The sequence below is a fragment of the Streptomyces sp. NPDC047525 genome, assembly GCF_040643025.1.
Taxonomy (GTDB): Bacteria; Actinomycetota; Actinomycetes; order Streptomycetales; family Streptomycetaceae; genus Streptomyces; species Streptomyces durmitorensis.
Genome location: NZ_JBEYTL010000005.1, coordinates 57,672 through 115,342 on the forward strand (window position 1 = coordinate 57,672; position 57,671 = coordinate 115,342).

Sequence of the window (57,671 nt, forward strand, 5' to 3'; positions counted from 1 at the left end):
CCCACGGGCGCGAGACGTCCAGCGGGCCCATCGCCATCTCGTACAGACGCAGGGTGTCCGCGCCGTACTCCTCGCAGATCTCGTCCGGAGTGACCGCGTTCTTCAGGGACTTGCCCATCTTGCCCAGCTCGCGCTTGACCGGTTCGCCCTCGAAGAAGTACTGGCCGTCGCGCTCCTCGACCTCGGTGGCCTGGACCGGGAAGCCACGGCTGTCGCGGTACACGTAGGCCTGGATCATGCCCTGGTTGAACAGCTTGTGGAACGGCTCGGCGGACGAGATGTGCCCCAGGTCGAACAGCATCTTCGACCAGAAGCGGGCGTACAGCAGGTGCAGCACCGCGTGCTCGGCGCCGCCCACGTACAGGTCGACGCCGCCCGTCGGCTGACCCTCTCGCGGACCCATCCAGTACTGCTCGACGGCCGGGTCGACCAGCTTCTGGTCGTTGTGCGGGTCCAGGTAGCGCAGCTCGTACCAGCAGGAACCGGCCCAGTTGGGCATGGTGTTGGTCTCGCGGCGGTACTTCTTGGGGCCGTCGCCCAGGTCCAGGGTGACGTTGACCCAGTCCTCGTTGCGCGACAGCGGCGTCTCCGGAGAGGTGTCCGCGTCGTCCGCGTCGAAGGTCCGCGGGGAGTAGTCGTCGACCTCCGGCAGCTCCAGGGGCAGCATCGACTCGGGCAGCGAGTGGGCGATGCCGTCCTCGTCGTAGACGATCGGGAAGGGCTCGCCCCAGTAGCGCTGGCGGCTGAACAGCCAGTCGCGCAGGCGGAAGTTGACGGTGCCCTCGCCGATGCCCTTGCGGGCCATCCACTCCGTGATGCGCGCCTTGGCGTCGACGACGCCCAGGCCGTCCAGGGAGATGCCCTCCCCGGAGGAGTTGACCAGCTTCGCGTCGTACGAACCGAACGCGTCGTCCCATGTGGAGGCGTCGGTCCCGCGGTCGTCGGAGGGCTCGACCACGCACCGCATGGGCAGCTCGAAGGCGCGCGCGAAGGCGAAGTCACGGCTGTCGTGCGCCGGGACGGCCATGATCGCGCCGGTGCCGTAGCCCATCAGTACGTAGTCGGCGATGAAGACCGGGACCTGCTCGCCGCTGACCGGGTTGGTGGCGTAGACGCCGGTGAAGACACCGGTCTTCTCCTTGGCGTCGGCCTGGCGCTCCACGTCGGACTTGGAGGCGGCGAACGCGCGGTACTTGGCGACGGCCTCGGCCGGCGTCGCGTGCCCGCCGGTCCACACGTCGTGGGTGCCCTCGGGCCAGGCGGCCGGGGTCATCTTGTCGACCAGCTCGTGCTCGGGCGCCAGGACCATGTAGGTCGCGCCGAACAGGGTGTCCTGGCGGGTGGTGAAGACGGTGATGGCCTCGTCGCCGGAGCCGACCGGGAAGTCGACGCGGGCGCCTTCGGAGCGGCCGATCCAGTTGCGCTGCTGCAGCTTGATGGCCTCGGGCCAGTCCAGGCCGTCCAGGTCGTCCAGCAGGCGGTCCGCGTACGCCGTGATGCGCATGTTCCACTGGCGCAGCTTGGCCTTGAAGACGGGGAAGTTGCCGCGCTCGGAGCGGCCGTCGGCCGTGACCTCCTCGTTCGCCAGGACGGTGCCCAGGCCGGGACACCAGTTGACGGGGGCGTCGGAGGCGTACGCCAGGCGGTACTCGCTCAGCAGGTCGGCGCGCTCCTGGGTGGTCAGCTGGTGCCACGCGCGCGTGGAGTTCGGTACGGCACGCTCACCGCTCTCGAACTGGGCGACCAAGGCGGCGATCGGACGCGCCTTCTGCGCGTCCTCGTCGTACCAGGAGTTGAAGATCTGGACGAAGATCCACTGGGTCCACTTGTAGTAGTCCGGGTCGATCGTCGCGAAGGAGCGGCGCTTGTCGTGGCCCAGGCCCAGACCGCGCAGCTGCGACTTCATGTTCTCGATGTTGGCCTCGGTGGAGACCCGGGGGTGCGTGCCCGTCTGCACGGCGTACTGCTCGGCGGGCAGACCGAAGGCGTCGAAGCCCAGGGTGTGCAGGACGTTGTGGCCCGTCATGCGCTGGAAGCGCGCGTAGACGTCCGTGGCGATGTACCCCAGCGGGTGGCCGACGTGCAGGCCCGCGCCGGAGGGGTACGGGAACATGTCCATGATGAACTGCTTGGGCCTGTCGACCAGCGCGGCCTGCGCATCCCCGTCCGCGGCCAGGTCACCGCTCGGGTTGGGCGCCTCGTACGTGCCGTTCGCGTCCCAGAAGTCCTGCCAGCGTGCCTCGATGTCGGCGGCCAGGGCGGCCGTGTAGCGGTGCGGTGCGGCCACCTCGGAGGCGGCAGCAGAATTCGTCTCGCTCATGATCCTCAAAGCTCCATCGATCGTCTCTGCCTGCGGAAATGACCGTCCCGGCCAAATGAAAAATCCCCTCACACAGGAGGGGACGCCGCGCCGATGCCGACCGCGATTTTCCGGCGGTCGGGACTGATCAGCGCGGCCCGCTAAGCAGAAGGCGTACGGCACGCATGGCGTCAGGGTACCGCAGCGCCCGCGCGGCCCGCGACGAGGTTCCACCGCGCCGCCCCGTGCCGCTCCGCGCTCCACCGGAGGCTCGGAACCCAACCTTTGGCCAAGGGTTACTCCGCGTACCGACCGCTATCGGGGCAACACCAAGATCGCATCGCGTTTAGATAACAACGCAATAACTCAAACCTCGTACTCACTGGTATGCGGCCACTTAGCATGCGGCGATCGAGCCATTTCGGAGTCGCCCCCATGAACCCTCTGAATCCGCATCGCAAGAGCCGCACCAACCGCACCAACCGCCAGAGCCGTTCGTTCGCAGCCTTCCCCGAACCGAGCAGAACCACGCGCGGAGTCCTGACGACAGCCGCGCTGCTGCTGATACCCCTGCTCGTCGTCCTCGGGAGCGACGCCTTCCGCGCCGCCCTCGACTTCACCACCGGCGTCCTGTCCCTGGTCTCCCTGACCGCCGCCGTCGTCTGGGGCCTGGTCGCTTCGGACCGGCTCTTCCTGCACTCACGTCAGCGACTGCTCGCCCAGGCCGTGCACCGGGCCACAGCCGTCGCGTCCATCGGTTTCCTTCTGCTGCACGTCAGCGTCAAACTCGCGCTCGACCACGTGTCGCCGGTCGGGGCCCTGATCCCCTTCGGGCTCGGCTTCTCCGGCAGCGACGGGCTCATCGGCCTCGGCTCGCTCGCCGGGCTCCTCATGGTGGTCACCGGCGTCACCGGGGCCCTGCGCAGCGCCTTCGCGTCCCCGGTCCAGGTCGCGTCGCGCTGGCGCGCGCTGCACATGCTCGCCTACCCCGCCTGGTGTTCGGCCCTGATCCACGGCCTGTACGCGGGACGCGCGCCCAAGCCGTGGGTGATTGCCCTGTACTGCCTCTGCCTGGTCGCCGTCGCGGGTGCGGTCGCGTTGCGCGCCGCCCCGCTCCCGATCAAGCGGAAGGCGGCCGCCCGGATCCTGGCCCTGCTCGAACCGGAGGGCAGGGCCCGCAACCGGGAGCCCGTCCGCCGGGACACCGCCGAGTCCCCGCTCCCCGGCACGGCCGCCGCTCCTGGCCGCGCCCCCGAAGCCGCCTCCGACCCGCCCCCGGTGGTCGGCATCGCCGCGGCCTACCGCGTCCTCGCCTCCACCAACCAGCCCACGGAGGTCGTGCCAAGCACCGACCCCCCGCCGCCCCGCTGGCCGGCCCCGTCCCCGCCTCCCCCGGCCGAGGCCCCGCACATCCCGTACGACCCGCCGTACGACACCCACTCCACGGCGTACGGCTTCGAGGACACCTCCTACCGCTCCCACGACACCGCGTACGACCCGCCGCCGTACGACCCCCCGTACGACGCGGCCCACAACCCTCCGTACGAGGCGCCGTACCAAGCCCCGTACGACAGCGGCCCCGCCACCGAACCGCTGCCCAACACCTTCCAGGCGCCGAGCTCGGGCGAGCCCTGGAACGCCGCCACCGGAGGCAACAAGTGAACGCGTCGCTGCCCGACGTCCCCGAAGTCCGCGTCGTCGGGCTTCCGCTCCTGACCTCGGGCTTCGACCTGGTCGAGCGCCTGGACCTGGCGATGCACCTGAAGGTGCACGGCCCGCTCGAACCCATGGCGGGCGAGTCCCTCGCCGGCCTCTCCGAGGCCATCTCGCTGCGCGGCAGGGGCGGTGCGGGCTTCCCCTTCGCCAAGAAGCTGCGCGCGGTCGCCGACGCGGCGATACGTCGGGGCGTGCGCCCCGTGGTCGTCGTCAACGGCAGCGAGGACGAACCCGCCTGCCGCAAGGACACCGTCCTGATCAACCGCGCACCGCACCTCATCCTCGACGGCGCACTCCTTGCCGCCGAGGCCCTGGGGGCCCGCACCCTCGTGGTGGGCGTGACCCGGGACTCCACCGAGTCCTCGATGCTCGCGGCGCTCGCCGAGCGCGGCCTGACCAACCGGCGCGGATCGAGCATCCGCGCGCGCGTGCAGCGCAATCCGGTGCGCATGGTGACCGGCGAGTCGTCGGCCCTGGTGCGCTCGGCGGACGGCGGCCCCCCGATGCCGCCGGGGCGCAAGGTGCGTACCTCCGACTCCGGAGTGGGCGGAGCACCCACGCTGCTGTCCAACGCGGAGACCTTCGCCCAGCTCGCGGTCGCCGCCCGGATCGGCGCCGACCGCTACTGCCGCACCGGCCTGCGGGAGGAGCCCGGCACGGTGCTGCTCACCGTCTCCGGAGCCGTCGCACGGCCCATGGTGGTCGAGGTCCCCACCGGAGTGCCCCTGCGGTACGTCCTGCAGCTGGCCGGTGCGCCGCCGCTCCCCCAGGGCGTCCTGACGGGCGGCTATCACGGCAAGTGGCTCGACGCGATCACCGCTCATGACGCGGTCGTCTCACGCGCCTCCCTGGAGGCCTGCGGCGGCGCGCTCGGCGCGGGCGCGATCCTGCCGATCGGCCCCGGCACCTGCCCGCTGGGGGAGGCACTGCACGTGGCGAACTGGCTGGCCTCCGAGAGCGCGGGGCAGTGCGGCCCCTGCTATCTGGGCCTTCCGGCGGCGGCCCGCGGCCTCGCGGACGTCCTGGACGGCGGTGGCCCCACCGCCCTGGAGGCGCTGCGCGAGGTGACACGGGCCGTGAAGCGGCGCGGCGCCTGCAAGCACCCCGACGGCACGGCGGCCTTCATCGAGTCCACGATCACGGCGTTCACGGACGACCTCGCCGCGCATGTCCTGGGCGGCGGCTGCGGCCGCCCCGTGGAGGGCGTCCTGCCGCTCCAGCAGGAGGTCTCGCAGGCCGAGGCCCCCAGTGGCCGCAGGCTCGCCGTCGACTGGACGCTCTGCCAGGGCCACGGGCTGTGCGCGGACATCATCCCCGAGCTGATCCAGCTGGGCCCCGACGGCTTCCCCGGCGTCGCGGAGGCGTCCGTACCGCGGTACTCCGAAGCGCGTGCCACACGTGCCGTACGCCGCTGCCCCGCGCTCGCGCTGCGCATCGAGGAGGACCCGTCCGCGCCCTCGCCGCGCACGGCGCTGCCGCTCGCGCTCCCGCCGGGCCGTGGCCGGGGCCGCAGGGCGCTCGGCAGCGGACGGTCATGACCCGCCGACGGACCGACTAGGAGACACACGAAAGCGGGCCACCCGATCCGGGTGGCCCGCTCTCATCTTCTGTGGAGCTAAGGAGAATTGAACTCCTGACCTCCTGCATGCCATGCAGGCGCTCTACCAACTGAGCTATAGCCCCTTGCCTGTCCGCCCGGTTCCCCCGGCGGCTTCGCCAACATTACACGCTCCTCCCCGTGCTCCACCAAATCGTTTCCGGTCTGTACGGATACGGCCGGTACTGTCAGCCTTCGTGACCGTGATCGCGCTTGTCGGCGCCCGCCGCCGCGTACCCCTCGCCGCCGGGGCGTGCCTGCTCTCCTTCACGGCCTTCTGGCTCGCGCAGCGCGCCGCGGATGTCTCGATGATCGACTTGATGGTCTACCGCGCCGAGGGCGAGACCGTGCGCGCGGGCGGCGACCTCTATGCGCTGCGCACCACCGAGGCCCATCTGCCCACCACCTACCCGCCGTTCGCCGCCCTGCTGTTCACGCCGCTGACGCTCCTGGACACGGCGGACATGCGCACGCTGGCGACGCTGGGGAACCTGCTCCTCCTGGTGGCCTTCACGCACCTCGCACTGCGACTCGTCGGGCCCGTACCGACCGCCGGAGGCGTCGGCCACGCGCGCGTGGAGACCGCCCTGTGGGTGTCGGCCCTCGCGGTCTGGGCCGAGCCGGTGTGGACGACGCTGCGGTACGGCCAGATCAATCTGCTGCTCGCCGTCCTGGTCCTGTGGGACCTGTCACGGCGGCCCGGCCACCGCTGGGCCGGCCTGGGCATCGGCATCGCGGCGGCGATCAAGCTCACGCCCGCGCTCTTCGCGGTGTTCCTGCTGCTCACCGGCGCCGCCGAGGCCGTACGGCGCGGGCCTTGGCGCCCGCCGACGCGGCACGCGTGCGTGGCGGCCGTCTCGTTCGCCGGCGCGACGCTGCTCGCGGCCGCCGTCCTGCCCTACGACTCCCGGCGCTTCTGGACCCGCATGGTCTTCGAGGCGGGCCGGGTCGGGCTCGCCGAGGACACCGCGAACCAGTCACTGCGCGGGGTCCTGGCGCGGCTCCTGCACACCGATGAGCCCGGCATCTGGTGGGCGGTGGCCGCGGCGGCGGTCGGCGCGCTCGGCCTCACGGTCTCGGTGCACGCCGCGCTGCGCGGGGAGCGCGCCCGTGCGGCGGTGTCCTGCGCGGCGACGGCGCTCCTGGTCAGCCCGGTGTCGTGGTCGCACCACTGGGTGTGGTGCGTGCCGATGGCACTGCTCGTGTGGACGGACGCGCCGCGCCGGGGCGGCCGGGCCCGGTGGGCGGCCACCGGCGCAGTGGTCCTCGTCTTCTGTTCGTACGCCCTGTGGTGGGTTCCGCACGGCGTGGGACGGCTTGAACTCGGCCAGAACTATGGCGAGATGACGTTGTCCGCCCTCTACGTAGGGACCGCTTTCGCGTTCCTGCTGCAAGGAGCCGGACGGAATCGGACGTCGGACCCGCCGGTGGATCAGGCCGTGGCGAAGGAATAGAAGCGCTTGAGCGTGCAGTGTTCGTCGAGCAGCCGGCCATAGATCGGCTCCCCTTCGAGCTCGCGGTACGTCTCGATGGGGTCGCCCTTTATGATCAGCGCCCGCGCGCACTCCTCGCACCAGTACTGATAGTCCGGGTTGACCGGTTCCATGTCGCGGACGATCGGCGTACCACTGCCGCACCAGTCGCACTTCCGCCTGTGTGCACCCATCAATCAGCTCCAGCTGCGGCCGCAGGCCGTGCACACGTACGAGACACCGCCGTTGTCGCCGAGCACTTGGGCGACATGGGACGAACCGCAGGACGGACAGGTCAGGAGGGTGATCGCCGCGAAGGGAGCGGCAGCGCGACACGGCGCGGCCGCTGCGACGGGGCGGTCGGCCCCATCGAGGATGCTCGCAGGCATCGCTCTCCCTCCCGTCGGGTCACAATCGGTGGTCTGGTGCGGTCCCCTTCCGGCTGTCCGATTCTGCCACGGCCTGAGCGACCCGGTCAGCGACGCAGTCGTACCAGTCCGGACACGGCGCCCAGTGCGGCCGCCCCTGCCAGTGCGTACGCACACACCAGGAGCGCGTCCGCGGATGAATACGCCCCCGGAGCCCCTTGTGACTCAAGCCGGTTGAGGAAAAGTGCGCCGTAACACGCGACACCGATCAGCTGGCCGAGCTGAGCGACCGTCGAGAGCAGTCCGCTGGCGTCCGCCGCGTCCTCGGGCCGCACCGTGGAGAGCGCCCGGGTGAGCGTCGGGCTGAACCCGAGGGAGAGACCGGCGCCGATGCCCACGAAGGCCGCATACAGCCACAGTCCGCCCTCCCCGCCGTCCCGCAGCAGCAACCCCACCGCCACCGCCGACACCGCGGTGAGCGCGAAACCGCCGGGAATCAGTGCCCGTTGGGCCACCGCAGGCCAGCGGCGCCAGGTCAGGCCGACCGCGCCGAAGACCACCGCGGTCGGCGCGAACGTCAGGCCCGCGCGCAGCGCGCTGTAGCCGAGGCCGCCCTGGAAGTGCAGCGTGAGCACGAACAGGAAGCCCGCGTTGACCGCCATCACCGCGGTGATCCGGAAGACCGCGAGGCCCATGCCGGGGATGCGCAGGACCCGCGGCGCGATCAGCGGCGCCCCGCCGCCGCGGGCGAGCCGGGACTCGTACGCGCAGAAGAGCACGAAGAGCACCACGGCCGAACCCATCGAGAGCCAGGACCACAGCGGCCAGCCCTCCTGCTGGCCGAGCACGAGCGGCACGGTGAGCAACGACACGGCCCCGCCGAGCAGCACGAGCCCCGGCAGGTCGAGCCCACGCTCCCGTCGCCCCTCCCCCGGCTTCCTGGCAGCGTCACGCGGCAGCACCCGCCGCGCCATGACCAGCAGCACCACGCCGACCGGAACGTTCACCAGGAACACCGGACGCCAGCCGGTGCCGAACAGATCGGCGCTGACGAGGACCCCACCGAGCACCTGCCCCGCGGCCGCCCCGACGGCGAGCACGGCCGAGTACGCGCCGAGCGCCTTCGTCCGCGCCTCGCCGGTGAAGTTGCGCTGGATCAGGCTGAGCACCTGCGGGATGAGAAGCGCCGAGCCCGCGCCCTGCAGCAGCCGGAAGGCGATCAACTCGCCCGTGCCCTGGCTGAGTCCACAGGCGAGCGAGGCGGCGGTGAAGACCGCGAGGCCCATGAGGTAGACGCGACGGTGGCCGAGGCGGTCGCCGAGCCGCGCTCCGGTGATCAGTAGCACGGCGTACGTGATGGTGTATCCGGCGATCACCAGCTGCAACCCGGCGCCGGAAGCGCCCAGTTCGGTACGGATGGTGGGCGCGGCGACATTGACGATGAAGACGTCGAGCAGCGCCATGAACTGTGCGGCGATGACGACCGCGAGAAGCCGCCCGGGGCGAGTGTCAGTGCCGGGGGCTTTACTGGATGCGGGACGTGAACCAGCGGGATCCGCTGCGGTGGACGGGGTGGTCGTTGTCATGACACCGAGCGTGACGGCGAGTTGGTACGGGTAACGAGAGCCCGCTGATGCTGGTACTGACAGCACCTGGCAAGGCCGGGGGCGTGGACCGACGATGGGGGATGTGACGACGATGGGGACGACTCAGCGACGCAGGCCGGAGCTCGCCGCCTTCCTGCGCGGCCGCAGGGCCAGGGTGACACCCGCCGACGTGGGCATGCCCCCGGGCCTGCGCCGCCGCACGCCGGGCCTGCGCCGCGAGGAGGTCGCCCAGCTCTCCGGAGTCGGCGTCACCTGGTACACGTGGCTGGAGCAGGGCCGCCCGATCAACGCGTCGGCCCAGGTCCTGGACGCCGTGGCCCGCACGCTCCGCCTCGACAGGGCGGAGCGCGAGCATCTGTACCACCTGGCCGACGTGCCGTACGCCCCGGACTGCACGGCCCCCTCCCCCGAGGCCGTCGGCCCGGAGATCCAGGGCATCATCGACGCCCTCGACCCCCGCCCGGCGGTGGTCTACAACGCGCGGTACGACATCCTCGCCACCAACCCCGCCTATCGCGATCTCTTCTTCGTCCCGCAGATAGAGGCCTTCGGCGTCCCGAACGTGCTGTGGACCCTGTTCATCGCGCCCGATCCCGTCTGCCCGCTGGTCTTCCGCGACGAGGAGCTGCCGGTGATGGTGGCGACGCTGCGCAGTTCGTACGGACGGCATGTGGGCGAGCCCGCCTGGGAGGGGTTCATACGCCGCCTGTCCGCCGCGAGCGCGCACTTCGCCGCGCTGTGGGAGAGCGGCGACGTGGCGCCGCCGGGGCCGCGCGTGAAGACGTTCCGGCACGACGCGGTCGGTGAGCTGCGCATGACGTCGGTCTCGCTGTCCATCAACGGCATGCCGGAGTGCCGGATCGTGGCGTACACACCGGACGACGAGGAGAGCCGCAGGCGGTCGGCCGTGCTGCGTGAGCTCAGGCCCCCGGAAGCAGACGGAGCTGGGGAAACGGAAGGGGCTGGGGAAACGGAAGGATCCCGCCCTCTGATGAGGACGGGATCCTGATTGTGGAGCTAAGGAGAATTGAACTCCTGACCTCCTGCATGCCATGCAGGCGCTCTACCAACTGAGCTATAGCCCCGTGTGTTCTTCCCGCTCGGCGGGCGAACAAGAAGAACTTTAGCCTGCGACGAGCCGGAATGTGAAATCCGGGTGACGGGCCCTCTCAGGCCCTCCGACCAGCGGCTCTCGCACCCGCCCGGTCCAGGGCTAATCGTCGTCGCCGAGCACCGGCTCCGGCAGCGTGCCGGCGTTGTGCTCAAGCAGGCGCCAGCCCCGCGCGCCCTGGCCGAGCACGGACCAGCAGCAGTTGGAGAGCCCGCCGAGGCCCTCCCAGTGGTGGGACTCCAGGCCGAGGAGGCGGCCGATGGTCGTACGGATCGTGCCGCCGTGGCTGACCACCACGAGCGTGCCGTTCTCCGGCAGCTTCTCGGCATGGCGCAGCACGACGGGCGCGGCCCGGTCGGCGACCTCGGTCTCGAGCTCGCCGCCGCCCCGGCGCACCGATTCGCCGCGCTTCCACGCGGTGTACTGGTCGCCGAAGCGCGCGATGATCTCGTCGTGCGTCAGGCCCTGCCACTCACCGGCGTACGTCTCCTGGAGGGCCTGCTCGTGCGTGACCTCCAGGCCGGTGAGGGCGGCGAGCTCACTCGCGGTGGCCGCCGCCCGCTTGAGGTCGGACGCCACGATGGCGTCCGGCTTCAGCGAGGCGAGCAGCCGGGCGGCGCGCCTGGCCTGCGAGACACCGGTGTCGGTCAGCTCGATGTCCGTGGAGCCCTGGAAGCGGCGCTCCAGGTTCCAGGACGTCTGGCCGTGCCGCCACAGGATGATCCGGCAGCCGCGGTTGGTCACCGAAGCTCACCGTCCAGATCGGCTGCCTCCTCCGCGGCGCGCTGCTCGGCGTGCTCAGCGGCCTTGCCGCGAGTCGCGACGGCGTCCGCGGGGAGCTCGATCTCGGGGCAGTCCTTCCACAGGCGCTCGAGGGCGTAGAAGACACGCTCCTCGCTGTGCTGGACGTGCACCACGATGTCCACGTAGTCCAGGAGGACCCAGCGGGCTTCGCGGTCGCCCTCACGGCGCACCGGCTTGACGCCGAGCTCCTTGCTGAGCCGCTCCTCGATCTCGTCGACGATCGACTTGACCTGGCGGTCGTTGGGCGCGGACGCGAGCAGGAAGGCGTCGGTGATCGACAGCACGTCACTGACGTCGTACGCGATGATGTCGTGCGCGAGCTTGTCGGCGGCCGACTGTGCGGCTGCCTTGATGAGCTCGATGGAGCGGTCCGTGGCGGTCACTAGTGAGCTTTCCTTCAGGTGGTCAAGACACACCAAGGGTCTCACGGACCGCCGACAGCACTCCCGGCCATCGCTCGATCACCCTGTCTGCTGCGTCACCCGCGCCGGGAAGGCCACGGACCCCCGGCCGGGAAAGGCTCCCGGCCGGGGGTCCGTGCCGTCAATGCCGTCGTGCCGTCAATGCCGCCGTGCCCTCATCCCGCCTTGTAGTCCTGGCCGAGGACGACCGACACATCCGCGTTCGGTGCGGTCTTGCCCTTGCGGACCGCGCTGTCCGGCAGGCCGAGGGTCTTGGCGACCTCGGTGGCCTGCGTCTTCTTGTCCGCGTCGGCGTACGTGACCTGCGATGCCGCCTGGGCCGTCGAGCCCGCGCCGCTGTCGACGAAGGTGTAGCCGCCGTTGACCAGCGAGATCCGCGCGTCCTGGCCCGCGCCCTTGCTGCCGGAGGCGTTCTTGACGCCGACCCGGACGGCCGCGTCCTTGTCCGGGTTCTTGACCGCGCCGCCGAGTACCTCCTTGACCACGTTCGCGCCGGCCTGCTCCGAGAGCGTCCCGTCCTGCTGCACCGGGAGCCGCTCCGTGGAGTAGTCACCGCCCTTCGCACGGTCGGCGAGCTTGGCGAGGAAGGCGCCGAGGTCCTTCTCCTTGAGCGACGGGTCCAGGATCTGGGCGAGCGACTGGACGGTGGTCGTCGCGGCCTGCGGGTCGGACGACAGCTTCCGCAGGACGCCCTGCATGACCTGGCCGAACCGGCCGAGCTGCGCGGTCTCGGACTCGCCGGACGCGCGGTAGGTGGCGTACGCGACGGCCATCGGGCCACTCAGGGTCTGCTGCTCGCCCTTCTTCACGAGAGGCGCCTGACCCTTCTTGGCCTTGGGGTCCGGCACATTCGCGTTCGTGTCGACGTCGATGTTGCCGACCAGCTCGACGAGGTTGTTCAGGTACGGGGTGTCGAGCCGCCAGGTGCCCTCGACCTGGGTGCCGAGCAGGCTGTCGATCGACTCCCGGGTGCCGGTCGAGCCGTCCTCGTCGACCGACTTGCCGAGCGTCGTCCCCGCGCCGTCGTCGTCGGTCACGGCGAGGGAGTTGGGCAGCAGGACGGTGGTGCCGCGCTTGGTCGTGGTGTTGTTCACCAGGAGCGCCGTGGAGGTGCCGCCCCCCTTGGTGTTGTGCAGGTGGACGACGATCACGTCGCGGTTCTGCGGCCCGGCCGCCGCGGCGGCGTCGCCGGACGCGTCGTCCGAAAGGCCGGGCAGCTTGCCCGCGTACCAGAGATAGCCGACGCCGCCCGCGATCACGAGTGCGAGCACCACGACGAGCGCGACGACACGGGAACGCCCGCGCCGCTTGGCCTCCTCGCGCCGCTCGGTGCGGCTCTCGGTGAACTTCAGCCAGTCGATGACGTCTTCGGACTCTTCGTCCGGCTCCTCGATGAAGGAGAACTGCTGCGTCTCGTACGCGGGATCGCGCTCCGCACCGCGCCGGGGCTCGGGTTCGAGATCCAGCTCCGGCTCCGGCTCGGGCTCCGGCTGCCGCGACTGCTGCGGGATCCAGCCGGTCTGCGTCTGCTGGGCGGCCTGCTGCTGAGGCTGGTGCGACTGGTGGGGCTGCTGAGGCTGGTGCTGAGCCTGCTGCTGGTCGTACGTCCCGTAACCGGAGTCGTACGAGGCGTCGTAGGGCGGGACAGGAGGCTGCTGCCCCGTCGCGTACGGGTCGTAGCCGTACCCCTGCGGCTGCTGTTGCTGCTGATGTTGTTGCTGCTGCTGCTGCGACTGCTGCTGGGCCTGGGCCCCGTACTGGTCGTACGAGGCCGAGGGCTGCACCTGCTGGTACACCGGCTGGCCGTACTCGTCGTACCCGACGACCTGGTACTGGTCAGCCGCGTACTCGCCCGCATACGGGTCGCCGCCCGCATACGGGTCGTACTGTCGGTCGTTCACCGGTGCCCCTCTCGGCTCAATCGCCGCGGTACAGCTCGCGCTTGTCGATATAACGCACCACACCGTCCGGCACCAGATACCAGACGGGATCCCCCTTGGCGACCCGCTCACGGCAGTCCGTGGACGAGATGGCGAGGGCCGGGACCTCCACGAGGGAGACACCGCCCTCCGGCAGGCCCGGGTCGGCCAGCGTATGGCCGGGCCGGGTGACCCCGATGAAGTGCGCCAGGGAGAACAGCTCTTCGGTGTAGCGCCAGGTGAGGATCTGGCCGAGGGCGTCGGCGCCCGTGATGAAGAAGAGGTCCGTGTCGGGATTGAGCGTGCGCAGATCGCGCAGCGTGTCCGTCGTGTAGGTCGGTCCGCCGCGGTCGATGTCGATGCGGCTCACCGAGAACTGTGGGTTCTCGGCCGTCGCGATGACCGTCATCAGATAACGGTCCTCGGCCGGGGACACCACCTTGTCGCTCTTCTGCCACGGCTGCCCGGTCGGCACGAACACCACCTCGTCGAGGTGGAACTGCGCGGCGACCTCCTGGGCCGCCACCAGGTGTCCGTGGTGGATCGGGTCAAACGTTCCGCCCATGACTCCGAGGCGGCGCTTGCCCTTGCTGGCCGGGCCGGTACCGGGACCGGTAGGCATGTCCTGCTCTCCCATGCGTGCAGACCCTACCGGCCCGGTCGACGGGCGCTGTTCCAGCCGTCCGTTCCGTGAGACCGCTCAGCGGTCCCGGTTGAAGCGCGTGGTGATCCACAGGAGCAGCATCAGCGCGACGAACGCGCCACCGCCGGTGACCAGAGGACTGATGCTTGCGTGCTCGTCGACGTGCTTGCCCTCGGAGGCGAGAGTGACCAGCTGGGAGGCGGTGCTGTGGAGGCTCATCGTCGGCAGGACCTATCCGGAGGTGGGCGGGACAAAGACTTCGGGGCCATCGTATGCGGGGGCACCGGCCGGGCTCACGCCGACTCAGCCGTTCTGGTCCGCGCGGTCGCCCTTGTCTCCCCCGCCGGGACGGTCTTCGCCGCGCTCGGCGTCCCCGCCCCCGCGCTCGGCGTCCCGGCCCCCGGGCTCGGCGTCGGCACCCTGCTTGTAGCCCCGCAGCAGGAACCACGCCATGAGCACGCAGCCGACGACCATGACGATCAGCACGATGCGGAGCAGGTTGCCCGCTCCCTGCTCCTTGGCGGCCAGGGCGGCCGCCTCCGTGACCCAGTGGTGGGCTGCGGCGCTGTGCTCCATGACGGGGGACTCCATTCGCTGTGCTGCCCTGTCACGGTATCTCCGCCTAGGCTGGGTCCCACCTCGGGGGCATGACTGGACGAGCATGGGGGATGGGGCATGACCGACGACAACGACCACGGCCAGCAGGACGGTGGCCACGAGAACGTGCCGAGCAGGCAGCGCAGGCGCTTTCCCGGCATCTCGTCACGGGCGTACGAGCACCCGGCGGACCGATCGGCCCTGGTGGCCCTGCGCAAGCTGACCGGCTTCGACACCGTCTTCAAGGCGCTCAGCGGGCTGCTCCCCGAGCGGAGCCTGCGGCTCCTGTTCCTCTCCGACTCCGTGCGGGTCTCCGACGCGCAGTTCGCGCACCTCAACACCATGCTGCGGGACGCCTGTTACATCCTGGACCTGGAGAAGGTCCCGCCGATGTACGTGAACATGGACCCGAACCCGAACGCGATGTGCATCGGCCTCGACGAGCCGATCATCGTGGTGACCACGGGGCTCGTCGAGCTGCTGGACGAGGAGGAGATGCGCGCGGTCGTCGGTCACGAGGTGGGCCACGCCCTGTCCGGCCACTCGGTGTACCGGACGATACTGCTCTTCCTCACGAACCTCGCGCTCAAGGTCGCCTGGATCCCGCTCGGCAACATGGCGATCATGGCGATCGTGACCGCCCTGCGCGAGTGGTTCCGCAAGTCCGAGCTGTCGGCGGACCGCGCCGGGCTCCTGGTGGGCCAGGACCTCAAGGCGTCGATGCGCGGCCTGATGAAGATCGCGGGCGGCAACCACCTGCACGAGATGAACGTGGACGCGTTCCTGGAGCAGGCCAAGGAGTACGAGGCCGGGGGCGACCTGCGCGACTCCGTCCTGAAGATCCTTAACGTGATGCCGCGCACCCACCCCTTCACCACCGTGCGCGCCGCCGAGCTGAAGAAGTGGGCCGAGACCCGCGACTACCAGCGGATCATGGACGGCCACTACCCCCGCCGCGACGAGGACAGGGACACCTCGGTGTCGGACTCCTTCCGCCAGTCGGCGTCCAGCTACGCCGACGACATGCGCAACAGCAAGGACCCGCTGATGAAGCTGGTCAACGACATCGCGGGCGGCGCGGGCGACCTGGGCGGCAAGCTGCGCGGGAAGTTCACCGGGCAAGGCGGACAGGGCGGCCAGGGCGGGCAGGGCGGCCAGGACAGCAGCGGCCCCACCGAGGACAAGTAACCCCCGGGCAGTCCCCGGGAAGCACCTCAGAGCGAAGGCTGGGCGGTGGCCGCGAGCGAGCCGCACAGCGCCGTGGCGTCACCCGTCGCGTACGGGTCGGTGCCCGCGGGGCCGCCCGCCTTCGCCTTCTGCCCGGCGAGCAGCGGCCGCAGCTGGTTGGCCGCGTCGGCGGAGCAGGCGAGCGGGCCCGCCTGCATGTACGACACGAGCAGCTCGGCCTGGCGCATCCGCAGGTCGTCGCGGTCGAAGCGGAACTGCAGCTCGCGGCGGACGGTGAACAGCGAGGCCTTGGCGTGCTCGCCCTTGCCGGCCGGACGCAGCGCGTAGACGAAGGTGTGGTCCGAGGTCACCTCGAGGGTGTTCTTGTCCGTCTCCGTGGCGTGCAGCGTGCCGTGGACCCGGATGCCGGGCGTGGCGAGGGCCGTCTTCGTCGGGTCGAAGCGCACCAGCCAGCCCGTGGGCGCGTGCCGTCCGTCGGCCGCCGGGTGCGCGAAGCTCTCGTCGAACTGGTCGAGCTGCTGCGGGTCAAGCAGGATCCGGGCGGAGCGCACGGCGCCGCCGGTGAGGACGTCCGGGTCGAGCGAGGACTCGACCAGATAGTCCTTGGCGGTGGTCAGCGCGGTCATGACCTGGCCGTCCGAGAAGTGCGAAGTGCGGTGCGCCGAAGGGAGGTTGATGCCCGATGCGCCTACCCGGAACTGCGCGGCCTGGCTGTGCGCGAACAGGTCGGCCGGCTTCTCGGCGCCCGGCACAGGGCCCGGCGGGGCGAGCGGTATGACCGTCATCCGCAGCGGCTCGGGGCGCTGTGCGGCCGGGGTCTGGTACGGATGGCGTACGCCCATGTAGATCGCGGTGCCGAAGGCGACGGCGATCAGCAGGACGAGGATCACGGCCTGTTTGGACAGGTGGCGATGGCGCGCGGGACGGCGGCGCACCGCGTGCGTGTGATCGTCCAGGCGCTCCTGCGCGGAGTACTCCTGGAGCCGTGCGGCGCGGACGAACGACTCGTCGAAGACGACGGATCGATACTCGTCCTCACCACCGGCGGGAGCGCCCTCGGGCGTCCCCTCGGGTGGTTCTCCTGGCCCGCCCATACCTTCAGGGTAGGTCTCAGCGCGGTCAGGTAAACGCCCTGGTACACGACAAGTTCTGACAACTTCTCACGGGATGCGGGGCGCCGCGGACACGGGCGGCGGGTCGTACTCCGCGGAAGCCGAGGGCTCCGTGGACACCGGCGGCGGGGACGGGTCCTGGCGGCCCGTGGACGCGCCGCGATAGACCGCGGTGAAGGCGAGCGCGACCATGCCGATGCCCATCAGGAGGGCGAGCATCCAGGCGACGGGGCGGTGCCAGCGGTTGCGGCTTCCATAGCCGCTCTGCCGGCCGTACCCGTCCTCGGTGAACTCGCGGTCGTACACGTCGTCGAGGTCCGGGTCGTGGCCGAACTCGCCGCCGTCGTCGGGGCCGAAGCCCTCGTCGTAGAGGTCGTCCTCCGGCGATTCGCGGCCCGGACCCCGGGTGCGGGCCCGGCGGTTCTCGGCCTCGGTGGCCTCGGCACGCGCCTGGGCGGCGGCCAACAGCCGCTCCACCGCGGTGGGTTCATGGACTTCGGCGGCCTTGATGAAGTCCTCGTCGAAGACCACGGAGGCGAACTCTTCGTCCGCACCCCCGCGGTCGCGGTCGTCGTCGGGCTCCCAGCCGTCAGGAAACGACGGCGTGCCCCCCACGTCCTCCGGCACCCTTCCAGCGTAGACCCGGAAGGGGCAATCTGGGCAGACGGTACGAGAATTGGACCCGAGCGAGAATTCAGCGGATGTGGCCGTCGCCGGTGACGATGTACTTCGTGGACGTCAGCTCGGGCAGCCCCATCGGGCCCCGGGCGTGCAGCTTCTGCGTGGAGATGCCGATCTCGGCGCCGAAGCCGAACTGGCCGCCGTCCGTGAAGCGCGTCGAAGCGTTCACGGCGACCGTCGTGGAGTCCACCAGCTGGGTGAAGCGGCGCGCGGCCTGCTGCGAGGTGGTGACGATCGCCTCGGTGTGCCCGGAGGTCCACAGGCGGATGTGCTCGACCGCCTGCTCCAGGGAGTCGACGATGCCCGCCGCGATGTCGTACGAGAGGTACTCGGTCTCCCAGTCCTCCGTGGTCGCGGGCACGACGGTGGCCTTCGAACCGTCGGCGTACGCGATGACCCGCTCGTCGGCGTGCACGGTGACCCCGGCCTCGGCCAGGGCGTCCAGGGCGCGCGGCAGGAAGGCGTCGGCGATGTCCGCGTGCACCAGGAGCGTCTCGGCGGCGTTGCAGACGCTGGGGCGCTGGGCCTTGGAGTTGATGAGGATGTCGACGGCCATGTCCAGGTCGGCCTCGGCGTCCACGTAGACGTGGCAGTTGCCGGTGCCGGTCTCGATGACCGGGACGGTGGACTCCTCGACGACGGTCTTGATCAGCGAGGCGCCGCCGCGCGGGATGAGGACGTCGACGAGGCCGCGGGCGCGCATCAGCTCGCGCACGGAAGTGCGGTTCTCGCCGGGCACGAGCTGGACGGCGTCGGCGGGCAGGCCCGCTCCGTGGACGGCGTCGCGCAGCACGCGGACGAGCGCCGTATTCGATTCGTACGCCGATGACGAGCCCCGCAGGAGCACCGCGTTGCCCGACTTCAGGCAGAGGGCTGCGGCGTCCACGGTGACGTTCGGACGGGCTTCGTAGATGATCCCGACGACGCCGAGCGGGACGCGGACCTGGCGCAGGTCGATGCCGTTCGGGAGGGTCGAGCCGCGGACGACCTCGCCGACGGGGTCGGGCAGCGCTGCCACGTCGCGCACGTCGGCGGCGATGGCGCGGACCCGCTCCGGGGTGAGCGTCAGGCGGTCGACGATGGACTCGCTGGTCCCGGCCTCGCGGGCGCGGGCGGTGTCCTTGCCGTTGGCCTCGATGATCTCGGCGGTGCGCACCTCGAGGGCGTCGGCGATCGCCAGGAGCGCGTCGTCCTTGACGGACCTCGGCAGTGGCGCGAGCGTCGCGGCGGCGCCGCGGGCGCGGTACGCGGCCTGGGCGACCGGCGAGAGGTTGTCGTAGGGCGAAACCGGCGTGAGGGACGTCATGCCCGCAGCGTAATGCGGAGCGGCCGGGGTCCACCCGCTGTTTCAGCAGCCGAGACCGCCGTGCTCACGACGGCTCAAAAAGGGTGCACGCCCACCGGGGTCGCAGGCAGCGGACCGTACCCCTCCGCGATGCGCTGGTGGTACGTGTCGCGGTCGATGACTTCAAGCCCCACGATCTCCCACGGCGGGAGCTTCGCGCTCTGCCGGTGCTCGCCCCAGAGCCGGAGCGCGACCGCGGCCGCGTCGTGCAGGTCGCGGGCCTCTTCCCAGTACCGGATCTCCGCGTGGTCGGGGGCATACCTGCTGGTCAGCAGAAAGGGGTGGTCGTGGGCGAGCTGTTCGAGGCCTCGCCTGACCTCCTTCAGAGGGGCTTCGGTCCCCGAGACGCTCAGGGTGACGTGCCACAGACGGGGCGCCTCCACCGTCTCGCCCTCCTGTCTCTCTTCCGTCTCGCCCGCCGCTTGCGTGTCGGTGTACGTCGCCCCGGCGGCGACGCTGGTCAGGGACCGCTCAGCCGACGCGCGGGACGACGCTCCCGGGCGCACTCGTCTCACGACGGCCTCCTCTACGCAATGGTGGTGCGGATACGCAATGGTCATGCGGAAGTGTCTGGAACAAAGTTGAGCAGGCCAAGCGCCCCCGCGGGGCGGTTTTGGGGAGTTTCACCTCGCAGGGGCCGGTCGGAACGCGGCGTTCGCGCCTGTTTTCGGCCGGGGACCACTGGGGCGGCTGTGACTCCTGGGACGACGGAACCGTGGGGCGCGGGGGCCGCGAAGGGCCGGAAGGGCTAGCCGTGCAGGAGGGCCAGGTCGTCGCGGTGGACCACTTCCCGCTCGTACGCCGGTCCGAGCTCCCGCGCGAGCTCCCGCGTGGAACGGCCGAGGAGCTGCGGAAGCTCCTTGGCGTCGAAGTTCACCAGACCGCGCGCCACGGCACGCCCCGAGGCATCCCGCAGCTCGACCGGGTCGCCCGCGGAGAAGTCGCCCTCGACCGCCGCGATCCCGGCGGGCAGCAGCGATTTGCGCCCCTCGACGATCGCGCGCACGGCCCCGTCGTCGAGCGTCAGCGCGCCCTGCGGCTCGGAGGCGTGCTGGAGCCACAGGAGCCGGTCGCCGGTGCGGCGGCCCGTGCGGTGGAAGTACGTCCCGGTGTCGCGGCCCGCGAGGGCGTCGGCGGCGTGGATCGCGGAGGTCAGGACGACCGGGATCCCGGCGGCCGCCGCGATCCGCGCGGCCTCCACCTTGGTGACCATGCCGCCGGTGCCGACGCCCGCCTTGCCCGCGCTGCCGATCTGGACGTGCGCGATGTCGGCGGGGCTCGCCACCTCGGAGATCCGGGAGCTGCCGGGCTTGGCCGGGTCGCCGTCGTAGAGGCCGTCCACGTCGGAGAGCAGGACGAGGAGGTCGGCGTGGACGAGGTGGGCGACGAGGGCGGCGAGCCGGTCGTTGTCGCCGAAGCGGATCTCGTCCGTCGCCACGGTGTCGTTCTCGTTCACGACGGGCAGCGCGCCCATCGCGAGGAGCTGGTCGAGGGTGCGGGACGCGTTGCGGTGGTGGGCGCGGCGGGCCATGTCGTCGGAGGTGAGGAGCACCTGCCCGACGCGTACGCCGTAACGCGCGAGGGAAGCGGTGTAGCGGGCCACCAGAAGGCCCTGGCCGACGCTGGCGGCCGCCTGCTGCCTCGCGAGGTCCTTGGGGCGCCTGCGCAGGCCCAGCGGCGAGAGCCCGGCGGCGATGGCACCGGACGAGACGAGCACGATCTCGCGCTCGCCGCCGCTGCGGCTCTTGGCGAGCACGTCAACGAGTGCGTCAACGCGGTCGGCGTCCAGACCTCCCGACGCGGTGGTCAGGGACGAGGACCCGACCTTGACGACAACCCTGTGGGCCTCTGCGATGCCCTGCCTTGCCCCAGCCACGCGCTTCCCCAATGATCCCGAAGATCCCATTCCCTGCCGGACCAGCCAATCTACGCGAGTGCCCAGGTGGGGTGCCCCCGCATTTCGAAGGGCGGACGGGGCAGGGACCGAAGACTCCCCCGAGGCGAAACCCGGCCTCGAGGTTCAGTACCTTTGCCCCTTTATCCGGTGATTGTCGTCACGGAAGATTGCTAGAGAGCCACCGCACGTCATACGGTCAGTGGTCGACTTCCCGCATTCCCCCCAGTCCGATCCCCCCGATCCCCCGCCAGGAGCCCAAGCCCGTGCCCTCTGCCGGACTCGCACCCCGCCGCATCGTGCAGCTCTCCGCGCTGTTCGCGATGTTCGCGCTCTTCACGGCCCAGCTCGTCAGCGCGCTGGTCCCGTATGTACCGGTGTTCATCGCCGCGTCGGCGGCGAACCTCGCGCTCGACGTCTATCTGCAGTACAAGCAGCCGGGGCTCCTCTCCCTCCTTGGCAAGATCCGTTTCGATGTCACCGTCAGGCAGCTCCTGCGCGACATGCTGATCCTGGTCGGCCTGCTGCGCATCGACGGCATCGAACCGCTGGCCGAGCAGTCGCCGCTGACCATCTCGCTGCTCGCGTTCTACTTCCTGCACTTCGGCTGCCAGGCCACCGCCATACTGGTGCGCCGCCGCCGTCAGCTGCCGATCGTCACGCGCAACATCGACACGTCCGCGCTGCACCTGACCGCGGCCCCGCCGCGGATCCTCTCGCGCCGCCAGGCCCACCGTCTCCTGACGTTCTCGATCCCCGCCACGGCCGGCCTGATGGTCACCGCGGCCACCACGGACGCGTACTGGGGCGGCATCGGCCTCGGCGTCTCCATCGCCCTGATGGGTCTCGGCGCGATCTACCTCGCCACGTGGCTGCTCCCCAAGAAGCGCGCGAAGAACGACGAGAAGGTCATGGAGTGGCTGGACAACTGGCTGGCCGACTACCAGCCGTCCGTCGCGATGTACTTCTCGGGCGGCGCCACGTCCGCGTACCAGGCGAACATGTGGCTCTCCACGCTCTCCAAGCTCGACGGCAAGCCGCTGATCGTGCTGCGTGAGCGGTTCATGGTGCAGAAGATCGACGCGACCGACGTCCCGATCATCTGCTTCCCGAAGGTCGCGACGATGTTCTCCCTGGAGACCTCGACGCTGAAGATGATGCTGCACCCGGCGAATGCCGCGAAGACCTCGCAGGTCCTGCGCATCCCGACGATCAAGCACGCCTTCATCAACCACGGCGAGAGCGACAAGCTGTCCTCCTGCAACCCGTACGCGAAGGCGTACGACGAGGTGTGGGTGGCGGGCCCCGCCGCGCGCGACCGCTACCAGGCGGCCGACGTCGGCGTCGAGGACAAGGACGTGGTCGAGGTCGGCCGCCCCCAGCTGTCCCCGATCCTGCGCTCGACGGGCGCCCCCACGGGCCCGTTCACGACCGTTCTGTACGCCCCCACCTGGGAGGGCTGGGACGGCAACCCCGGCAACACATCGGTGACCCTCGCGGGCGAGAACATCGTCCGGCACCTCCTCGCCGACCCCGGCGTGCGGCTCATCTACAAGCCGCACCCGATGACCGGTTCGCAGGACCCCCGCGCGGGCGCGGCCAACGAGCGCATGAAGGCGATGATCCGCGAGGCCGCCGCCAAGCGTTCGGGCGAGCGTCCCGGCCAGGAGGCCCTGGCCGAACTGTCGCTCCGCACCGCCGAGTTGGACCGGCTGACCTCGACCGCGTTCCGCAAGAGCGTGGACGAGATGGAGCGGATGATGCTCCAGGGCACGCCGGACGGCGACCAGCAGGCGGCCGTCGCCGAGGCGACGGCGGCGTGGGAGGCGGCGTACTGGGCGTCGTTCCCCGAGTGGGAGCACCAGATCATCACCACCGCGCGCCCCGCGATCTTCTCCTGCTTCAACCAGGCGGACCTGCTGATCAGCGATGTCTCCTCGGTCGTCTCCGACTGGCTGACGAGCGAGAAGCCGTACGCGGTCGCCAACACGTCCGGCATGTCCGAGACGGACTTCCGCTCGGGCTTCCCGACGGTGAGCGCGGCGACGATCCTCTCCCCGACCGCCGAGGGCGTCCCGGCCCTCCTGGAGGCCGTCCGCTCCCCGGAGAAGGACACGCACGCCGAGGCGCGCGCCGCCCTCAAGGAGCACCTCCTGGGCCCCTCGGACCCGCCCTCCCTGGTCCGCTTCAACGAAGCGGCCCTCGCCCTTTCGGCCAAGGCCGACGAGCGCCGCTTCCGCATGGCAACGCGCATCGACGCGGAGATCCCCGGCCAGCGGGCGGCGCAGGACGCGGCGGAGGAGATGGAGTCCGACCCCACGGAGCAGAACGGCGCGGAGGACTCGGTCACGGCTTAACCGCAGGGAGCGCCCCATCAGGGGCGCGGGGAACTGCGCGACAAGCCCCCACGCACCCGCACGGTGTACGAACAACAGAAAGGCCCCCCGGAGCCCATGCTCCGGGGGGCCTTTCCAATCTGCCCGAGGCGATCCCGCCTAGAACGGTTCGAAGTCGTCGTACGCCTTCTCCGCCTCGTCCCGCTCCGAGTCACGGTCCCGGCGGCGCTGGGCCGCGGGACGGGGCGCCTCGAGGCGGTGGTCCTCGCCACGGCGGCCGAGCATCTCCGCACCGGCCATCACCGAGGGCTCCCAGTCGAAGACGACCGCGTTCTCCTCCGGGCCGATGGCGACGCCGTCGCCGGTGCGCGCACCGGCCTTCATCAGCGCTTCCTCGACCCCGAGACGGTTCAGCCGGTCCGCGAGGTAGCCGACGGCCTCGTCGTTGTTGAAGTCGGTCTGGCGCACCCAGCGCTCCGGCTTCTCGCCGCGCACGCGGTAGATGCCGTCGTCGCCGAGCTTGACGGTGAAGCCCGTGTCGTCCACGGCCTTGGGACGGATGACGACACGGGTCGCCTCCTCCTTCGGCTTCGCGGCACGCGACGCGGCCACGACCTCGGCGAGCGCGAAGGAGAGCTCCTTGAGCCCCTTGTGCGCCACGGCCGACACCTCGAAGACGCGGTAGCCGCGTGCCTCCAGGTCGGGCCGGACCAGGTCCGCGAGGTCCTGGCCGTCCGGAACGTCGATCTTGTTCAGGACGACGACCCGCGGCCGGTTCTCCAGGCCCGCGCCGTACTCCCGCAGCTCGGCCTCGATGATGTCGAGGTCGGAGACGGGGTCACGGTCGGACTCGAGGGTCGCCGTGTCCAGGACGTGCACCAGGACGCTGCACCGCTCGACGTGCCGCAGGAATTCCAGGCCGAGGCCCTTGCCCTGGCTGGCGCCCGGGATCAGACCCGGTACGTCCGCGATGGTGTAGACGGTCGAACCGGCCGTCACCACACCGAGGTTGGGGACGAGCGTCGTGAACGGGTAGTCCGCGATCTTCGGCTTGGCGGCGCTCAGGACCGAGATCAGCGAGGACTTGCCCGCGCTCGGGTACCCCACGAGCGCGACGTCCGCGACCGTCTTGAGCTCCAGGACGACGTCGCCCGCGTCACCCGGCTCGCCGAGCAGCGCGAAGCCGGGCGCCTTGCGGCGGGCCGAGGCGAGCGCCCTGTTGCCCAGGCCGCCGCGGCCGCCCTGGGAGGCGACGTACGTCGTGCCCTGGCCGACCAGGTCGGCGAGGACGTTGCCGTCCTTGTCGAGGATGACGGTGCCGTCCGGCACGGGCAGGACCAGGTCCTGACCGTCCTTGCCGGAGCAGTTGTCACCGGCACCGGGCGCGCCGTTGGTGGCCTTGCGGTGCGGGGAGTGGTGGTAGTCGAGCAGGGTCGTGACCGACTGGTCGACGACCAGGATCACGTCACCGCCACGGCCGCCGTTGCCACCGTCAGGGCCGCCGAGCGGCTTGAACTTCTCACGGTGGACGGAGGCACAGCCGTGGCCCCCGCTACCCGCGGCGACGTGCAGCTCGACGCGGTCCACGAAGGTGGTCATGGGATGTGCCTCCAGAAACATACGAATGTCAGGGACGAAATGCCCCTAGATGTAACACGCGAAGGGCGGACCCGCTTCCCGACAGGGAAGTGAGGTCCGCCCTCGCGAAGAACCTGTTCTACGGAAGCCTGATTCAGGCGACCGGAACGATGTTCACGACCTTGCGGCCACGGTGCGTGCCGAACTCGACCGCACCGGCGGCCAGCGCGAACAGCGTGTCGTCCTTGCCACGGCCGACGCTCGAGCCGGGGTGGAAGTGGGTGCCACGCTGGCGGACCAGGATCTCACCGGCGTTGACGGTCTGACCGCCGAAGCGCTTCACGCCGAGCCGCTGAGCATTGGAATCGCGCCCGTTCCGAGTGGACGATGCGCCCTTCTTGTGTGCCATGTGTTCTCAGTCCCTTACTTCGCAGCCGTGGGGATACCGGTGACCTTGATCGCCGTGTACTGCTGGCGGTGACCCTGGCGACGGCGGTAGCCGGTCTTGTTCTTGTAGCGAAGGATGTCGATCTTGGCACCCTTGTGGTGGTCCACGACCTCGGCCGTGACCTTGATACCGGCAAGCACCCACGGGTCGCTCGTCACGGCGTCGCCGTCGACAACGAGCAGCGTAGAGAGCTCTACGGTGTCGCCAACCTTGGCGGTGGGAAGCTTGTCAACCTCAACGATGTCGTCGACAGCAACCTTGTGCTGGCGACCACCGCTGCGCACGATGGCGTACACGGATCTCTCTCTCGCTCGGAACGGGACCCCCGCAGTCCAGCCGCCCGCATGACACGGTCGGCCTCTCCCGGACGCCAGGCGCCGGAAGGAAATCAGGTTTACAGGGGTATGACGTGCCTAGTAACACGCCGACGGTCAAGATTACGGGCCTGGGCCGGAAGGGTCAAACCGGCTTCTCACCGTCCGGCGGCAGCGGCTTGACGCCCTTGCACAAGTCGGTGCTGTCGGCCTTGCCGGGCCAGGCGATCGTCCGTACGCGGTCGAAGTGTCCGCGGTACGCGTCGTGCACGGAGTCGTCGTCGATCTTCACGATCGCCTCGTCGTTCTCGCGCAGCGCGGGCGCCGTGTAGTTCTGCGAGCCGGTGAAGGAGAGCTTGTTCTGCTTGCCGTCGTACTTGCCGTCGATGAGCAGGTACTTCGAGTGGATGATGTAGGGCGTCACCAGCTTGGTGCCGGGGTGCAGCGGGTCCCGGTCGTCGTTGAAGCAGCGCATGGTCGGCCCGCCGGACTTGTGCAGCGCCTCCCAGGTGCCGGGGGTGCCGCCCTGGCTCTTGGCGCTGTCGGTCTCGGCGTAGACGATGCTGACCGTGCAGCCCGCCTTCTTGAGCGAGACGAGCTTGTCGGCGATCTGCTTCCGGGTGATCTTGAAGATCGAGGCGCGGACGTTCGTGTGCCGGGCCACCCCTGCCGCGTCCCTGTAGTTGCACTGGACGTTGTTCAGGACCGAGTACATCGTGTCGGTCTCGTTGACCGTGCCGGAGCGCGGGAAGAAGTACGCCTTGTAGAGGCCGTCGCTGACCGTGCGGTAGTCCCAGTTCCGCCAGTCCTTGCGGATCATGTCGGCGAAGTAGTCGGCGTACGCGTCGTACATCGTCGGGTTGTTCGGGAGCTGCAGCGCGTCGTTGAAGAACTTCGTGTGCGCGGAGGGCGTCGAGTTCGACGTGGTCTGCACGACGACGTCCTTGGCGCCCTCGACCTCCGAGAACAGCCAGAACTTGTTGTGCATGATCGACTTGCCGTACGCCGGGTCGCCCAGGCAGGACTTGCCCGTCGGGCAGAGCGTGACGAAGGACGCCTTGTTCTTGTCGGTGCCGAGCGCCCCCGCCAGCGTGCTGTACGAGGTGTTCGTGGGGCGGTCGCTCCTGCTGGACTCGTCGAGCAGCATCTGGACGTTCACACCACGGTTCTTGGCCGCCACGAGCGCGTCCACGACCGAGGCCTCCCACACGTGGTAGACCGCGACCTTGATGGTGGATCCCGGCACCGCGGCGTTCGTCAGCTCGATCAGGCGGGTGCGTATCGCGTACTGCTGCTCGGTGGTGCCCAGCGGGTTGTTGAAGATCGGCGCCTCGACCAGTGGCGGCTCCCCGTCCGCCGCTGCCGTCCCCATCGCGCTGACGGTCTGGATCCCCGCCGCCGACAGGACCGTGGCCAGTGCGACGGCCTGCCGTCCGCCCTTGACCTGCTTCACGGCACGGTGACGTCCCGTGCCTCTCAGGCGACCGTGCGCCATCGTCCATCCCTCCCCTGACACGAGCGGAGCGTTTCCCCAAACGCCACGCTCGCGTGCTCCTTCATCAACCGCATGAGTTTTACAGGTACTTCACTGCGTTCCAACAGCGAGATGCCCCCGGCGTGGCCAATTCACCACGCCGGGGGCACCCGGTCATACGTACGGACTACGAAGGGCGAGGTCAGCCCTCGTCGGCCGCGGAGGCCTTGACGCCGGCCGGCGCCTGCTCCGCCGCGGCGGTCTTCTTCGTCGTCTTCGACGCCTTCTTGGCCGTCGTCTTCTTGGCGGCCGTCTTCTTGGCCGCGGTCTTCTTGGTGGCGGCCTTCTTGGCGGGCGCCTTCTTGGCGGCGGTCTTACGCGCCGTCTTCTTGGCCGGAGCGGCTTCCTCGGCGTCAGCCTCGGGCTTCCCCGTGGCCTTCTCCGGGGCCTGGGCGGCCTTCTCCGCCGACGGGACGACCAGGACGGCCGCATCCTCGGACGCGGTCGGCGCGGTGGCCTTGCGGACCGCACGGCGGCGCGGACGGGCCGGGGCGGCGTCGGCAGCGGCTGCGCCGGCGGAGGCCACCGGCTCGGCCACGACGGGCTCGGCCACGGGCTCCGCCTTGGGCGCCTCGGTGACGATCACCTCGGCGGCTTCCGGCTCGGTGCTCTCGGCGGCCTTCGGCGAACCGGCGGGCGCCGTCGCCTTGCGGGTCGCACGACGGCGCGTACGCCCCTTGGGAGCGGCGTCGTCCACGGGCGCCTCGGGGGCGGCCTCGACGGCGGCGGGCTGCGGGGCAGCCTCCTCCTTGGCCGGTGCGGCCGGAGCCTCGACGACCGGGTCCTCGGCGGCCGGAGCCTCGGCCGTGGCTGCGCGCCGGGACTTGGAGCGCTTCTCCGCCTTGGGCTCGGTCTCCGCCTTCGGGGCGCCGGCCGGAGCCGATGCCCGACGGGTCGCCCTGCGGCGCGAGCGGCCACCGCGGGACGCCGCGGCCTCGGCCTCGGACGCGCTGCTGTAGAGCTCCTCGTCCGGCACGAACTCCGGCTCGGGAAGCGCCACCGGGGCAGCGGCCTCCGCGGCGACCTCGGCCTCGGACTCGGTCTCGACCTCGTCCGCGACCTCGTGGGCCTCGTGCTCGTGCGTGTGCTCCTGACCCTGCTCGGAGCCACCGCGGCCGCGCTTCTTGCGCTTGCCGCCGCCACCGGCGGAGGTCGGCTGCTCCATGTGCACGATCACGCCGCGGCCGTTGCAGTGGACGCAGGTCTCGGAGAAGGACTCCAGGAGGCCCTGGCCGACCCGCTTACGGGTCATCTGCACGAGACCGAGCGAGGTGACCTCGGCCACCTGGTGCTTCGTACGGTCACGGCCCAGGCATTCGAGCAGGCGGCGCAGGACCAGGTCCCGGTTGGACTCGAGCACCATGTCGATGAAGTCGATGACGACGATGCCACCGAGGTCACGCAGGCGCAGCTGGCGCACGATCTCCTCGGCCGCTTCGAGGTTGTTCCTCGTCACGGTCTCTTCGAGGTTGCCGCCCTGCCCGGTGAACTTGCCGGTGTTGACGTCGACGACGATCATCGCCTCGGTCTTGTCGATCACCAGCGAGCCGCCGCTGGGCAGCCAGACCTTGCGGTCGAGCGCCTTCATCAGCTGCTCGTCGATGCGGTACGTCGCGAAGACGTCGACCTCGGAGGTCCAGCGCTGCAGGCGGTCGGCCAGGTCGGGGGCGACGTGGGAGACGTACCCGTGGATGGTGTCCCAGGCCTCCTCTCCGCTGACGATGACCTTCGAGAAGTCCTCGTTGAAGATGTCGCGGACGACACGGACGGTCATGTCCGGCTCGCCGTACAGAAGCGTCGGCGCGGCGCCGCCGTTCTTCGCCTTCTTCTGGATCTCTTCCCACTGCTGCTGCAGACGCTCGACGTCACGGCGCAGCTCGTCCTCGCTCGCGCCCTCGGCGGCGGTGCGCACGATGACGCCCGCGTCCTCGGGGACGATCTTCTTGAGGATGGTCTTCAGACGCGCGCGCTCGGTGTCGGGCAGCTTGCGGCTGATGCCGGTCATCGAGCCCTCGGGCACGTAGACCAGGTAGCGGCCGGGCAGCGAGACCTGGCTGGTGAGGCGGGCGCCCTTGTGGCCGATCGGGTCCTTCGTGACCTGCACGAGGACCGACTGGCCCGACTTGAGGGCGGACTCGATGCGACGGGGGCCGTTGGCCATCCCGAGCGCCTCGAAGTTGACCTCACCGGCGTACAGGACCGCGTTGCGGCCCTTGCCGATGTCGATGAAGGCGGCCTCCATGGACGGCAGCACGTTCTGGACCTTGCCCAGGTAGACGTTGCCGACGTACGAGGTGGCCTGCTCCTTGTTGACGTAGTGCTCGACGAGCACGTTGTCCTCGAGGACGCCGATCTGGGTGCGCTCGCCGTTCTGGCGGACGACCATCACGCGCTCGACGGCCTCACGGCGGGCCAGGAACTCGGCCTCGGTGATGATCGGGACGCGGCGGCGGCCCTGCTCGCGGCCCTCGCGGCGGCGCTGCTTCTTGGCCTCCAGGCGGGTCGAGCCCTTGATGGACGTGACCTCGTCGACGCCGGTGCCCAGCTCGCGCTCTTCCTTCTTGCGCGGCTCACGGACCTTGACGACCGTACGCTCCGGGTCGCCGTCCGCGGTGTTCTCGGCCTCACCGGAGTCACCGGCGCGACGGCGACGGCGACGGCGGCGACGGCTGCTGCTGGAACCGGCACCCGAGCCGTTGTCGTCCGAGTCGTCCTCGGCCTGCTCGGCCGAGTCATCGGCGCCCTGCTCCGGCTGCTCGGCGGAGGCGTCCGTGTCGGAGTCGGCGTCCGAGTCCTGCTGGTCGCCGGAGTCGTCGGCGGACTCACCGCGGCGGCGGCGACGGCCACCACGACGGCGACGGCGGCCGTGACGCTCACCGGAGTCGTCGGACTCGTCGTTGTCGTTGTCACTGCCGTTGTCCGCGGCGGTGTCCTCGGCCTCTTCGGGCTCGGGGGCCTCGGCCTCGGCGGGCTGCGGAGCGGCCTTGGCGGGCTCGCGCTCGGCGGCGGGCTGCTCGTCCTGGGCCCGACGGCGGCGGCGACGGCGCGGGCCGGTCTCCTCCTCCACCACGGGTGCGGCGGCCACGGGCTGCTCGGCCTCGACCTCTTCGGCGGGCTCGTCGGCCGCTTCGGCGGCGGCAGCGGCAGCGGCGCGCTCGGGGGTCTGGAACATCGGCTCGGCGAACACCGGCGCCTGGAAGACGGCGACGGCGGGGCGCGCGGGCTTGTTCCCGGAGTCGTCGTCGGCGTCACCGCCACGCGCCTTGCGGGCACGGGCCGGGGCGGGCGCGGAGAATCCGGCGGCGGCCTTGCGGGTGGCACGGCGGGGCCGGCGTCCACGGGGCGCGTCGTCCTCGGCGGCTTCCGCATCGGGGGTCTGCGCGGGCTCCGCGGCGGCCTTCGGCTCAGCGGCCTTGGGCGCCTCGGTGGGCTCGGGTGCGGCGGCGGCCTCGGCGGCGGGCGCGGACGAGCCGCGGGTCGCACGGCGGCGGGCACGGCGCGGGGCGGCGTCACCGGACTCCGGCTGCGCCTCGGGCGCGGCCTCGGCGGCGGGCTCCTCGACGGCGGGCTCGGCGGCCACAGGCGTCTCGGCGGGCGTCTGCGCACCCTGCGGCGCACCGGCAGGAGCCGAGGCACGGCGCGTGGCACGGCGGCGGCGCGGAGCGGGAGCGGCTTCCTCGGCGGGCTCGGCCTCGACCGGGGCCTCGGCGGCCACGGGCTCGGCGGCCACAGGCGTCTCGGCGGGCGTCTGCGCACCCTGCGGCGCACCGGCGGGAGCCGAGGCGCGGCGGGTGGCACGGCGACGGCGCGGAGCCGGAGCGGCCTCCTCGGCCGGTTCGGGCTCAGGAGCAACGGCCTCGGCGGGCTCTTCGGCGGCGGGGGTGGCCGGTATGGCCGGGGCCGCGCCCTCGGTGGCTCCCACGGGCGGACCCGCGGGCCGCGACGCCGCACGGCGCCTGCGGCGCGGCGGCAGGGTGTCGCTGGGTGTGTTGTTGTCCGAGCCCTCAGTGGGTTCGTTCGGCTCAAGCATGCGGGCGGTTCTCCCGTCACGCTCCCGGGCGCCGCGCCTGGTCCGGTGATGTCCGCGGCCCTCGCTCACCTACGCGGGGCCGCCATCCGGGGGCGTGGGCGCCGCACGGGAGCTCTATGTGTCTGTCTCGCCGGTTCCGTACGCCCAAATGCGGACGGCCTGGCGAAAGTCTCGGTCAGTGCGCTGCCCGACCCAGGTGGCTCCCGAGTACAAGGGCGGCGCTTCGACGTGCGTCCCTACGCGGGACCTTCCGTCGCCGGCACCTTCGCGGCGGCTGCGGCGGCCCCTTGGTTCTCAAGTGGGGCCGTGGCTGCCTCGCGGTCGGGCGCGAGCGGGTCGGTCACCGTGCCGGTCTCGTCGTCAAGAAGCCCCTGCGCCAGCCTGGTCACCGCTGCGGCGACCGGCGGCGCCAGGTCAGCAACAGCTCTGAGACCGGACAAGACGTCGTCGGGTCGTACGGCAGGTGTCACGTGCCGAACAACCAGCCGCAGTATCGCACAGGGCTGGTCGGTCGGCCTATCAGCGTCGTGGCTGATCGCCTCGTCAGAGGCGATTGCCTCAAGGCTCACGACGGCCGCACGGGCGTCGAAGGTCCGCATGCCGTTCTTCGCCCGGCGCTGGACCTCGACGACCTCCGCGGCCCGGAAGGCCTCGGCGGCACGCTCCGCGTCCGCGGGCTCCACGCCGTCCAGGCGCAGCTCCCAGACGGATCCGGTGAGCCGGTCGGCGAGCCCCGAGGTGCGGGACTCGACGGCGTCCACGATGTCGAGCCCGCTGGGCATCGATTCGTTGAGCAGCTCGCGCAGTGTGTCGGGGTCACGCGTCTCGGTGAGCGCGATCTCCAGGTACTCGGCCTCACTGCCCGTGCCGGTGGGTGCGGCATTGGCGTACGACACCTTCGGGTGCGGGGTGAACCCCGCCGAGTAGGCCATGGGCACCTCGGCGCGGCGCAGCGCCCGCTCGAAGGCGCGCTGGAAGTCACGGTGGCTGGTGAACCGGAGGCGGCCGCGCTTGGTGTAGCGCAGTCGGATGCGCTGCACCGCGGGAGCGGGCGGCGGGCCTTCGGGCTGTCGCTTGCCCAGTGTTCTAGTCCTTCGTGAGTGCGGTCGTACTGCTACCTAGAGTACGTGCCGTGGCCGTGTCCGGTTCCCGCCGGGCCACCGGCACCGGCGCGGGCTCCATCGGGGCGGCCCCCACCGGGACCTGTTCCTTCGGCGCACCGAACAGCATCCGGCGTACGTCGGCACGCGCGTCCCGCACGCTCTGGCGGGCGGCGGACAGTGCCTGGCGGGTGGCGCGGCCCGCGTCCTTCACCGCCCGGGCGGCCGGCCGCCAGACCCCGTCGCGCACGGCGTGACCGACCGGGGTGAGGACCGCGCGGTAGACCCAGCGCACCGGGTCGACGAAGAGCCACCGCAGGATCCTGCCGAGGAAGCGGCCCACGGCGAGGGACACATACCCGGCGATGCGCCAGGCATGTCCGAGCGCGGCACCGATCTCGCGTACGACGACCGCGATCCCGCGCCCGATCGGCGCGAGCACCCAGCGCCACAGGGCGACGGCGGGCACGACGAAGATCCAGCGGCCCAGGGCGCCGAGCACCGTCCCGATCCCCCGCAGGAGCCAGCCGAAACCGGCGCCGATCCCCCGTGCGGCCCAGGCGATGCCCGCCCCAACTCCCCTGGCCAGCCAGGCGATCGCGTGCCCGATCGGCGTGAGGACAGCCGCGTACAGCCAGGCGGCGGGAATCACGATCAGCATGCGCCCGAGCCAGGCAAGGCCCTTGCCGACGGGTACGACCACGTACCGCCACAGCCCCACCCACGGCCACACGAACACCGCCTTGAGCAGCCACACCAGGGCGACGCCGATGCCGCGCCCGGCCACCGCGGCACCCGCCGCGATGCCCCGCGCGAGCCAGGCGATCGCGTGCCCGATCGGTGTCAGTACGGAGGTGTGGAGCCACACGGCGGGGATCACGACGAGCGTCCGCACCAGCCATGCGACGCCGTGCCCGACTGCCACGCACAGCCACGCGGCACCGTGCCCAACTCCCCCGCACAGCCAGGCGATGCCACGACCGATGGGGGCGAGGACGGCCGCGTACAGCCACTCGACGGGCACCACGATCAGCACGCGACCGAGCCACGCCAGGCCCCTGCCCACGGGCACGACCACGTACCGCCACAGCCCCACCCACGGCCACACGAACACCGCCTTGAGCAGCCATGTCACGCCCGCGCCGAGAGCGCGTCCCACGGGGCGCAGCGCCCGGAAGTAGAGAAAACGGCCGCACACGGCGAACGCGTCCCACACCAGGCGTACCGGCACGACGAGTACGAGCACGACGATCCGCACCGGGATACGGATCGCGACGGCGAGACAGCCCTCGGCCTGCGGTTGCGGCTGCTGTGGTGCCGGTGGTGCGGTGAGCGGCTGCTCCGGCTCGCGCTCGTGCAGCGGGGGCCGCTTTTCCAGGTCCATGCCGTCCTAGACGCGTCAGTGGTGGGTACCGGTTCGGTCAGGCGCCGGTCGGGATCCAGTAGCGCAGCTTTCCGCCGCGTTCGTCCTCGAAGGCGCCGCCCGCGGCCTCGATCACCTTGCGCGAACCGGTGTTGTCGGTGTCGCAGGTGACAAGGACCGACCCAAGGCCAAGATCACGAGCATAGGGCAGGGAGGCGATCAGCATCGCCGTGGCGTGGCCGCGGCGGCGGGCCGTGGGGCGTACGTCGTAGCCGATGTGGCCGCCGTACTCGCGCAGGAAGCGCGTGGCGACGCTGTGCCGGATGGCGAGGCGGCCGAAGTAGTCGGCACCGTCCGCGTACCAGAGGGTCGTCACGGGGACGGAGAACGGCTCGGCGGGGTGCGCCGCTTCGCGGGCCTCGACGACGTAGCGCTCGAAGACCACCGGGTCGTGCCACTTGTCGCCGTAGTCGCGCAGGGTGCGGCCGAGCGTCGTGTCGTCGTCATCGCCGCCGCGCCCCTCGGCGCGGAACTCCTCCATCGCTGCGATGAAGGAGAGATGCACGAGGCCGGAGGGCGGGGCGAGTCGAGGAACACCCGCCGCGCCCTCCGGCTCGCGCTGCGTCACTTACTTCACTACCGACAGCGGCAGGAGCTTCTTGCCGGTCGGGCCGATCTGGATCTCGGTCTGCATCTGCGGGCACACGCCGCAGTCGAAGCACGGGGTCCAGCGGCAGTCCTCGACCTCGGTCTCGTCGAGCGAGTCCTGCCAGTCGTCCCAGAGCCAGTCCTTGTCGAGACCGGAGTCCAGGTGGTCCCAGGGCAGGACCTCCTCGTACGTCCGCTCACGCGTGGTGTACCAGTCGAGGTCCACGCCGAAGCCGGGCAGCGTCTTCTCGGCGCAGGCCATCCAGCGGTCGTAGCTGAAGTGCTCGCGCCAGCCGTCGAAGCGGCCGCCGTCCTCGTACACGGCGCGGATGACGGAGCCGATGCGGCGGTCACCGCGCGAGAGCAGGCCCTCGACGATGCCGGGCTTGCCGTCGTGGTAGCGGAAGCCGATCGAGCGGCCGTACTTCTTGTCGCCGCGGATCTTGTCGCGCAGCTTCGTGAGGCGCGCGTCCGTCTCCTCGGCCGACAGCTGCGGGGCCCACTGGAAGGGCGTGTGCGGCTTGGGCACGAAGCCGCCGATGGAGACCGTGCAGCGGATGTCGTTGCCCGCGACCTCGCGGCCCTTGGCGATGACGTTCGCCGCCATGTCCGCGATCTGCAGGACGTCCTCGTCGGTCTCGGTGGGCAGGCCGAGCATGAAGTACAGCTTGACCTGGCGCCAGCCGTTGCCGTACGCGGTCGCGACGGTGCGGATCAGATCCTCTTCGGAGACCATCTTGTTGATGACCTTCCGCATCCGCTCGCTGCCGCCCTCGGGGGCGAAGGTGAGGCCCGAGCGGCGGCCGTTCCTCGTCAGCTCGTTCGCCAGGTCGATGTTGAAGGCATCGACGCGGGTCGAGGGCAGGGAGAGGCCGATCTTGTCTTCCTCGTACCGGTCCGCGAGGCCCTTGGCGACGTCCGCGATCTCCGTGTGGTCCGCGGAGGAGAGCGAGAGCAGGCCGACCTCTTCGAAGCCGGTCGCCTTGAGGCCCTTCTCCACCATGTCGCCGATGCCGGTGATGCTTCGCTCCCGCACGGGGCGCGTGATCATGCCGGCCTGGCAGAAGCGGCAGCCGCGGGTGCAGCCGCGGAAGATCTCCACGGACATGCGCTCGTGGACGGTCTCCGCGAGCGGCACCAGGGGCTGCTTGGGGTAGGGCCACTCGTCCAGGTCCATGACGGTGTGCTTGGACACGCGCCACGGGACACCGGACTTGTTCGGTACGACGCGGCCGATGCGCCCGTCCGGGAGGTACTCGACGTCGTAGAACCCGGGGACGTAGACGTTGCCGGTCCTGGCGAGGCGGAACAGGACTTCCTCGCGGCCGCCGGGGCGGCCCTCGGACTTCCACTCGCGGATGATCGCCGTCATGTCGAGCACGGCCTGCTCGCCGTCGCCGATGACCGCGCAGTCGATGAACTCCGCGATCGGCTCGGGGTTGAAGGCCGCGTGGCCTCCGGCGAGGACGATCGGGTCGTCGACCGTGCGGTCCTTGGACTCCAGCGGGATGCCCGCGAGGTCCAGGGCCGTGAGCATGTTCGTGTAGCCGAGCTCCGTGGAGAAGCTGAGCCCGAACACGTCGAAGGCGCCGACGGGGCGATGGCTGTCCACGGTGAACTGCGGGACCTTGTGCTCCCGCATCAGCTCTTCGAGGTCCGGCCAGACGCTGTACGTGCGCTCCGCGAGGACGCCCTCGCGCTCGTTCAGTACTTCGTAGAGGATCATGACGCCCTGGTTGGGCAGCCCGACCTCGTACGCGTCGGGGTACATGAGTGCCCAGCGGACATCACACGCGTCCCAGTCCTTGACGGTGGAGTTGAGCTCTCCGCCGACGTACTGGATGGGCTTCTGGACGTGCGGGAGAAGCGCTTCCAGGCGTGGGAAGACGGACTCGACAGGCATCACAGCGTCTTTCGGCAGGGTTCTCATGATCTGACAGGGGTGACCATCCAGCGTACCCCGGCGGTCAGCTGCTCAATGCCGCCCTCAGTTTGGGCCGGGACGCCCGGTGCCACACCCCCGGCAGTTCGTTCTCGCGCTCGGCGGCCGTGGCTTCCTCCTGGCCGTACAGAAGTCCCCAGGTGAAGGAGGTCTCGCCCGCCGCATGGGCCTGGACCGCCAGGTTCCGCAGCGCCTCACGGGCCACGACGCTGTCCTGGTGATCGCCGAGAACCTTCTGGACGGCCTTCATCCGCTTCGCGAACCGCTTGGCGGACTTGCCGAGCGCGGGCCTGGCCGCCTCGCCCGCGTACCGGGCGCGCTTGGCGGCCTTGCGGGCGCCGTGCATCGCCACATCCCTCTCCTCCCCCGGCTCCAGCGCGAGGGCGTGCTCGATGCGGGCCTCCAGGCGGGCGTAGTCCTTCCGTACGGCCTTGGGGAGGGCCTTGTCCGGGGACGCGGCGGCGGCCTTGCGCAGCGGAGGGTCGGCGAGCAGTGCGTCGACGGAGTTCAGGAGCTGCACATACCGCTGCCCTTCGAGCGCGGCGACGGTCCGGCTCCGGGCGTCACCGGCGCCGGCGACACCCCAGATCTGCAGGCGGGCCCGTACCGGACCCAGGAGCAGGGTCCCCGGCACGGCGTCGACGCGGTGCGTGAGCCGCTCGGCGAGGACCTCCTGGTCGCGGTCGACCCCGAGCTCGCCCGCGAGCCACTTCAGCTCGTCGCCGATCGGGTCGGTGACGGCACGGTCGAGGAGCTTCCTGTACGAGCGGAACGCGCTGCGCATCCGCCGGGTGGCGACCCGCATCTGGTGCACGGAGTCCGGCACGTCGCGGCGGACGTCGGGGTCGAGGGCGACGAGGGCGTCGCGCTGGGTGCGGACGTAGGCGAGGACGTGGTCGGCAGCGGTGACGGGGTCAGGTTGCACGGCGGAGTCCTTCAGCTGGATGACGATGTACTGCTCATCCGCCTTCCCCTTCCTGGCCTTGGCAGGCTTCAGCGTGCCCTCCGCGAGCCGCTGCCGGGTCTCGCTCAGCGCCGTGTCCGCCTGCGCCTTGGCCAGTTTCGACGCGGAGGACGACCGCTGGACGCCCAGCTTCTTCAGCTTCTTCTCGATCCGGTCGAGCAGCGCGGGGTCCGCGCCGTCCGCCAGCTCCACCTCGATCTCGGCCCACTCGGAGGTGCCGCCGCCCTCCGTGAGCCGCTCGGCCCTGACCCGGTCGATGCTCAGCTCGGCAAGGAGCGCGCCCTTGGCGTCGAGGAGGTGGCGCAGGTCCCGCGCGGTCAACAGGCGCATGACGGGCACGAGTCCGGCATCGCGCACGCGGGACCGCACGAGCCCCGCGAGCTCGGGCGGCACCGCGTCCGAGAGCGGGGCCCGGATCTCGTCCCGCACGCCCTGCGCGAGGGACACCGGCAGCTTCAGGTGCCAGCCCTCGTCGTCGCCGCCCGTGCGGCGGCGCAGCGTGATCGAGTCGGAGAGCAGGAGTTGGTCGGTCGTGTCGTGATAGACGGCGTCCAGTTCGACGACGCCCTTGTCGACGACGTCGACCACCCCGGCGACCCCGGTCAGGTCAGGCAGCGCCGCGTCCGCCTCGACGTCGTACTTACGCTCGATCTCGCGCTGTGTCTCCGCCATGAACCGAATCTAGACGCGATCCCAGGCCAAGGGCAGACCTGCAACCGGCCTACGCCGACATCGGCCGTTGCACCTTGATCGACTGGAGCAGGCCGACGGCCACCCAGACAGCGAACATCGATGACCCTCCGTACGAGACAAAGGGCAGCGGCAGTCCTGCCACCGGCATGATGCCGAGCGTCATGCCGATGTTCTCGAAGGACTGGAAGGCGAACCAGGCGATGATCCCGGCCGCGACGATCGTGCCGTACAGCTCGGTCGTCTCGCGCGCGATGCGGCAGGCCCGCCAGAGCAGGATGCCGAGCAGGACCAGGATCAGACCCGCGCCCGCGAAGCCGAGCTCCTCGCCCGCGACGGTGAACACGAAGTCCGTCTGCTGCTCGGGCACGAACTGCCCCGTGGTCTGCGAGCCCTTGAAGAGGCCGGTGCCCGACAGACCGCCGGAACCGATCGCGATGCGCGCCTGGTTGGTGTTGTAGCCAACGCCCGCCGGGTCGAGCGCGGGGTTGGCGAAGGCCGCGAAGCGGGCGATCTGGTAGTCGTCGAGGATGCCGAGCTGCCAGACGGCCACCGCTCCTGCCGCGCCCGTGCCGAGGAGTCCGAAGACCCAGCGGTTGGAGGCGCCAGAGGCGAGGAGCACGCCGAGCACGATCATCGCCATCACCATGACCGACCCGAGGTCGGGCATGAGAAGCACGATCAGTATCGGTACGGCGGCCAGGCCGAGGGCCTGCAGGACCGTGCGGTGGTCGGGGTGGACCCGGTCGCCCGCGTCCACCCGTGCCGCGAGCAGCATCGCCATGCCCAGGATGATCGTGATCTTCACGAACTCGGAGGGCTGCAGCGAGAAGCCGCCGCCGATCACGATCCACGCGTGCGCGCCGTTGATCGTCGCGCCGAGCGGCGTGAGGACGAGCAGCACGAGGAAGACGGAGATGCCGTAGAGGATCGGCACGGCCGTGCGCAGCGTGCGGTGGCCGAGCCAGACCGTGCCCGCCATCAGGGCGATGCCGATGCCGGTGTTCAGGAGGTGCTTGAGCAGGAAGGCGTACGGGTCGTCGCCGACCAGCTCGGTGCGGTTGCGCGTCGCGGAGTAGACGAGCGCGGAGCCGATCGCGGAGAGGGCGAGCGCCGCGAGCAGTATCGGCCAGTCCAGCCTGCGCACCAGCGAGTCGCGGGCGAACAGGCGGGCGGACATCGACGAGCGCTCGGGCCCGTAGCCGGAGACGGAGAAGCCATTGTTGCCGGCCACTAGTCGCGCCTCCCGTTCGCGGGCGCGCCCGCAAGTTCCTGCTGCTCCTGCGGCGGCTTGGGGGCCTCGGGCTTGAACGGCTTGATCTTCGGGGAGTCGATCGAACCGTCGGTCTCGATCTTCGGCAGGTCCTTCTGCGGCTGGGGCAGCAGGGCCTTCTTGAGGTTCTGCTTGCCGCTGTCGTCCAGGCCGTAGATGCCGTCGTAGATCTTGCGGACGGCGGGTCCCGAAGCGCCGGAACCCGTACCGCCCTGGGAGATCGTCATCACGATCGAGTAGTCCTTGGTGTACGTCGCGAACCACGAGGTGGTCTGCTTGCCGTAGACCTCCGCCGTACCCGTCTTGGCGTGCATCGGGATCTTGTCCTGCGGCCAGCCGCCGAACCGCCAGGCGGCCGTTCCCTTGGTCGCCACGTCGGCGAGGGCACCGTCTATGTCGGTGCGCGTCTTCTCGTTCATCGGCAGCTTGCCGTGCGACTTGGGCTTGAGCTCCTGGACCTGCTTGCCGTCGGCGCTGATGATCGCCTTGCCGACGGTGGGGTCGTAGAGGGTGCCGCCGTTGGCGATCGCGGAGTAGATCGTCGCCATCTGGATCGGGGTCACGAGGGTGTCGCCCTGGCCGATGGAGTAGTTGACGGAGTCACCGGCGCGCATCTTCATGCCTTCGAGGCAGTTCTCGTACGCGATCTGCTGGACGTAGTCCCCGCCCTTCTTGCCCTGCTTGCACCAGCCGTCCTTGTTGGCCTTCCAGTAGTCCTTCTTCCACTGGCGGTCCGGGACACGGCCGGAGACCTCGTTCGGCAGGTCGATGCCGGTCTCCTTGCCGAGGCCGAACTGGTGGGCCGTCTTGTAGAACCAGTCCTTGGCGTCCCTCTTCGGCTTGTTGCCGCCGTCCTTGGCCCACTGGTCGTGCGAGAGCTTGTAGAAGACGGTGTCGCAGGAGACCTCGAGGGCCTGGCCGAGAGTGATGCTGCCGTGGCCCTGGGACTCGAAGTTCTTGAAGGTCTGGCCGCCGATGGAGTACGAGCTGGGGCAGGGGTAGCGCCCGTTGAACTCGTAGCCCGCGTTGACCGCGGCGGTCGTCGGGATGACCTTGAAGATCGAGCCGGGGGCCGCCTGGCCCTGGATGGCGCGGTTCAGGAGCGGGTAGTTGGACTTCTTGCCGGTGAGGCGCGTGTAGTCCTTGCCGGAGATGCCGCCGACCCAGGCGTTCGGGTCGTAGTTCGGGTTGGACGCCATGGAGACGATGCGCCCGGTCTTGTTCTCCATGACGACGACGGCGCCCGCGTCGGCCTTGTAGTTCTCGTTGGTGTTCTTGTCGAACTCCTGGCGGGCCTTCTTCATGGCGTCGTTCAGCCAGTACTCGGACAGGGCCTGCACGCGCGCGTCGATGCTGGTGACGACGTTCGCGCCGGGCTGGGCCGGGTCCGCCTTGGCCTTGCCGATGACACGGCCGAGGTTGTCGACCTCGTAGCGGGTGACGCCCGCCTTGCCGCGCAGCTGCGCGTCGTACGTCCGCTCGAGACCCGAGCGGCCGACCTGGTCGGAGCGGAGGAAGGGCGAGTCCGTGTGCTCGGCCTTGGTGATCTCCTCGTCGGTGACCGGCGAGAGGTAGCCGAGCACCTGGGCGGTGTTGGACTTGCCGGGCGCGGGATAGCGGCGCACGGCGGTGGGCTCGGCGGTGATGCCGGGGAAGTCCTCGGCGCGCTCGCGGATCTGGAGGGCCTGCTTGGGCGAGGCCTCGTCCGTGATCGGGATCGGCTGGTAGGGCGAGCCGTTCCAGCAGGGCTGCGGGGTCTTGGAGTCGCAGAGGCGGACCTTGTCGGAGACGTCCTTGGCACTCATGCCGAGGACGTCGGCGAGCTTGGCGAGGGCCGCCTTGCCGTCGTCCTTCATCTTCATCAGCTCCGTGCGGGACGCGGAGACGACGAGACGGGTCTGGTTGTCGGCGATCGGCACGCCGCGGGCGTCGAGGATCGAGCCGCGCACGGCGGGATCGACGACCTGCTGGACGTGGTTGCCCGAGGCTTCCTCGGCGTACTCCTCACCGTTGCGGATCTGGAGGTACCAGAGCCGGCCGCCGAGGGTGAGGAGGAGGGAGAGCACGAGGATCTGGATGACGATGAGACGGATCTGGACCCGTGGGGTCCGTCCGGTCTCGGGGATGTTGGTCACTGCTGTTCCTCCCCCTCTCAGAGTGTGTACGAGTGGTACGTGTACACGACCGACCTGTGTGCGCGGCCGGTCGGGTACGAGGCCAACGGCAGCGCGGTCACAGGCGCTTGACCCCCTTGATGCGTCCGGCGCGCGCGACGCGGGCCTTGGCCGCCTTCATCCGCAGGCCGCCGCGCTGGTTGCCGATGCGCAGGCCGGTGCCCGAGGAGAGCCAGCCGGACGAGACGTCCGTGGCCTTGTTGGCCGGAGAGCTCTCCCCCAGCGGGTCGTTCTCGGCTCTGCGGGCTAGCGCGATGATCAGCGGCACCGTGAACGGCGCGAGCAGCAGGTCGTACAGGGCGGCCGTGAAGAGGAGCCCGCCCAGGCCCACGTGGCGGGCGGCGGTGTCCCCGACGAGGGCGCCCACGCCCGCGTACAGGAGGGTCGACCCGATGGCGGCGCCGACGACCACGACGAGCGGCCCTGTAGCGGACCTGAGGCGTCCGGTCTCCGGCTTGGCCAGGCCCGCGAGGTAGCCGACGACGCACAGGACCAGGGCGTACCGCCCTGCCGCGTGGTCGGCCGGCGGTGCCAGGTCCGCGAGCAGTCCGGCGCCGAAGCCGACGAGGGCGCCGCCCACGTGGCCGTAGACCAGGGCGAGGCCGAGCACCGTGAGCAGCACCAGGTCCGGGACCGCGCCCGGCAGTTGGAGCCGGGCGAGGACGCTGACCTGGATGACCAGGGCGACGACGACCAGGGTGGAGGAGAGCAGGATTCGGTTGAAGCGCATGGGTCCGGGGCTCCTACTGCTCGTTGCCGTTGTCGACGCCGTCGGCCGGGGGCTGTCCTGACGGGGTGGCCGTGACGGTCACCGTCGGGGTCGGCTTCGGCTTGGCGGGCTTCTTCGGCAGGACCGTGTCGCGCGGGTCCTCGCGGGGCGCCTCGACGACGACGCCGACGATGTCCAGCTTGGTGAAGCCGACGTACGGCTTGATGTAGATGTTGCGCGTCAGGTCGCCGCCCGAGGGGTCGACGCGGACGACCTCGCCGACGGGCACGCCCGGCACGAACGGCTTGTCGGCCTGCGAGCCGAAGGTGACCAGGCGGTCGCCCTTCTTGACCTTGGCCTTGCCGTTGAGCATCTGCACCGAGAGCGGGCGGTCGCCCTGTCCGGTGGCGAAGCCGAGCTCGTCGGTCTTCTCCATGCGGGTGCCGACGGTGAAGTCGGGGTCGTTGGCGAGCAGGACGGTCGCGGTGCTGGGGCCGACCGTGGTGACGCGGCCGACCAGGCCGTCGCCGTTCAGGACGGTCATGTCGCGCTTGAGTCCGTCGTTGGCGCCCGCGTCGATGGTGACGGTCCAGGAGAAGCCCTGGGCCGCTCCTATACCGATGACCTCGGCGCCCTTGATGCCGTACTGACCGGCACCGGCCTTCTTGAGCATGCTGTCCAGCTGTCTGACCCGACTGCGGTTGCGGTCGTCGCTGCCGAGCTTCGCCTTCAACGCGGCGTTCTGACGCTCGAGTTCGGCGATCCGGTCATGCCGGTCGCCGGAGTCCCGTACCGCGCCGATGGCGTTGCCGACCGGGTCTACGGCGGACGACACTCCGTCCTCGACGGGGCCGAAGACCGTGGCGGCGGCCTGGCGGGCACCGTCGACCGGCGAGTCCTCGCCACCACGGATGTCCACCGTGATCAAAGCGAACGCGATGGCGATCAGCAGCACCAGGAGCAGCCGGCTCTCTCGTGTGTCCCTCACGTGCGGCGGCCGTGCCTTCCTCAGTTGGAAATCCTTGGAATTCTGAGCAACTGTGCGTATGTCCGAGCAAATCTACGCAATCCAATTCCACGGCGTCTGCGGGCGCCGCGGAATTGTTATGCCATGCCCGTCTTATGTGTTGCCTTCTGAGCTCTCTATATCAACGATCCGCCGCACGAGGTGACAGGCACTCGTACGGCGGACACCCTTGTCGCGGGTTCGCGCCACCCTCAGCGGCGCGGTGATGCGTCAAGCACTTGCTGGAGCGCCTCGAACTCCTCGACGCACTTGCCGGAGCCGAGCGCCACGCTGTCCAGCGGGTCCTCGGCGATGTGGATCGGCATGCCCGTCTCGCGACGGAGGCGCTCGTCGAGGCCGCGCAGCAGGGCGCCGCCTCCTGTGAGAACGATGCCACGGTCCATCACGTCACCGGAGAGCTCCGGCGGGCACTTGTCGAGGGTCGTCTTCACCGCGTCCACGATCGCGTTGACCGGCTCCTCGATGGCCTTGCGGACCTCGGCGGCGGAGATGACGACGGTCTTGGGCAGCCCGGAGACCAGGTCCCGGCCGCGGATCTCGGTGTGCTCGTCGGCGTCCATGTCGTACGCCGAACCGATGGTGATCTTGATCTGCTCGGCCGTGCGCTCGCCGAGGAGGAGGGAGTACTCCTTCTTGATGTGCTGGATGATCGCGTTGTCCAGCTCGTCGCCCGCGACACGGATCGACTGTGCCGTGACGATTCCGCCGAGCGAGATGACAGCGACCTCGGTGGTGCCGCCGCCGATGTCGACCACCATGTTGCCCGTGGCCTCGTGGACCGGCAGGCCGGAACCGATGGCGGCGGCCATGGGCTCCTCGATGATGTGCACCTGGCGGGCGCCGGCCTGCGAGGAGGCCTCGATGACGGCGCGGCGCTCGACTCCGGTGATGCCGGAGGGCACACAGACGACCACGCGCGGGCGGGCGAGATAGCGCCGCTTGTGGATCTTCAGGATGAAGTAGCGGAGCATCCGCTCGGTGATCTCGAAGTCGGCGATGACGCCGTCCTTCAGCGGTCGCACGGCAACGATGTTGCCCGGCGTGCGACCGATCATCTTCTTGGCTTCGGCGCCGACAGCGAGGATGCCACCGGTGTTGGTGTTGATCGCGACGACGGACGGCTCGTTGAGAACGATCCCCCGACCCCTGACGTACACCAGCGTGTTGGCGGTCCCGAGGTCGACAGCCATGTCACGGCCGATGAACGACATGTTGTTCCCCATGAGGATGCGTCTGGCCTTCCCTGGAGCGTTTGATGGCTTTTTAGGTAGGCGAGGTGGGTGCTGTGTGGCGTGGAGGCTTCCATCGTAGTCTCGCCTGCACGAACACGGCGCTAGGGTCTTCGCCATTGTCAGCAGATGATGCGCCGCCTCGCTCTTGGAGACGTGCCATCGGAGGCACGGGTTCCCCCAATTGGGGCGCATATGCCAAGGGGCGGCCGGATTTCTCGGCCACCCCTGGTCAGGGCGGTGCCCTGCTGACTAGGCGTCAGAAGTCTTTACGGAACTCTTTACGCGCGTCTCTGTATGCGGACGTCAGACGGCACCCGGGAAGAAGATCTTCAGCTCGCGCTCGGCGGACTCCTCGGAGTCCGAGGCGTGGATCAGGTTCTCCCGGACGATGGAGCCGAAGTCGCCCCGGATGGAGCCGGGCGCCGCGGCGATCGGGTCGGTCGGACCCGCGAGGGCGCGCACGCCCTCGATGACACGCTCGCCCTCGACGACGAGCGCGACGACCGGACCGGAGGACATGAAGGCGACCAGCGGCTCGTAGAAGGGCTTGCCCTTGTGCTCGCCGTAGTGCTGCTCCAGCGTCTCCTGGTCGAGCGAACGCAGCTCGAGCGCGGAGATCGTCCAGCCCGCCTTGCGCTCGATGCGGCCGATGATCTCGCCGATCAGGCCACGACGGACGGTGTCGGGCTTGAGCAGGACGAGAGTGCGCTGGGTCATGTGCGGCTCCAAGCAGTTTTTCTACGAGCGTGTGGGTTGACCGGCACGATACCGGCACCCACTACACCGCGTTACCTCCGGTCCCGGGAGCCCGCCCGGCTAGGCCCCGGCCTCGGCCCCGGCACCGGACTCGGCCTGCGCCGCGAACCGGGCCTTCGCCTCGTCGATCTTCTGGCCGAAGTGCAGCGAGGCCCACCACAGCGCGGCGAACACCGCGCCCATGAAGAACATGATCGGCACGACGAACCCGCTCGCGATGAGCGCGATCTGCAGCGCCCAGCCCAGCTGCACACCGCCGGGCCGGGTGATCATTCCGCACAGCAGGACGCAGAACAGCATCGCGATGCCGCTGACCGTCCAGACCGTGCCCATCGACAGGTCCGGGTCCTTCATGGCGACCAGACCGGCGAAGCCGATGACGAAGAACTCGCCGATCAGCGTCGAAGCACAGAGCGTACGCACAGGAGTCAGCCCCTCCCCAGGAGCAGTCGGGCCTCGCCGACGGTGATGACGGAGCCGGTGACAAGGACACCGCCGCCCGCGTACTCGCCCTCTTCCTCGGCGAGGGTGATCGCGGCTTCCAGGGCGTCCGGCAGGCGCGGCTCGACCTGGACGCGCTCGTCGCCGAAGACCTCGACGGCGAGCCCGGCCAGCGTGTCCGCGTCCATCGCGCGGTGGCTGGAGTTCTGCGTGATGACGACCTCGGCGAAGATCGGCTCGAAGGCTTCGAGCAGCCCCTTCATGTCCTTGCCGTCGCTCGCCGCGACCACGCCGATCAGATTGCTGAAGTCGAAGACCTCGCTGACCGCCTCGGCGGTGGCGCGGGCGCCCGCGGGGTTGTGCGCGGCGTCCAGGACGACGGTCGGCGAGGTACGCACGACCTCCAGGCGGCCCGGCGACGAGACCGAGGCGAAGGCCTTGCGGATGGTGTCGATGTCCAGCGGGCGCGCGTGCTGCGAGCCGATGCCGAAGAACGCCTCCACCGCGGCGAGCGCGACGGCGGCGTTGTGCGCTTGGTACGCGCCGTGGAGCGGCAGGAAGACTTCCTCGTACTCCCCGCCGAGACCGCGCAGGGTCAGGAGCTGGCCGCCGACCGCCACCGTGCGGGAGACGATGCCGAACTCCAGGCCCTCACGGGCCACCGTCGCGTCGACCTCGACGGCCTTCTTCAGGAGCACCTGCGCCGCGTCCACCGGCTGCTGGGCCAGGATCACCGTGGCGTCCGGCTTGATGATGCCGGCCTTCTCGCCGGCGATCTCGCCCGGCGTGGAGCCGAGGCGGTCGGTGTGGTCCAGGTCGATGGGCGTGACGACGGCGACCGAGCCGTCGATCACGTTCGTCGCGTCCCAGCTGCCGCCCATGCCGACCTCGACGACGGCGACGTCCACGGGGGCGTCGGCGAAGGCGGCGTACGCCATGCCCGTGAGCACCTCGAAGAAGGAGAGCCTGTACTCCTCCTTGGCGTCGACCATCTCCACGTACGGCTTGATGTCGTTGTACGTCTCCACGAAGCGCTCGGCCTCGATGGGGGCGCCGTCCAGGCTGATCCGCTCGGTGATCGACTGGACGTGCGGCGAGGTGTACCGCCCGGTGCGCAGCTCGAAGGCGCTGAACAGGGCCTCGATCATGCGGGCCGTGGACGTCTTGCCGTTCGTGCCGGTGATGTGGATCGAGGGGTACGCGCGCTGGGGCTCGCCCAGGACGTCCATCAGCGCGGAGATGCGGCTGACGGAGGGCTCGAGCTTCGTCTCGCCCCAGCGGCTCGCGAGCTCTGTCTCGACCTCGCGCAGCGCCTTGTCCACCTCCGGGTCGGTGGGGCGGGAGGGGATGTCGCCCTGGGGCGGGCCCGCCTGGGTGCGCAGGGTGCGGCTGCCCGCCTCGATCACGGCGAGGTCGGGGTCACGGTCGGTCTCGGCTTCGACGATCTCGGCGAAACGGTCGTCGTTGTCGTCACGGCCGTCGCGGTCGTCGCGGTCGGGGTGCTCGCTGTCAGGCGGGGGGAGGTCACTCACGCACGCCAGTCTACGGACGGGGTATGACAGTCGCCGTCGGGACCTGCTCAGCCCTTGTCGGGACTTTGGTCCCGGGTGATTCGGGACCTTGGTCCCGACGATCCGGGAATTCGCCGGGCAAACTTGGCGATCATGGACATAGGCATCGACCTCGGCACGGCGAACACCCTTCTCTACGTCCGCGGTCAGGGGATCGTGCTCAACGAGCCGTCCGTGGTCGCCGTCAAGGAGGGCGCGCGGACGGCTCTCGCCGTCGGTACAGAGGCCAAGGAGACGATCGGCCGTACGCCGGGCTCCATCACCGCGATCCGCCCGCTGCGGGACGGCGTGATCAGCGACTACGAAGCCGCCGAGGAGATGATCAGGCACTTCGTGCGCAAGGCGGTGCCGGGGCGCCGTCCTCGTACGCGGATGGTGGTGTGCGTGCCGAGCGGTGTCACGCCGGTCGAGCGGCGGGCCATCGTGCACGCGGCGCAGCGGGCGGGGGCGCGGGCGGTGCATCTGGTGGAGGAGCCGATGGCGGCGGCGATCGGCGCGGGACTCCCGGTGGCGGAGCCGCGGGGGTCGATGGTGGTCGACATCGGCGGCGGCACGACGGAGGTCGCGGTGATCTCACTGGGCGGGATCGTCACGGCGCAGTCGCTGCGGGTGGGCGGGGACCGTCTGGACGAGGCGATCACGAACTTCGTGCGCAAGGAGCACGGGCTGCTGATCGGCGAACGGACGGCGGAGGACATCAAGGTCGCGATCGGCTCGGCGTGGCCGGTGCCGGGGGACGAGGCGCTGGAGTCGCGGACGTTCACCGTGCGGGGGCGGGAGAAGGTGCGGGGGCTGCCGAAGACGGTGGAGCTGACGGTGCGGGAGGTGCGGGCCGCTCTCGACGAGCCGGTGGAGGCGGTGATCGCCGCGGTGCGGACGACACTGGAGGAGTGCCCGCCGGAGCTTTCCGGGGATGTCATGGAGCACGGCATCGTACTGACGGGCGGGGGCGCGCTCCTGCCGGCCCTGGACCTGCGCATGGCTTCGGCGACCGGGATCCCGGTGTTCGTGGCCGATGATCCGCTGGACAGTGTGGCGATGGGGTGCGGGAAGTGCGTGGAGGACTTTGACGGGTTGGAGCGGGTGATGTCTGCGGCGTAGGCGCTTGTGCGGTGCGGGTCCGGCCCTTGGGGGGGGCGGGGCCGTGCCGGTATGTCCCCTCACGAGCGTCGCCGACTGCGGGGTAACGGGCGGGTGAGTGGGAAAGGCTTGTTCGGTCGGGCTCCTGCGGGGGGGGGCAGTGGAATCGGCGCGGGCCCCGCCGCAGGTGGGCCTCAGGGCAAGTCCCCCGCGGGAAGCGTCGCAAGGACCTCGTAAGCCCCGCGCAGCGGACCCGCCGAGAAGCTCCCGCCCACCGTGTGGACCCGTTCGGCCATGCCGGCCGTGCCGGTCCCCGCGGAGACCGGCGACGGGGCAGGCCCGGCCACGGGCAAGGCGTTGCGGACCTGCACATGCAGGCGGCCCCCCGCCAACTGCACCCGCACATCCACCCGCTCCCCCGGCGCATGCTTCGCCGCGTTCGTCAGACACTCCTGCACCACCCGGTGCACCGCCGCCTGCCGGATGGGCGAGAGGCCGTAGGCCGACCCGTCTATCAGGAGGTCCACCGGGGTGCCCGCCCGCTCACTGCGCTCCGCCAGCTCGGCAAGCGCGTCGAGACCCGGCGTCGGGGCACCGTCCACGCCCCGCCGCACGATGATCTCGTTCAGCATCCGGTGCGCCGAACGCGCCGTCTCGGAGAGCTCCTCGAAGCCCTCCTCGAAGGCCCCGCCCGTCGCACGGCGCGCAAGCACCTGCGAGCGCACGCTCAACAGCGTCAGCTCACGGCCGACGAAGTCGTGCACGTCCCGTGCGATACGGGACCGCTCCTGCTGCACCGCGTGCAACGCGTCCGTCTCCGCCCGCTGCGCCTGCAGCGCACGGACCAGGTCCTGCCGGTTGGCCGCGACCCCGACCCCCGCCGCCAGCACCCCGATCGGCACGACCAGGCTGAGGAAGGAGCTCAAGGTGTCCCCGCGGTGCACCGGCCAGCCGGGCAGGGTGAACATCACGTACGCGAAAGCCACATAGCCGATCACGCCGACCGTGCCGGCGAGACGGCCCCGGTACCTGCCGAGGGAGTACAGCGCGAACTGGGCCAGCGTCAGCTCGTGCAGCCAGCCGATGAGCGCGAGGGCCACCGCGTACGTCACCCAGGGCGCGGTCCTGCGCAGCAGCAGGGACGCCGCGCCGCAGGCGAGGACCAGGGCCGCGAGCGGGCCGTTGAGGGAGTTGTCCGCCTCGGCGAGGCCGGGGATGTCCAGGCTCATCAGGGCCAGGCAGCTCAGCGCGGTGAGAGTGTCCTGCACCCGGGGCGCGCGTGCCCAGCGCCCGGCGAGGCGGCGGCCCGCAGCCGTCGCCTGGCGGAACGCCTCGGCGGCGGGCAGGTCGTGCATACCCTCCATCATCCAAGGTCTTTCTGCCCGAATCATCAGACTTATGACCTTTATTTCGTGAAGTGTGACACGTCGGCGTGGCGGTCCCCCAAAGGCCGTCGCCGGGGGTCAAATCAGACCATGTGGTATGCCCAGAACCCCGGCCGACGGACCCGCCAGCTCCTCGGCGACGGCGCGGTCCTGCTCTGGACCGCGCTGTGGACCGCCGCCGCCGTCGTCGCCTACCGGCTGGCCTGTCTGCTCACCCGTCCCGCACCGGAAGCCCCCGCCCCGTCCCTCGGCGCCCCCTCCCGCCTGCCCCTGGTCGGTGATCGCGTCGACTCCGCCCTGCGGGCCGCCGCGGACGTCGCCGGAGCCGGGGACCCGGTGACCGTCCGCGCGGCGGTGATCGTGGGCGCCGTCGTCGTCTTCCTCGTACCCGTCGGCCTCGTGCTCAGCAGCTGGCTCCCCCGGCGCCTGCGCTGGATCCGGCAGGCAGCCGCCGCCCAGGAGCTCGCCGCGAGCGACGACGGCCGCGAGCTGCTCGCCCTGCGCGCCCTGCTGAGGCCGCTGGACGAGGTCGCACGGACCGCGTACGAACTCCCCGACGCCACCGCGGGCAGCCTCGCCGAGGGCTGGCGCGGCGGCGACCCCGACATCATCGACGCGCTCGCCGAGGCGGAGCTGGTGCGCCTCGGGCTGCACATCCCCGAGCAGGTCCTGCTCATCCCCGGGCAGGAGACGGGCCCCGAACACGGGACAGGGCCCATGGAACCGGCTGGTTCCATGGGCCCTGTCACCACCGCCTGACTAGGCCTGCGGCAGGCCGTCCAGCTGGGCCTGCAGCCGGCTGATGTCGGCGTCCGCCTTGGTGAGGCGGCCACGGATCTTGTCGACCACGTTGTCCGGAGCCTTGGCCAGGAACGCTTCGTTGCCGAGCTTCGCCGTGGCCTGCGCCTTCTCCTTCTCGGCCGCCGCGAGGTCCTTGGCGAGGCGCTTGCGCTCCGCCGCGACGTCGATCGTGCCGGACAGGTCGAGCGCGACCGTGGCGCCCGAGACCGGCAGCGTGGCGGTGGCCGCGAAGCCCTCGCCCTCCGGCTGGAGGCGCAGGAGCTGGCGGATGGCGCCCTCGTGCCTGGCCAGCGTCGTGCCGTCGAGGGACAGCCGGGCCGGGACCTTCTGGCCCGGCTGCAGACCCTGGTCGGCGCGGAAGCGGCGGACCTCGGTGATGACCTGCTGGAGGGTCTCGATCTCCTGCTCGGCCGCGGCGTCACGGAAGCCGCTGTCGGAGGGCCACTCGGCGATCACGAGGGACTCGCGGCCGGTGAGGGTCGTCCAGAGCGTCTCCGTCACGAACGGGACGATCGGGTGCAGGAGGCGCAGCGTCACGTCGAGGACCTCGCCCAGGACACGGCCCGAGACCTTCGCCGCGTCGCCGCCCGCCATGAACGTGGTCTTGGACAGCTCCACGTACCAGTCGAAGACCTCGTCCCACGCGAAGTGGAAGAGGGCGTCCGACAGCTTGGCGAACTGGTAGTCGTCGTAGAGCGCGTCGACCTCGGCGACCGTCGCGTTCAGCCGGGACAGGATCCAGCGGTCCGTCGCCGACTGCTGCTCCACGGGCGGGAGTTCGCCCTCGATCGTGGCGCCGTTCATCAGCGCGAAGCGCGTGGCGTTCCAGATCTTGTTGGCGAAGTTCCGCGAGCCCTGGACCCAGTCCTCGCCGATCGGCACGTCGACGCCGGGGTTGGCGCCGCGGGCCAGCGTGAAGCGGACGGCGTCCGAGCCGTACTTGTCCATCCAGTCGAGCGGGTTGACCGCGTTGCCGAAGGACTTCGACATCTTCTTGCCGAACTGGTCGCGGACCATGCCGTGCAGCACGATCGTGTGGAACGGCGGGGTGCCGTCCATCGCGTACAGGCCGAACATCATCATCCGGGCGACCCAGAAGAAGAGGATGTCGTAGCCGGTGACCAGGACGGAGTTCGGATAGAACTTCGCGAGGCTTTCGGTCTCCTCGGGCCAGCCGAGCGTGGAGAACGGCCACAGGCCCGACGAGAACCACGTGTCGAGGACGTCGCTGTCCTGCGTCCAGCCCTCGCCGGTGGGCGCCTCGTCGTCGGGTCCGACGCAGACGACCTCGCCGTTCGGGCCGTACCAGACCGGGATCCGGTGGCCCCACCACAGCTGACGCGAGATGCACCAGTCGTGGAGGTTGTCGACCCAGTCGAAGTAGCGCTTCTCCATCTCCTGCGGGTGGATCGCGACCTTGCCGTCGCGGACCGCGTCACCTGCGGCCTTCGCGAGCGGGGCGACCTTGACCCACCACTGCATCGACAGGCGCGGCTCGATGGTGGTCTTGCAGCGCGAGCAGTGGCCGACCGAGTGCGTGTACGGGCGCTTCTCGGCGACGATGCGGCCCTCGGCGCGCAGGGCGCCGACGATGGCGGAGCGGGCCTCCAGGCGGTCGAGGCCCTGGAAGGGACCGGGCACGGTGATGACCGCGTGCTCGTCCATGACCGCGATGTTCGGCAGGTCGTGGCGCTGGCCGATCTCGAAGTCGTTCGGGTCGTGCGCCGGGGTCACCTTGACGCAGCCCGTGCCGAACTCGGGGTCGACGTGCTCGTCCGCGACGACCGGGATCGAGCGGTCGGTCAGCGGCAGCTTGATCAGCTTGCCGACGAGGTGCTTGTACCGCTCGTCGTCCGGGTGGACGGCGATGGCGGTGTCACCGAGCATCGTCTCGGCGCGGGTGGTGGCGACGACGACGGTCTCGTCACCGTCGCCGTACTTCAGGGAGACGAGCTCGCCGTCGTCGTCCTGGTACTCGACCTCGATGTCCGAGATGGCCGTCAGACAGCGCGGGCACCAGTTGATGATGCGCTCGGCGCGGTAGATCAGCTCGTCGTCGTAGAGCCTCTTGAAGATGGTCTGGACGGACTGGGACAGGCCCTCGTCCATGGTGAACCGCTCACGGTCCCAGTCGACGCCGTCGCCGAGGCGGCGCATCTGCCCGGAGATCTGGCCGCCGGACTCGCCCTTCCACTTCCAGACGCGCTCGATGAACTCCTCGCGCCCCAGGTCGTGGCGGGACTTGCCCTCCTTGGCGAGCTCGCGCTCCACGACGTTCTGCGTGGCGATGCCGGCGTGGTCCATGCCCGGCTGCCACAGCGTCTCGAAGCCCTGCATGCGCTTGCGGCGGGTGAGGGCGTCGATGAGCGTGTGCTCGAAGGCGTGGCCCAGGTGCAGGGATCCCGTGACGTTCGGCGGCGGGATGACGACGGTGTACGGGGGCTTCTCGCTCGCCGCGTCGGCGGAGAAGTAGCCGCGTTCTACCCAGCGCTCGTACAGCGTCCCCTCTACCTCGGCCGGCGCGTACTGGGTCGGCAGTTCGGTGGTGGGCGCTGGATTCTGCTGCTGAGTGTTCTCGGTCACCGGGCCAGTTTAGAGGTGTCACAGACCCGTCCCGAAACCGGATTCTTGAGTAACGGTTGCGGCCGGGAGCCACAAAGGGGCTCTGCCTTCGTACAGGATGTCGGGAACACATAAGCGTTCGGAGGGGAACCCACGCAATGAGCTACAACCAGCCTGGCCCGTACGGCGGGCAGCAGCCCCAGCAGCCCGGTCCTTACGGGCAGCAGCCGGGTCAGCCTGGCCCCTACGGCCAGCCGCCGCAGGCACCCCAGCCCGGCTACGGCTACCCCCAGCAGGCGCCCCAGGGAGTTCCCCCGCAGCAGGGCGGCTACAGCCAGCCGCAGCAGCCGGGTCCGTACGACCAGAACCAGCAGGGCCCGTACGGGCAGGTCCCGCCGCCCCCGCCCGCGGGTGGCGGCAGCGGCAAGAAGACCGGCCTCATCATCGGTGCGGTCGTCGCGCTCGTCGCGATCGGCGGCGGCATCTGGTGGTTCACGGCGGGCAAGGACGACAGCTCGTCGGCGGGCAACTCCGCGGTTTCGGACGACGGCCCGCACAAGCTGGTGACGCCCGAGACGGTCCTCTCCGAGTACAAGAAGGCGGCCGGGAGCGACAGCAGCGGCGGCTTCAGCGACGAGGACATGGAGAAGGCCGAGAAGGACGGCGTCAAGAACGGCAAGCCCGTGAACGCCGAGTACCAGTCGGGCGACAAGAGCAACCCGCTGGCCCAGAAGATGATCAAGTTCATGGGCGTCTACGGCGAGATCGACGACCCGTCCAAGGTGGTCGACGGGATGTTCTCCAAGATGAAGGAGAACGCCGCGGAGGAGGAGTCCGACATGGGCGCACCGGTCGGCAGCCCCAAGAGCTTCAACGGGGACGGCGCGGTCCTGAAGTGCCAGGAGATGAAGGTCAAGGGCGGCGGCTCCGGTCCCAAGGAGATCCGCATGCCGGTCTGCATCTGGGGCGACAACAGCACGGTCGGTGTCGTGCTCCCGGTCGACATGGCGAGCGCCATGACCGGCAAGGCCCCCGACCTCGGGAGCGCCGCGGACACCACGACGAAGCTCCGCAAGGAAGTCCGCGTCAAGGCCTGATGCCCTGACGGCGTCACTCCGCGCTCAGCAGCCCCGGTCGCTTCGACCGGGGCTGCTTCCGTCAGGATGTTCGAAACACATAAGCGCGCTTAGGGGGAACCCACGTCATGAGTTACAACCAGCCAGGCCCGTACGGCGGCCAGCAGCCCCAGCAGCCCGGTCCTTACGGCCAGCAGCCGGGCCCCTACGGCCAGCCGCCGCAGGCACCCCAGCCCGGCTACGGCTACCCCCAGCAGGCGCCCCAGGGAGTCCCGCCGCAGCAGCCGTACAGCCAGCCCCAGCAGCCGGGCCCGTACGGCCAGCAGCCGCAGGCTCCCTACGGGCAGGTCCCGCCGCCCCCGCAGGGCGGCGGCAAGAAGACCGGCATCATCATCGCCACCGTGGTCGCGGTCGCCGCGGTCGCTGTCGGCGGGTACTTCGTCTTCGCGGGCGGTGACGACAAGGACGGCGGCAAGAAGGGCGGCTCCTCGTCCGTTGCCGGTGGCGGCTCCGGGATCGAGGACGACGGTCCGCACAAGCTGATCACGCCAGCCACGGTCCTCACCGAGTACAAGAAGGGCGAGGAGGGGGCCGCCGAGAGCGGCATGACCTCCAGTGACGTCAGGGAAGCCGAGAAGCACGGCGTCAAGAACGCCAAGGACGTCTCGGCGCAGTACCAGGCGGGCGACGAGGACAACCCGCTGTCGCAGAAGATCCTGCAGTTCAACGGCGTCTACGGCGACATCGCGGACCCGGAGACGGTCGTCGACGCGATGTTCGGCGAGGCGGAGAAGAACGCCCAGGAAGGCAGCGGCAGCGGCGGCCAGAAGATGACGCTGGTCGGCAGCCCCAAGTCGTACAGCCCCGCCGGGCTCGACGGCGCGCTCCTGAAGTGCCAGGAGATGAAGGTCGACCTCGGCACGTCGTCGGCCGGCAGCAGCCAGAGCCCCAGCGAGATGTCGATGGCCACCTGCATCTGGGGCGACAAGAGCACGCTCGGCATCGTGATCACCACGGACGTGGCGAACGCGATGTCCGGCAAGAGCGCCGACCTCGACGAGGCCGCCGAGAAGACGGCCAAGTTCCGCAAGGAAGTCCGCGTCAAGCTCTGACACCAAGGGGAACCCACGAAATGAGCCACCACCAGCCGGGCCCGTACGGCGGGCAGTCGCCGCAGCAGCCTGGGTCCTACGGCCAGCAGGGGCCCTACGGCGGCCCTCAGCAGCCTCCGGTGCCGCAGCCCGGCTACGGCTACCCCCAGCAGCCCCAGGGCCCGTACGGGCAGGTTCCGCCGCCTCCGGCCCCGCAGGGCGGTGGCGGCAAGAAGGCCGGCATCGTCGTCGCCGCCGTGGTCGCGGTCGCCGCGGTCGGTGCCGGCGTGTGGTGGTTCACCGCGGGGAAGGACGGCGGGTCCGTCGCCGATGACGGCAAGACGTACAAGCTGACGGCGCCCGCGTCCGTCCTCGGCGGCGAGTACAAGAAGGACGACTCGTCCGCCGGCGGCGGTGGCGGCATGTCGTCGAGCGACCTCAAGGACCTGGAGAAGCAGGGCGTCAGCAACCCTCAGGACGTCTTCGCCGCCTACAACCGTGGCGAGGGATCGACCATGAGGTCCCTCAACTACTCCGGTGTGTACGGGGAGATCGACGACCCGGAGAAGGTCGTCGACGCCATGTTCGCCGAGATGAAGAAGAACTCGAAGACGCCCGGCGGCATGAAACTCATCGGCAGCCCCGAGGAGTTCACTCCGGACGGCTTCGAGAACGGCGTCATGAAGTGCCAGGCGGCCGAGTTCAGGATGGGCGCGGTCGGACCGGACGACGAAGGTGTCCCGAACAGCTTCAAGACGCCCATGTGCGTCTGGGGCGACCACAGCACGGTCGCGTACGCCGCGTACTCCGATGCCGCCGCCACCGCGAGCGGCGACGACATCGCGCTTGAGGACGTCGCAAGCCTGGTGGCCAACCTGCGCGACGACGTCCGCGTCGAGGTCAAGTAGGCGACGGGACAAGGCCGTTCAACGCGAAGGGGCGCCCGGCGATCACTCGCCGGGCGCCCCTTTCACGTAGACCTGGAGTCACGTAGACCTGGAGACGGCTACGCCGACTTCTGCTCCCCCGGGCCCGGACCCCGCGCGTCGCGCGGCACCAGCGTCGGGTTCACATTCGAGTGGACGACGTCCGCCGTGATGACGACGCGGGCCACGTCCTTGCGGGACGGAACCTCGTACATCACCGACTGGAGGACCTCCTCCATGATGGCCCGCAGACCACGCGCGCCGGTCTGGCGCAGGATCGCCTGGTCGGCGATGGCCTCGAGCGCCTCGCGCTCGAAGTCCAGCTCCACGCCGTCCAGTTCGAACAGGCGCTGGTACTGCTTCACGAGTGCGTTGCGCGGCTCCACCAGGATCTGGAGCAGGGCCTCGCGGTCCAGGTTGTGGACCGAGGTGATCACGGGGAGGCGGCCGATGAACTCCGGGATCATCCCGAACTTCACCAGGTCCTCCGGCATGATGTCCTCGAACCGGTCCTTCTCCTGCAGCTCGCGCTTGGAGTGGATCGTGGCGCCGAAGCCGATGCCCTTCGCGCCCGCCCGCGACTCGATGATCTTCTCGAGGCCGGCAAAGGCGCCGCCCACGATGAAGAGCACGTTCGTCGTGTCGATCTGGATGAACTCCTGGTGCGGATGCTTGCGGCCGCCCTGCGGGGGGACCGAGGCCGTCGTGCCTTCCAGGATCTTGAGCAGGGCCTGCTGGACGCCCTCGCCCGATACATCGCGCGTGATCGACGGGTTCTCGCTCTTGCGGGCGACCTTGTCGATCTCGTCGATGTAGATGATGCCCGTCTCGGCCTTCTTGACGTCGTAGTCAGCGGCCTGGATGAGCTTCAGGAGGATGTTCTCGACGTCCTCGCCGACATAGCCCGCCTCCGTGAGCGCCGTCGCGTCCGCGATAGCGAACGGGACGTTCAGCATGCGCGCGAGCGTCTGCGCGAGCAGCGTCTTGCCGGAGCCGGTCGGGCCGAGCAGCAGGATGTTGGACTTGGCGAGTTCGATCGCGTCGTCACGGCCCTGCGCGCCGCCGGTCTCACCGGCCTGGACCCGCTTGTAGTGGTTGTAGACCGCTACCGAGAGGGCTTTCTTCGCGGGCTCCTGGCCCACGACATACCCCTCGAGGAATTCGTAGATCTCGCGAGGCTTGGGGAGTTCCTCCCACCGCACCTCGCTCGTCTCCGCGAGCTCTTCCTCGATGATCTCGTTGCAGAGGTCGATGCACTCATCGCAGATGTACACACCGGGACCTGCGATGAGCTTCTTGACCTGCTTCTGACTCTTCCCGCAGAACGAGCACTTGAGCAGATCGCCGCCGTCACCGATGCGTGCCACGAGGTGCTTCCCCTTCGCCTGGGAGACGCCACGTTCAGCGACTCCTGGTGCCTCATATCCGACGGTACCTTGCCTGGCCCCCCGTTCGGGCCCCCCTTGGCACGGTTCACTTTGACGTGAACCGTGCCAAGGAACGGCAGATGCTACAGCGCTGCGTCAGACGACCGAGGCGTTGTTCATCTTCCGAGTGGAGATGATCTGGTCGACCAGGCCGTATGCCAGCGCGTCCTCGGCAGTGAGGATCTTGTCGCGCTCGATGTCGTCGCGGATCTTCTCGATCGGCGTCGTGGAGTGCTTGGCCAGCATCTCCTCCAGCTGCGCACGCATCCGGAGGATCTCGTTCGCGGCGATCTCCAGGTCGGAGACCTGACCGCGGCCCGTCTCGCTGTAGGGCTGGTGGATCAGGACGCGCGCGTTCGGGAGCGCCATGCGCTTGCCCGGCGTACCGGCCGCGAGGAGCACGGCTGCGGCGGACGCG

48 protein-coding genes and 2 tRNA genes (2 of these 50 cut by a window edge) are annotated in these 57,671 nt (G+C 70.3%); 11 read left to right on the forward strand and 39 right to left on the reverse strand.

Going from position 1 to position 57,671, the window contains the following annotated elements:
- Positions 1-2,320 carry the 5' portion of a leucine--tRNA ligase gene (gene leuS, locus ABZ833_RS15825; protein ID WP_361046490.1) on the reverse strand. It extends 581 nt beyond the left edge of the window, so the window shows 2,320 of its 2,901 coding nt (coding positions 1-2,320); its start codon is at positions 2,318-2,320; its stop codon lies beyond the left edge, outside the window.
- A gap of 414 nt (positions 2,321-2,734) precedes the next feature.
- On the opposite strand from leuS, the gene ABZ833_RS15830 reads away from it, so the two are divergent.
- Both ABZ833_RS15830 and ABZ833_RS15835 read left to right on the forward strand, forming a co-directional pair.
- On the forward strand, positions 2,735-3,961 hold the full coding sequence (locus ABZ833_RS15830; RefSeq protein ID WP_361046493.1) for a ferric reductase-like transmembrane domain-containing protein: 1,227 nt from the start codon (positions 2,735-2,737) through the stop codon (positions 3,959-3,961).
- Positions 3,958-5,553, forward strand: a complete 1,596-nt coding sequence (locus ABZ833_RS15835) for an NADH-ubiquinone oxidoreductase-F iron-sulfur binding region domain-containing protein (RefSeq protein ID WP_361046496.1) — start codon at positions 3,958-3,960, stop codon at positions 5,551-5,553. The genes ABZ833_RS15830 and ABZ833_RS15835 overlap by 4 nt, the downstream gene beginning before the upstream one ends.
- A gap of 72 nt (positions 5,554-5,625) precedes the next feature.
- Here ABZ833_RS15835 and ABZ833_RS15840 read toward each other — a convergent pair.
- Positions 5,626-5,698 (reverse strand) — tRNA-Ala (locus tag ABZ833_RS15840).
- Positions 5,699-5,809: 111 nt separating this feature from the next.
- On the opposite strand from ABZ833_RS15840, the gene ABZ833_RS15845 reads away from it, so the two are divergent.
- Positions 5,810-7,066, forward strand: coding sequence for a glycosyltransferase 87 family protein (locus ABZ833_RS15845; protein WP_361046499.1), 1,257 nt, complete (start codon positions 5,810-5,812; stop codon positions 7,064-7,066).
- On the opposite strand, the gene ABZ833_RS15850 is transcribed toward ABZ833_RS15845, so the two are convergent.
- The 3 genes from ABZ833_RS15850 to ABZ833_RS15860 form a co-directional block, all read right to left on the reverse strand.
- Positions 7,045-7,278 (reverse strand): hypothetical protein, encoded by a 234-nt coding sequence (locus tag ABZ833_RS15850; protein WP_016643127.1) that lies wholly within the window; start codon positions 7,276-7,278, stop codon positions 7,045-7,047. The two genes, ABZ833_RS15845 and ABZ833_RS15850, sit on opposite strands and share 22 nt — an antisense overlap.
- Before the next feature lie 3 nt (positions 7,279-7,281).
- Positions 7,282-7,473, reverse strand: a complete 192-nt coding sequence (locus ABZ833_RS15855) for a hypothetical protein (protein ID WP_361046503.1) — start codon at positions 7,471-7,473, stop codon at positions 7,282-7,284.
- 86 nt (positions 7,474-7,559) lie between these two features.
- Entirely contained in the window at positions 7,560-9,038 is a 1,479-nt protein-coding gene (locus ABZ833_RS15860; protein ID WP_361046506.1) for an MFS transporter, read from the reverse strand.
- Positions 9,039-9,150: 112 nt separating this feature from the next.
- Here ABZ833_RS15860 and ABZ833_RS15865 point away from each other — a divergent pair, with 112 nt between their 5' ends.
- The gene (locus ABZ833_RS15865) at positions 9,151-10,068 is read left to right on the forward strand and encodes a helix-turn-helix transcriptional regulator (RefSeq protein ID WP_361046510.1); all 918 of its coding nucleotides are present in this window, start codon (positions 9,151-9,153) and stop codon (positions 10,066-10,068) included.
- Between the two features lie 3 nt (positions 10,069-10,071).
- Here ABZ833_RS15865 and ABZ833_RS15870 read toward each other — a convergent pair.
- The 7 genes from ABZ833_RS15870 to ABZ833_RS15900 form a co-directional block, all read right to left on the reverse strand.
- Positions 10,072-10,144 (reverse strand) — tRNA-Ala (locus ABZ833_RS15870).
- 128 nt (positions 10,145-10,272) lie between these two features.
- Entirely contained in the window at positions 10,273-10,914 is a 642-nt protein-coding gene (locus tag ABZ833_RS15875; RefSeq protein ID WP_361046514.1) for a histidine phosphatase family protein, read from the reverse strand.
- Positions 10,911-11,357 carry a ribosome silencing factor gene (gene rsfS / locus ABZ833_RS15880; protein WP_249589951.1) on the reverse strand — a complete coding sequence of 149 codons (447 nt, stop codon included), beginning with the start codon at positions 11,355-11,357 and terminating at the stop codon, positions 10,911-10,913. Before rsfS ends, ABZ833_RS15875 begins: the two co-directional genes overlap by 4 nt.
- Positions 11,358-11,551: 194 nt before the next feature.
- The gene (locus tag ABZ833_RS15885; RefSeq protein ID WP_361046518.1) at positions 11,552-13,297 is read right to left on the reverse strand and encodes an LCP family protein; all 1,746 of its coding nucleotides are present in this window, start codon (positions 13,295-13,297) and stop codon (positions 11,552-11,554) included.
- Positions 13,298-13,313: 16 nt separating this feature from the next.
- Positions 13,314-13,952, reverse strand: a complete 639-nt coding sequence (nadD, locus tag ABZ833_RS15890; RefSeq protein WP_249589949.1) for a nicotinate-nucleotide adenylyltransferase — start codon at positions 13,950-13,952, stop codon at positions 13,314-13,316.
- A 63-nt stretch (positions 13,953-14,015) separates the two neighbouring features.
- Entirely contained in the window at positions 14,016-14,177 is a 162-nt protein-coding gene (locus ABZ833_RS15895; protein ID WP_202121161.1) for a hypothetical protein, read from the reverse strand.
- Positions 14,178-14,261: 84 nt separating this feature from the next.
- The gene (locus ABZ833_RS15900) at positions 14,262-14,534 is read right to left on the reverse strand and encodes a hypothetical protein (protein ID WP_361047564.1); all 273 of its coding nucleotides are present in this window, start codon (positions 14,532-14,534) and stop codon (positions 14,262-14,264) included.
- 99 nt (positions 14,535-14,633) lie between these two features.
- Here ABZ833_RS15900 and ABZ833_RS15905 point away from each other — a divergent pair, with 99 nt between their 5' ends.
- Entirely contained in the window at positions 14,634-15,743 is a 1,110-nt protein-coding gene (locus ABZ833_RS15905; RefSeq protein ID WP_361046523.1) for a M48 family metallopeptidase, read from the forward strand.
- 26 nt (positions 15,744-15,769) lie between these two features.
- Here ABZ833_RS15905 and ABZ833_RS15910 read toward each other — a convergent pair whose 3' ends face one another.
- From ABZ833_RS15910 to proB, 5 genes are all read right to left on the reverse strand, one after another.
- Positions 15,770-16,837: a hypothetical protein gene (locus ABZ833_RS15910; RefSeq protein WP_361046526.1), complete on the reverse strand. Its 1,068-nt coding sequence runs from the start codon at positions 16,835-16,837 to the stop codon at positions 15,770-15,772.
- Positions 16,838-16,903: 66 nt separating this feature from the next.
- Positions 16,904-17,482, reverse strand: coding sequence for a hypothetical protein (locus ABZ833_RS15915; RefSeq protein ID WP_361046529.1), 579 nt, complete (start codon positions 17,480-17,482; stop codon positions 16,904-16,906).
- Positions 17,483-17,549: 67 nt separating this feature from the next.
- The gene (locus ABZ833_RS15920) at positions 17,550-18,842 is read right to left on the reverse strand and encodes a glutamate-5-semialdehyde dehydrogenase (RefSeq protein ID WP_361046532.1); all 1,293 of its coding nucleotides are present in this window, start codon (positions 18,840-18,842) and stop codon (positions 17,550-17,552) included.
- 74 nt (positions 18,843-18,916) lie between these two features.
- Positions 18,917-19,396, reverse strand: a complete 480-nt coding sequence (locus tag ABZ833_RS15925) for a hypothetical protein (protein ID WP_361046535.1) — start codon at positions 19,394-19,396, stop codon at positions 18,917-18,919.
- Positions 19,397-19,629: 233 nt separating this feature from the next.
- Positions 19,630-20,736, reverse strand: a complete 1,107-nt coding sequence (gene proB, locus ABZ833_RS15930; protein WP_361047468.1) for a glutamate 5-kinase — start codon at positions 20,734-20,736, stop codon at positions 19,630-19,632.
- Between the two features lie 305 nt (positions 20,737-21,041).
- Between proB and ABZ833_RS15935 the strand changes: the two genes are divergently transcribed.
- Positions 21,042-23,132, forward strand: a complete 2,091-nt coding sequence (locus ABZ833_RS15935; RefSeq protein WP_361046538.1) for a hypothetical protein — start codon at positions 21,042-21,044, stop codon at positions 23,130-23,132.
- 138 nt (positions 23,133-23,270) lie between these two features.
- Here ABZ833_RS15935 and obgE read toward each other — a convergent pair whose 3' ends face one another.
- The 18 genes from obgE to ABZ833_RS16025 form a co-directional block, all read right to left on the reverse strand.
- Entirely contained in the window at positions 23,271-24,710 is a 1,440-nt protein-coding gene (obgE, locus tag ABZ833_RS15940) for a GTPase ObgE (RefSeq protein ID WP_361046541.1), read from the reverse strand.
- Between the two features lie 133 nt (positions 24,711-24,843).
- Positions 24,844-25,098, reverse strand: a complete 255-nt coding sequence (gene rpmA, locus ABZ833_RS15945) for a 50S ribosomal protein L27 (protein WP_160505003.1) — start codon at positions 25,096-25,098, stop codon at positions 24,844-24,846.
- 14 nt (positions 25,099-25,112) lie between these two features.
- Complete coding sequence (rplU, locus tag ABZ833_RS15950; RefSeq protein WP_160505004.1) at positions 25,113-25,433, reverse strand: 50S ribosomal protein L21; 321 nt, start codon at positions 25,431-25,433, stop codon at positions 25,113-25,115.
- A gap of 163 nt (positions 25,434-25,596) precedes the next feature.
- Positions 25,597-26,946, reverse strand: a complete 1,350-nt coding sequence (locus ABZ833_RS15955; RefSeq protein ID WP_361046544.1) for a phospholipase D-like domain-containing protein — start codon at positions 26,944-26,946, stop codon at positions 25,597-25,599.
- Positions 26,947-27,127: 181 nt separating this feature from the next.
- Positions 27,128-31,015 (reverse strand): Rne/Rng family ribonuclease, encoded by a 3,888-nt coding sequence (locus ABZ833_RS15960; protein WP_361046546.1) that lies wholly within the window; start codon positions 31,013-31,015, stop codon positions 27,128-27,130.
- Between the two features lie 236 nt (positions 31,016-31,251).
- On the reverse strand, positions 31,252-32,055 hold the full coding sequence (locus tag ABZ833_RS15965) for a TIGR03936 family radical SAM-associated protein (protein ID WP_361046550.1): 804 nt from the start codon (positions 32,053-32,055) through the stop codon (positions 31,252-31,254).
- A 46-nt stretch (positions 32,056-32,101) separates the two neighbouring features.
- A complete protein-coding gene (locus ABZ833_RS15970; protein WP_361046553.1) occupies positions 32,102-33,499 on the reverse strand; it encodes a hypothetical protein in 1,398 nt (465 codons plus the stop codon).
- Positions 33,500-33,536: 37 nt separating this feature from the next.
- Entirely contained in the window at positions 33,537-34,019 is a 483-nt protein-coding gene (locus tag ABZ833_RS15975; RefSeq protein ID WP_361047471.1) for a GNAT family N-acetyltransferase, read from the reverse strand.
- Between the two features lie 87 nt (positions 34,020-34,106).
- A complete protein-coding gene (locus ABZ833_RS15980) occupies positions 34,107-36,029 on the reverse strand; it encodes a TIGR03960 family B12-binding radical SAM protein (protein ID WP_361046557.1) in 1,923 nt (640 codons plus the stop codon).
- 64 nt (positions 36,030-36,093) lie between these two features.
- The gene (locus ABZ833_RS15985; RefSeq protein WP_361046560.1) at positions 36,094-37,704 is read right to left on the reverse strand and encodes a CYTH and CHAD domain-containing protein; all 1,611 of its coding nucleotides are present in this window, start codon (positions 37,702-37,704) and stop codon (positions 36,094-36,096) included.
- 49 nt (positions 37,705-37,753) lie between these two features.
- Positions 37,754-38,956, reverse strand: a complete 1,203-nt coding sequence (rodA, locus tag ABZ833_RS15990; RefSeq protein ID WP_361046563.1) for a rod shape-determining protein RodA — start codon at positions 38,954-38,956, stop codon at positions 37,754-37,756.
- On the reverse strand, positions 38,956-41,130 hold the full coding sequence (gene mrdA / locus ABZ833_RS15995; RefSeq protein ID WP_361046566.1) for a penicillin-binding protein 2: 2,175 nt from the start codon (positions 41,128-41,130) through the stop codon (positions 38,956-38,958). Before mrdA ends, rodA begins: the two co-directional genes overlap by 1 nt.
- Before the next feature lie 97 nt (positions 41,131-41,227).
- The gene (mreD, locus tag ABZ833_RS16000; RefSeq protein WP_361046569.1) at positions 41,228-41,899 is read right to left on the reverse strand and encodes a rod shape-determining protein MreD; all 672 of its coding nucleotides are present in this window, start codon (positions 41,897-41,899) and stop codon (positions 41,228-41,230) included.
- Between the two features lie 13 nt (positions 41,900-41,912).
- Positions 41,913-42,866, reverse strand: coding sequence for a rod shape-determining protein MreC (mreC, locus tag ABZ833_RS16005; protein WP_361046572.1), 954 nt, complete (start codon positions 42,864-42,866; stop codon positions 41,913-41,915).
- A 230-nt stretch (positions 42,867-43,096) separates the two neighbouring features.
- Positions 43,097-44,116: a rod shape-determining protein gene (locus tag ABZ833_RS16010; RefSeq protein WP_160505014.1), complete on the reverse strand. Its 1,020-nt coding sequence runs from the start codon at positions 44,114-44,116 to the stop codon at positions 43,097-43,099.
- 324 nt (positions 44,117-44,440) lie between these two features.
- Positions 44,441-44,854 (reverse strand): nucleoside-diphosphate kinase, encoded by a 414-nt coding sequence (ndk, locus tag ABZ833_RS16015; protein WP_361046575.1) that lies wholly within the window; start codon positions 44,852-44,854, stop codon positions 44,441-44,443.
- A 99-nt stretch (positions 44,855-44,953) separates the two neighbouring features.
- The gene (locus ABZ833_RS16020; RefSeq protein WP_361046578.1) at positions 44,954-45,316 is read right to left on the reverse strand and encodes a DUF4233 domain-containing protein; all 363 of its coding nucleotides are present in this window, start codon (positions 45,314-45,316) and stop codon (positions 44,954-44,956) included.
- Positions 45,317-45,321: 5 nt separating this feature from the next.
- A complete protein-coding gene (locus tag ABZ833_RS16025) occupies positions 45,322-46,866 on the reverse strand; it encodes a folylpolyglutamate synthase/dihydrofolate synthase family protein (RefSeq protein WP_361046581.1) in 1,545 nt (514 codons plus the stop codon).
- A 132-nt stretch (positions 46,867-46,998) separates the two neighbouring features.
- On the opposite strand from ABZ833_RS16025, the gene ABZ833_RS16030 reads away from it, so the two are divergent.
- The gene (locus ABZ833_RS16030) at positions 46,999-48,006 is read left to right on the forward strand and encodes a rod shape-determining protein (protein ID WP_361046584.1); all 1,008 of its coding nucleotides are present in this window, start codon (positions 46,999-47,001) and stop codon (positions 48,004-48,006) included.
- A 173-nt stretch (positions 48,007-48,179) separates the two neighbouring features.
- On the opposite strand, the gene ABZ833_RS16035 is transcribed toward ABZ833_RS16030, so the two are convergent.
- The gene (locus ABZ833_RS16035) at positions 48,180-49,340 is read right to left on the reverse strand and encodes a histidine kinase (RefSeq protein ID WP_361046587.1); all 1,161 of its coding nucleotides are present in this window, start codon (positions 49,338-49,340) and stop codon (positions 48,180-48,182) included.
- A gap of 120 nt (positions 49,341-49,460) precedes the next feature.
- Between ABZ833_RS16035 and ABZ833_RS16040 the strand changes: the two genes are divergently transcribed.
- The gene (locus tag ABZ833_RS16040) at positions 49,461-50,129 is read left to right on the forward strand and encodes a hypothetical protein (RefSeq protein WP_361046590.1); all 669 of its coding nucleotides are present in this window, start codon (positions 49,461-49,463) and stop codon (positions 50,127-50,129) included.
- Here the strand turns inward: ABZ833_RS16040 and ABZ833_RS16045 are convergent, their stop codons facing one another.
- Positions 50,130-52,754, reverse strand: a complete 2,625-nt coding sequence (locus ABZ833_RS16045; RefSeq protein ID WP_361046593.1) for a valine--tRNA ligase — start codon at positions 52,752-52,754, stop codon at positions 50,130-50,132.
- Between the two features lie 137 nt (positions 52,755-52,891).
- On the opposite strand from ABZ833_RS16045, the gene ABZ833_RS16050 reads away from it, so the two are divergent.
- From ABZ833_RS16050 to ABZ833_RS16060, 3 genes are all read left to right on the forward strand, one after another.
- Positions 52,892-53,830: a hypothetical protein gene (locus tag ABZ833_RS16050; RefSeq protein ID WP_361046596.1), complete on the forward strand. Its 939-nt coding sequence runs from the start codon at positions 52,892-52,894 to the stop codon at positions 53,828-53,830.
- 107 nt (positions 53,831-53,937) lie between these two features.
- Entirely contained in the window at positions 53,938-54,921 is a 984-nt protein-coding gene (locus ABZ833_RS16055; RefSeq protein WP_361046599.1) for a hypothetical protein, read from the forward strand.
- Between the two features lie 20 nt (positions 54,922-54,941).
- Positions 54,942-55,808 carry a hypothetical protein gene (locus tag ABZ833_RS16060; RefSeq protein ID WP_361046602.1) on the forward strand — a complete coding sequence of 289 codons (867 nt, stop codon included), beginning with the start codon at positions 54,942-54,944 and terminating at the stop codon, positions 55,806-55,808.
- Between the two features lie 98 nt (positions 55,809-55,906).
- On the opposite strand, the gene clpX is transcribed toward ABZ833_RS16060, so the two are convergent.
- Together clpX and ABZ833_RS16070 are read right to left on the reverse strand one after the other, a co-directional pair.
- The gene (gene clpX, locus ABZ833_RS16065) at positions 55,907-57,193 is read right to left on the reverse strand and encodes an ATP-dependent Clp protease ATP-binding subunit ClpX (RefSeq protein ID WP_361046605.1); all 1,287 of its coding nucleotides are present in this window, start codon (positions 57,191-57,193) and stop codon (positions 55,907-55,909) included.
- A 156-nt stretch (positions 57,194-57,349) separates the two neighbouring features.
- Positions 57,350-57,671 carry the final stretch of an ATP-dependent Clp protease proteolytic subunit gene (locus ABZ833_RS16070; protein WP_249589922.1) on the reverse strand. It continues 359 nt past the right edge of the window, so 322 of the gene's 681 nt are visible here — the last part of the coding sequence; its start codon lies off the right edge, out of view; its stop codon occupies positions 57,350-57,352.

What these genes read in the sequence shown, in the direction of transcription:
- ABZ833_RS15830 (WP_361046493.1), top strand. Translation starts at nt 2,735, where the DNA reads ATGAACCCTCTGAATCCGCATCGCAAGAGCCGCACCAACCGCACCAAC.
- ABZ833_RS15850 (WP_016643127.1), bottom strand. Translation starts at nt 7,278, where the DNA reads ATGGGTGCACACAGGCGGAAGTGCGACTGGTGCGGCAGTGGTACGCCG.
- ABZ833_RS15855 (WP_361046503.1), bottom strand. Translation starts at nt 7,473, where the DNA reads ATGCCTGCGAGCATCCTCGATGGGGCCGACCGCCCCGTCGCAGCGGCC.
- ABZ833_RS15860 (WP_361046506.1), bottom strand. Translation starts at nt 9,038, where the DNA reads ATGACAACGACCACCCCGTCCACCGCAGCGGATCCCGCTGGTTCACGT.
- ABZ833_RS15865 (WP_361046510.1), top strand. Translation starts at nt 9,151, where the DNA reads ATGGGGACGACTCAGCGACGCAGGCCGGAGCTCGCCGCCTTCCTGCGC.
- nadD (WP_249589949.1), bottom strand. Translation starts at nt 13,952, where the DNA reads ATGGGAGAGCAGGACATGCCTACCGGTCCCGGTACCGGCCCGGCCAGC.
- ABZ833_RS15895 (WP_202121161.1), bottom strand. Translation starts at nt 14,177, where the DNA reads ATGAGCCTCCACAGCACCGCCTCCCAGCTGGTCACTCTCGCCTCCGAG.
- ABZ833_RS15900 (WP_361047564.1), bottom strand. Translation starts at nt 14,534, where the DNA reads ATGGAGCACAGCGCCGCAGCCCACCACTGGGTCACGGAGGCGGCCGCC.
- ABZ833_RS15905 (WP_361046523.1), top strand. Translation starts at nt 14,634, where the DNA reads ATGACCGACGACAACGACCACGGCCAGCAGGACGGTGGCCACGAGAAC.
- ABZ833_RS15910 (WP_361046526.1), bottom strand. Translation starts at nt 16,837, where the DNA reads ATGGGCGGGCCAGGAGAACCACCCGAGGGGACGCCCGAGGGCGCTCCC.
- ABZ833_RS15920 (WP_361046532.1), bottom strand. Translation starts at nt 18,842, where the DNA reads ATGACGTCCCTCACGCCGGTTTCGCCCTACGACAACCTCTCGCCGGTC.
- obgE (WP_361046541.1), bottom strand. Translation starts at nt 24,710, where the DNA reads ATGACCACCTTCGTGGACCGCGTCGAGCTGCACGTCGCCGCGGGTAGC.
- rpmA (WP_160505003.1), bottom strand. Translation starts at nt 25,098, where the DNA reads ATGGCACACAAGAAGGGCGCATCGTCCACTCGGAACGGGCGCGATTCC.
- ABZ833_RS15955 (WP_361046544.1), bottom strand. Translation starts at nt 26,946, where the DNA reads ATGGCGCACGGTCGCCTGAGAGGCACGGGACGTCACCGTGCCGTGAAG.
- ABZ833_RS15960 (WP_361046546.1), bottom strand. Translation starts at nt 31,015, where the DNA reads ATGCTTGAGCCGAACGAACCCACTGAGGGCTCGGACAACAACACACCC.
- ABZ833_RS15970 (WP_361046553.1), bottom strand. Translation starts at nt 33,499, where the DNA reads ATGGACCTGGAAAAGCGGCCCCCGCTGCACGAGCGCGAGCCGGAGCAG.
- ABZ833_RS15975 (WP_361047471.1), bottom strand. Translation starts at nt 34,019, where the DNA reads ATGGAGGAGTTCCGCGCCGAGGGGCGCGGCGGCGATGACGACGACACG.
- ABZ833_RS15980 (WP_361046557.1), bottom strand. Translation starts at nt 36,029, where the DNA reads ATGCCTGTCGAGTCCGTCTTCCCACGCCTGGAAGCGCTTCTCCCGCAC.
- ABZ833_RS15985 (WP_361046560.1), bottom strand. Translation starts at nt 37,704, where the DNA reads ATGGCGGAGACACAGCGCGAGATCGAGCGTAAGTACGACGTCGAGGCG.
- mreD (WP_361046569.1), bottom strand. Translation starts at nt 41,899, where the DNA reads ATGCGCTTCAACCGAATCCTGCTCTCCTCCACCCTGGTCGTCGTCGCC.
- ABZ833_RS16010 (WP_160505014.1), bottom strand. Translation starts at nt 44,116, where the DNA reads ATGTCGTTCATCGGCCGTGACATGGCTGTCGACCTCGGGACCGCCAAC.
- ndk (WP_361046575.1), bottom strand. Translation starts at nt 44,854, where the DNA reads ATGACCCAGCGCACTCTCGTCCTGCTCAAGCCCGACACCGTCCGTCGT.
- ABZ833_RS16030 (WP_361046584.1), top strand. Translation starts at nt 46,999, where the DNA reads ATGGACATAGGCATCGACCTCGGCACGGCGAACACCCTTCTCTACGTC.
- ABZ833_RS16035 (WP_361046587.1), bottom strand. Translation starts at nt 49,340, where the DNA reads ATGCACGACCTGCCCGCCGCCGAGGCGTTCCGCCAGGCGACGGCTGCG.
- ABZ833_RS16040 (WP_361046590.1), top strand. Translation starts at nt 49,461, where the DNA reads ATGTGGTATGCCCAGAACCCCGGCCGACGGACCCGCCAGCTCCTCGGC.
- ABZ833_RS16050 (WP_361046596.1), top strand. Translation starts at nt 52,892, where the DNA reads ATGAGCTACAACCAGCCTGGCCCGTACGGCGGGCAGCAGCCCCAGCAG.
- ABZ833_RS16055 (WP_361046599.1), top strand. Translation starts at nt 53,938, where the DNA reads ATGAGTTACAACCAGCCAGGCCCGTACGGCGGCCAGCAGCCCCAGCAG.
- ABZ833_RS16060 (WP_361046602.1), top strand. Translation starts at nt 54,942, where the DNA reads ATGAGCCACCACCAGCCGGGCCCGTACGGCGGGCAGTCGCCGCAGCAG.